The organism is Nocardia cerradoensis NBRC 101014, assembly GCF_000308535.1.
GTDB lineage: Bacteria > Actinomycetota > Actinomycetes > Mycobacteriales > Mycobacteriaceae > Nocardia > Nocardia cerradoensis.
Genome location: NZ_BAFW01000384.1, coordinates 1 through 44372 on the forward strand (window position 1 = coordinate 1; position 44372 = coordinate 44372).

46 protein-coding genes are annotated in these 44372 nt (G+C 68.0%); 33 read left to right on the top strand and 13 right to left on the bottom strand.

All coding sequences use genetic code 11. The features are described 5' to 3' along the window. The first annotated feature begins 585 nt into the window (after positions 1-585). Positions 586-1170: a TetR/AcrR family transcriptional regulator gene (locus tag ON23_RS33845; RefSeq protein ID WP_039783681.1), complete on the top strand. Its 585-nt coding sequence runs from the start codon at positions 586-588 to the stop codon at positions 1168-1170. A 10-nt stretch (positions 1171-1180) separates the two neighbouring features. On the opposite strand, the gene ON23_RS33850 is transcribed toward ON23_RS33845, so the two are convergent. Genes ON23_RS33850 through ON23_RS33860 form a run of 3 tightly spaced genes read right to left on the bottom strand, consistent with a single transcriptional unit; the run spans position 1181 to position 3453 of the window. After that, complete coding sequence (locus ON23_RS33850; RefSeq protein WP_039783684.1) at positions 1181-1888, bottom strand: type 1 glutamine amidotransferase domain-containing protein; 708 nt, start codon at positions 1886-1888, stop codon at positions 1181-1183. 40 nt (positions 1889-1928) lie between these two features. Then, positions 1929-2129: a hypothetical protein gene (locus ON23_RS33855; RefSeq protein ID WP_039783686.1), complete on the bottom strand. Its 201-nt coding sequence runs from the start codon at positions 2127-2129 to the stop codon at positions 1929-1931. 31 nt (positions 2130-2160) lie between these two features. Beyond that, positions 2161-3453 (bottom strand): NADH:flavin oxidoreductase/NADH oxidase family protein, encoded by a 1293-nt coding sequence (locus ON23_RS33860; RefSeq protein WP_039783688.1) that lies wholly within the window; start codon positions 3451-3453, stop codon positions 2161-2163. A gap of 103 nt (positions 3454-3556) precedes the next feature. On the opposite strand from ON23_RS33860, the gene ON23_RS33865 reads away from it, so the two are divergent. The 5 genes from ON23_RS33865 (at position 3557) to ON23_RS33885 (ending at position 7269) form a co-directional block, all read left to right on the top strand. Further along, entirely contained in the window at positions 3557-4129 is a 573-nt protein-coding gene (locus ON23_RS33865; RefSeq protein ID WP_039783690.1) for a TetR/AcrR family transcriptional regulator, read from the top strand. Between the two features lie 6 nt (positions 4130-4135). Further along, positions 4136-4330, top strand: a complete 195-nt coding sequence (locus tag ON23_RS33870; RefSeq protein WP_083904409.1) for a nitroreductase/quinone reductase family protein — start codon at positions 4136-4138, stop codon at positions 4328-4330. Between the two features lie 73 nt (positions 4331-4403). Continuing rightward, positions 4404-5252 carry an SDR family NAD(P)-dependent oxidoreductase gene (locus ON23_RS33875; RefSeq protein WP_039783692.1) on the top strand — a complete coding sequence of 283 codons (849 nt, stop codon included), beginning with the start codon at positions 4404-4406 and terminating at the stop codon, positions 5250-5252. Between the two features lie 276 nt (positions 5253-5528). Further along, the gene (locus ON23_RS33880; protein WP_039783693.1) at positions 5529-6107 is read left to right on the top strand and encodes a hemerythrin domain-containing protein; all 579 of its coding nucleotides are present in this window, start codon (positions 5529-5531) and stop codon (positions 6105-6107) included. Positions 6108-6219: 112 nt separating this feature from the next. Then, positions 6220-7269, top strand: a complete 1050-nt coding sequence (locus tag ON23_RS33885; protein WP_157170374.1) for an FAD-dependent oxidoreductase — start codon at positions 6220-6222, stop codon at positions 7267-7269. A gap of 3 nt (positions 7270-7272) precedes the next feature. Here ON23_RS33885 and ON23_RS33890 read toward each other — a convergent pair whose 3' ends face one another. Continuing rightward, complete coding sequence (locus ON23_RS33890) at positions 7273-7689, bottom strand: YkvA family protein (RefSeq protein ID WP_039783741.1); 417 nt, start codon at positions 7687-7689, stop codon at positions 7273-7275. 173 nt (positions 7690-7862) lie between these two features. On the opposite strand from ON23_RS33890, the gene ON23_RS33895 reads away from it, so the two are divergent. Both ON23_RS33895 and ON23_RS33900 read left to right on the top strand, forming a co-directional pair. Next, entirely contained in the window at positions 7863-8354 is a 492-nt protein-coding gene (locus ON23_RS33895; protein WP_039783696.1) for a DUF4334 domain-containing protein, read from the top strand. An 87-nt stretch (positions 8355-8441) separates the two neighbouring features. Continuing rightward, positions 8442-8993: a dihydrofolate reductase family protein gene (locus tag ON23_RS33900; protein ID WP_039783698.1), complete on the top strand. Its 552-nt coding sequence runs from the start codon at positions 8442-8444 to the stop codon at positions 8991-8993. 30 nt (positions 8994-9023) lie between these two features. Here ON23_RS33900 and ON23_RS38335 read toward each other — a convergent pair whose 3' ends face one another. Continuing rightward, positions 9024-9197, bottom strand: coding sequence for a VOC family protein (locus ON23_RS38335; protein ID WP_157170375.1), 174 nt, complete (start codon positions 9195-9197; stop codon positions 9024-9026). A gap of 122 nt (positions 9198-9319) precedes the next feature. On the opposite strand from ON23_RS38335, the gene ON23_RS33910 reads away from it, so the two are divergent. Further along, positions 9320-10171 (top strand): SDR family oxidoreductase, encoded by an 852-nt coding sequence (locus tag ON23_RS33910; RefSeq protein ID WP_039783700.1) that lies wholly within the window; start codon positions 9320-9322, stop codon positions 10169-10171. Between the two features lie 13 nt (positions 10172-10184). On the opposite strand, the gene ON23_RS33915 is transcribed toward ON23_RS33910, so the two are convergent. Next, entirely contained in the window at positions 10185-11543 is a 1359-nt protein-coding gene (locus ON23_RS33915; protein ID WP_039783702.1) for a flavin monoamine oxidase family protein, read from the bottom strand. 154 nt (positions 11544-11697) lie between these two features. Further along, entirely contained in the window at positions 11698-13068 is a 1371-nt protein-coding gene (locus ON23_RS33920) for an MFS transporter (RefSeq protein ID WP_223273720.1), read from the bottom strand. 259 nt (positions 13069-13327) lie between these two features. Here ON23_RS33920 and ON23_RS33925 point away from each other — a divergent pair, with 259 nt between their 5' ends. Beyond that, positions 13328-15322, top strand: coding sequence for an APC family permease (locus ON23_RS33925; protein ID WP_039783706.1), 1995 nt, complete (start codon positions 13328-13330; stop codon positions 15320-15322). 120 nt (positions 15323-15442) lie between these two features. Here ON23_RS33925 and ON23_RS33930 read toward each other — a convergent pair whose 3' ends face one another. Further along, positions 15443-15940, bottom strand: a complete 498-nt coding sequence (locus ON23_RS33930) for a MarR family winged helix-turn-helix transcriptional regulator (RefSeq protein ID WP_039783707.1) — start codon at positions 15938-15940, stop codon at positions 15443-15445. Between the two features lie 118 nt (positions 15941-16058). Between ON23_RS33930 and ON23_RS33935 the strand changes: the two genes are divergently transcribed. The 4 genes from ON23_RS33935 to ON23_RS33950 all read left to right on the top strand — a co-directional run bounded on the left by ON23_RS33935 (position 16059) and on the right by ON23_RS33950 (position 21545). Continuing rightward, positions 16059-17003, top strand: coding sequence for an NADP-dependent oxidoreductase (locus ON23_RS33935; protein ID WP_039783708.1), 945 nt, complete (start codon positions 16059-16061; stop codon positions 17001-17003). Positions 17004-17093: 90 nt separating this feature from the next. Continuing rightward, complete coding sequence (locus tag ON23_RS33940) at positions 17094-18605, top strand: aldehyde dehydrogenase family protein (RefSeq protein ID WP_039783709.1); 1512 nt, start codon at positions 17094-17096, stop codon at positions 18603-18605. 21 nt (positions 18606-18626) lie between these two features. Continuing rightward, the gene (locus tag ON23_RS33945; protein ID WP_039783711.1) at positions 18627-19742 is read left to right on the top strand and encodes an NDMA-dependent alcohol dehydrogenase; all 1116 of its coding nucleotides are present in this window, start codon (positions 18627-18629) and stop codon (positions 19740-19742) included. 114 nt (positions 19743-19856) lie between these two features. After that, on the top strand, positions 19857-21545 hold the full coding sequence (locus ON23_RS33950; protein ID WP_063821399.1) for a sigma-54-dependent Fis family transcriptional regulator: 1689 nt from the start codon (positions 19857-19859) through the stop codon (positions 21543-21545). Positions 21546-21621: 76 nt separating this feature from the next. Here ON23_RS33950 and ON23_RS33955 read toward each other — a convergent pair whose 3' ends face one another. Both ON23_RS33955 and ON23_RS33960 read right to left on the bottom strand, forming a co-directional pair. Further along, entirely contained in the window at positions 21622-22425 is an 804-nt protein-coding gene (locus tag ON23_RS33955) for an SAM-dependent methyltransferase (protein WP_051043731.1), read from the bottom strand. A 296-nt stretch (positions 22426-22721) separates the two neighbouring features. After that, positions 22722-23579 carry an aldo/keto reductase gene (locus tag ON23_RS33960; protein WP_039783713.1) on the bottom strand — a complete coding sequence of 286 codons (858 nt, stop codon included), beginning with the start codon at positions 23577-23579 and terminating at the stop codon, positions 22722-22724. A gap of 266 nt (positions 23580-23845) precedes the next feature. Here ON23_RS33960 and ON23_RS33965 point away from each other — a divergent pair, with 266 nt between their 5' ends. Both ON23_RS33965 and ON23_RS33970 read left to right on the top strand, forming a co-directional pair. After that, positions 23846-24355 carry a DUF2231 domain-containing protein gene (locus ON23_RS33965; RefSeq protein WP_051043732.1) on the top strand — a complete coding sequence of 170 codons (510 nt, stop codon included), beginning with the start codon at positions 23846-23848 and terminating at the stop codon, positions 24353-24355. Positions 24356-24441: 86 nt separating this feature from the next. Further along, positions 24442-26643: an acyl-CoA dehydrogenase family protein gene (locus tag ON23_RS33970; protein WP_039783715.1), complete on the top strand. Its 2202-nt coding sequence runs from the start codon at positions 24442-24444 to the stop codon at positions 26641-26643. A 6-nt stretch (positions 26644-26649) separates the two neighbouring features. Here the strand turns inward: ON23_RS33970 and ON23_RS33975 are convergent, their stop codons facing one another. After that, positions 26650-27993: a cytochrome P450 gene (locus ON23_RS33975; RefSeq protein WP_039783717.1), complete on the bottom strand. Its 1344-nt coding sequence runs from the start codon at positions 27991-27993 to the stop codon at positions 26650-26652. A gap of 99 nt (positions 27994-28092) precedes the next feature. On the opposite strand from ON23_RS33975, the gene ON23_RS33980 reads away from it, so the two are divergent. After that, on the top strand, positions 28093-28704 hold the full coding sequence (locus ON23_RS33980) for a TetR/AcrR family transcriptional regulator (protein WP_039783719.1): 612 nt from the start codon (positions 28093-28095) through the stop codon (positions 28702-28704). Here ON23_RS33980 and ON23_RS33985 read toward each other — a convergent pair. Then, positions 28695-29279 carry a TetR/AcrR family transcriptional regulator gene (locus ON23_RS33985; RefSeq protein WP_039783721.1) on the bottom strand — a complete coding sequence of 195 codons (585 nt, stop codon included), beginning with the start codon at positions 29277-29279 and terminating at the stop codon, positions 28695-28697. The two genes, ON23_RS33980 and ON23_RS33985, sit on opposite strands and share 10 nt — an antisense overlap. Before the next feature lie 99 nt (positions 29280-29378). Between ON23_RS33985 and ON23_RS33990 the strand changes: the two genes are divergently transcribed. Together ON23_RS33990 and ON23_RS33995 are read left to right on the top strand one after the other, a co-directional pair. Next, positions 29379-30518 carry an acyl-CoA dehydrogenase family protein gene (locus ON23_RS33990; RefSeq protein WP_039783723.1) on the top strand — a complete coding sequence of 380 codons (1140 nt, stop codon included), beginning with the start codon at positions 29379-29381 and terminating at the stop codon, positions 30516-30518. Between the two features lie 163 nt (positions 30519-30681). Further along, a complete protein-coding gene (locus tag ON23_RS33995; RefSeq protein ID WP_039783752.1) occupies positions 30682-31299 on the top strand; it encodes a DUF1345 domain-containing protein in 618 nt (205 codons plus the stop codon). Positions 31300-31320: 21 nt separating this feature from the next. On the opposite strand, the gene ON23_RS34000 is transcribed toward ON23_RS33995, so the two are convergent. After that, positions 31321-32064: a patatin-like phospholipase family protein gene (locus tag ON23_RS34000; protein WP_039783724.1), complete on the bottom strand. Its 744-nt coding sequence runs from the start codon at positions 32062-32064 to the stop codon at positions 31321-31323. 247 nt (positions 32065-32311) lie between these two features. Between ON23_RS34000 and ON23_RS34005 the strand changes: the two genes are divergently transcribed. The 14 genes from ON23_RS34005 to hypD all read left to right on the top strand — a co-directional run. Then, complete coding sequence (locus ON23_RS34005) at positions 32312-32689, top strand: hydrogenase maturation nickel metallochaperone HypA/HybF (protein ID WP_039783725.1); 378 nt, start codon at positions 32312-32314, stop codon at positions 32687-32689. Then, on the top strand, positions 32644-33669 hold the full coding sequence (hypB, locus tag ON23_RS34010) for a hydrogenase nickel incorporation protein HypB (protein WP_051043735.1): 1026 nt from the start codon (positions 32644-32646) through the stop codon (positions 33667-33669). Before ON23_RS34005 ends, hypB begins: the two co-directional genes overlap by 46 nt. Positions 33670-33751: 82 nt before the next feature. After that, on the top strand, positions 33752-34807 hold the full coding sequence (locus tag ON23_RS34015; RefSeq protein WP_039783727.1) for an NADH-quinone oxidoreductase subunit B family protein: 1056 nt from the start codon (positions 33752-33754) through the stop codon (positions 34805-34807). A 12-nt stretch (positions 34808-34819) separates the two neighbouring features. After that, positions 34820-36616 carry a nickel-dependent hydrogenase large subunit gene (locus ON23_RS34020; RefSeq protein WP_039783729.1) on the top strand — a complete coding sequence of 599 codons (1797 nt, stop codon included), beginning with the start codon at positions 34820-34822 and terminating at the stop codon, positions 36614-36616. A gap of 105 nt (positions 36617-36721) precedes the next feature. After that, positions 36722-37549, top strand: coding sequence for a NifU family protein (locus ON23_RS34025; RefSeq protein WP_051043736.1), 828 nt, complete (start codon positions 36722-36724; stop codon positions 37547-37549). Then, a complete protein-coding gene (locus ON23_RS34030; protein WP_039783732.1) occupies positions 37546-38187 on the top strand; it encodes a DUF5947 family protein in 642 nt (213 codons plus the stop codon). The genes ON23_RS34025 and ON23_RS34030 overlap by 4 nt, the downstream gene beginning before the upstream one ends. Then, a complete protein-coding gene (locus ON23_RS34035) occupies positions 38184-38831 on the top strand; it encodes a DUF6084 family protein (RefSeq protein WP_039783734.1) in 648 nt (215 codons plus the stop codon). Before ON23_RS34030 ends, ON23_RS34035 begins: the two co-directional genes overlap by 4 nt. Further along, positions 38828-40156, top strand: a complete 1329-nt coding sequence (locus ON23_RS34040) for a hypothetical protein (protein ID WP_039783736.1) — start codon at positions 38828-38830, stop codon at positions 40154-40156. Before ON23_RS34035 ends, ON23_RS34040 begins: the two co-directional genes overlap by 4 nt. A gap of 26 nt (positions 40157-40182) precedes the next feature. Next, positions 40183-40302 carry a DUF6893 family small protein gene (locus ON23_RS39930; protein ID WP_086007056.1) on the top strand — a complete coding sequence of 40 codons (120 nt, stop codon included), beginning with the start codon at positions 40183-40185 and terminating at the stop codon, positions 40300-40302. After that, positions 40299-40775 (top strand): hydrogenase maturation protease, encoded by a 477-nt coding sequence (locus ON23_RS34045; protein ID WP_039783737.1) that lies wholly within the window; start codon positions 40299-40301, stop codon positions 40773-40775. The genes ON23_RS39930 and ON23_RS34045 overlap by 4 nt, the downstream gene beginning before the upstream one ends. 2 nt (positions 40776-40777) lie before the next feature. Further along, the gene (locus tag ON23_RS34050; protein WP_039783756.1) at positions 40778-41017 is read left to right on the top strand and encodes a HypC/HybG/HupF family hydrogenase formation chaperone; all 240 of its coding nucleotides are present in this window, start codon (positions 40778-40780) and stop codon (positions 41015-41017) included. A gap of 116 nt (positions 41018-41133) precedes the next feature. Further along, on the top strand, positions 41134-43428 hold the full coding sequence (gene hypF, locus ON23_RS34055) for a carbamoyltransferase HypF (protein WP_083904414.1): 2295 nt from the start codon (positions 41134-41136) through the stop codon (positions 43426-43428). A 20-nt stretch (positions 43429-43448) separates the two neighbouring features. Beyond that, positions 43449-43784 (top strand): HypC/HybG/HupF family hydrogenase formation chaperone, encoded by a 336-nt coding sequence (locus tag ON23_RS34060; protein ID WP_039783760.1) that lies wholly within the window; start codon positions 43449-43451, stop codon positions 43782-43784. Further along, positions 43781-44372: hydrogenase formation protein HypD (gene hypD / locus ON23_RS34065; protein ID WP_039783738.1), on the top strand; the 592-nt coding region annotated here is incomplete at its 3' end. The genes ON23_RS34060 and hypD, both read left to right, overlap by 4 nt.

The window sequence follows — 44372 nt, forward strand, 5'->3', positions numbered from 1 at the left end:
ATTTCTCGCACTCGGGACATGGCCGGCTACGGTCCGAAAGAACAGCCAGGATGTTCCGGGTCCATCGTCGGTGCGGGCGGGAAACGGAGCCGACAGCACCGCGGGCAGGTGGCATGTGACGCAGCTTGTTTCGGGCCGCCGCAGCGAACTGCGGGAGGCCGCAGCGGAATTCGAGTAGCGGTCTACTCGGGTCGCCCGGCCCGTCGGTCCATACGCTGACAGCAACGTAGAAAGTTGATCGCTCGGCGTGGCTCGAACGGATGAAAGTAACGACGTCACCGCCGCAGAAGGATCCGGGTTTCGGTGCTGCTCAGCGCATTACGGTGGCGGCGAGCGTGAACGGCGTCCCGGTTCCGCGGCGGCGGTGCGGCTCGGCTTATCGCCGCACAGCACCGCCGGCGCGATACGACATCGGTACCGATGACGGTCGTCGTGGGGTTCGTTCCGGCGCTCGACGTCTGCCAGCGGGTCGTGGTTGTCGACACGACGTTCCTGGAGCGTGAGTGCTCGGCAGCGCGTACGGCGTCCGCCGCTACTGTGGAGGTTCTGGAAATCGGTGACTGATACCTGTTGAGGTTGGTTGTGATGGCAACGTCGGCGACGCCATATCACCATGGTGATCTGCCCAATGCGCTGGTGCGTGCGGCGATCGAGCTGCTCGAGGAAGGTGGGGCGTCGGAGCTGTCGCTGCGGGGGGCGGCGCGGCGGGCCGGCGTGTCCACTGCCGCGCCCTATCGCCATTTCGCCGATCGTGATGCCCTGTTGTCCGCGGTCGCGGCGGTGGGGTACCGCGATCTGGCCGCGCATCTGGCCGACGTCCACCCGGAGCGGGTGGACGTCGGCAGCCTCGGCGACATCGCCGTCGCCTATGTCCGATTCGCCCTGACCCGGCCCGGGATGTTCCGGGTGATGTTCACCGAGGCCTGCGATGCGACAAGTCCGGAGCGGGTCGCCGCGGTGGAGGCCATCCACAAGTACCTGGAAGCCCTTGTGCGACAAATCTTCCCGGACGCCGACGCGGAGCCCACCGCAACCGCGATGTGGGCGTTGGTCCACGGCCTGGCCTTCCTGCACCTGGACGGAAAGCTCGACGCCTCCTCCGAGAAGGTCGTCGACGAACGGGTGCGAGCGGCGGTGTCGGCGGTCCTCGATATTCCCCGGCTCGGCTGAGTTTCTCCTCCTACGCCGCGGCGCCGACGTCGGCGAGCAATCGCTGCGCCAGTTTCTCCGACGACTGGGGATTCTGGCCGGTGTACAGATTGCGATCGACGACGACATGTGGGCGCAACGGAAGCAGGGCCTTGGAGTATTCGACGCCGGTCTCTTTCAATTTGTCCTCGAGAAGCCAGGGCGCCCTTTTCGCGAACCGATTCAACAGTTCCTCGCGGTTGGACAGTCCGGTCATCCGGTAGCCGGCGAACGGGGAGTTCCCGTCGGGTGGGGTCGCGGCCAGAATGGCGGCCGGCGCATGGCACAGCAGGGCGAGGGGTTTGCCGGAGGCGAGCCGCTCGGTCAGCAGCGCCCCGGAGGTCGCGTCGTAGGCGAGATCTTCCATCGGACCGTGGCCGCCGGGGTAGAAGACGACGTCGTAGGCGTCCGGATCGACGGTGTCCAGGGCGACCGGATGCGCGAGAGCGCTGTCGATGCTGTCGAGATACTGCTTGATATCGCGGCGTTTCCAGGGCAGGCCGCCGGAGATTCCGAGACTCAGCCGATCGAGTGTCGGAGCCTTTCCGCCCGGAGTCGCGAGGGTGATGTCCCAGCCCGCCTCGGAGAAGATACGGTGCGGCACCGCCACCTCTTCGGCCCAATAACCCGAGGGATGTATTTCGCCGTCGTTCAACGTCCAGCGGTCGGCGGCAGAGATGACGAACAGGACTTTCGGCATTTCGCTTACCTCCTGTGGTTGTGAAAAGTTTATGTGACGGCTAGGGCGCCGTCGCCGGCAACAATCGGGTGATCAGACCCGCGACGGCCTCCGGTGCCTCCCACTGCGGGGTATGCCCGACCGCTCGAAGCGTGGTCGAAATCGACCCGTCGAATTCCACGGTAGGCACCTGAATTCGTGCGTCGAGTTCGCCGAAGGCCAACCGGCCCGGTTGTGGCAGGCGAGCCAGCCGGTCGGGCATGGTCAGGGATTCGGTGCGTCTGGTCGGGGATTCAGTGCGTCGTGACGCGGGAGGCCGGTGACGCGGCACGTTCGCGTCGCGTCGATGCCAGCCAGCGCGAGTAGCGGCGCAATGCGCGCGACTTCTCACGCTGGTCCGCGAGGAGAGCGAGCGCGGGCCGAATGCCGAGTGCGGGATCCTTTCCGGCGGCCATCCGTCGCATCTGGTAGCGGACCTGCGCCATCTGGGCCAGGGCGGCGAGGGGTTTGTCCGACCAGGTCACCGGCTTCAACGCGCCGGCCGCACCCAGTCCGTCGCGCCAGCGGTCGGGCAGATCCGGGGTGACGGCGAGCGCGGTGCCCAAGCCGACCACGGCGACATTCTTGGCGAGCACGCGCTCGGCGGTATCGATGCGCGTGATGCCGCCGGTCAACATCAGCGGAATCGGGCTGGTCTCGGCCAGTTCGGCGGCCAGCTCCAGGAAGTAGGCCTCCCGTGCCGCCGTGCGTCCGTCGGTGGGCCGCCCGGACATGGCCGGGCTTTCGTAGCTGCCGCCCGACACCTCGACCAGATCCACACCCAGACCGGCGAGCATGCCGATGACCTTGTGCGCGTCGTCGGCGTCGAATCCGCCGCGCTGGAAGTCGGCGGAGTTCAGTTTTACCGCGACCGCGAATTCGGGCGACACCACCGAACGGACGGCGCGCACGATGTCCAGCAGAATCCGCGCGCGGTTGGCGAGGGAACCGCCCCATTCGTCGGTGCGGTCGTTCACCAGGGGAGACAGGAACTGCGACAGCAGATACCCATGTGCCGCATGGATTTCCACGCCGTCGAAGCCCGCGCGTTCGGCCCGCTCGGCGGTGGTCGCGAACCGGGTGACGGTCTCGTGGATCTGCTCGGCGGTCATGGCGACCGGGCGGCCGAACCGCTTGGAATACCGGCCCACGTCGACGGCGATCTCGGACGGGCCCCACACCACTCCGGGCATATTCGCCTGCACCTGGCGACCGGGGTGGCTGATCTGCATCCACATCGCGGCTCCGGCGGCCTTTCCGGCCCGCGCCCACGCGGCGAACGGCTCGAGCGGGGAATCGGCGTCCAGGACGATTCCGCCGGGTCCGGTCAGCGCCTCGGCATGCACCATCACATTTCCGGTGATCAGCAGCCCCGCGCCGCCGGCGCCCCACCGCCGGTACAGCGCGATCAGCCGATCGTCGGGCAGCTGCGCCTTCCCGGCCAGACCTTCCTCCATGGCGGCCTTCGCGATGCGATTGCGCAGTATCTGCCCGGACCGTAATTCCACCGGCGAGAACAACGTGTCTCGTGTCGAAGCGCTGGGCACGGGGATCCCCCTTCCTGAGGTATGTTTGCGGCGTTCACACTGTGTGGACAGTGCTAACATAGGGGAAGATGTAAGCGGCGTCAACAATGGCTGGTGGTGAAGTATGGCACTGTCGACCCCGTCGTATCACCACGGGGATCTGCCCAACGCGCTGGTGTGTGCGGCGGTGGAGCTGCTGGAGGAAGGTGGTGCGTCCGAGCTGTCGCTGCGGGCGGCCGCGCGGCGGGCGGGTGTCTCCCCGGCGGCGCCCTATCGGCACTTCGCCGACCGTGAGGCGCTGCTGTCGGCGGTCGCCGCCGTCGGGTATGGGGATCTGGCCGAGCAACTGGCCGCGGCGCACCCCGAGCCGGCGACGCCCGAGGGGCTGGCGGCGGTGGCCAACGCCTACGTGCGATTCGCTCTGACGCGTCCGGGGATGTTCCGCGTGATGTTCGCCGAGCCCTGTGGTTCGGCCGATGTCGAGCGGGTCGCGGCCGAGGCGATCGAGCATTTCGTCGAAAACGTTGTGCGGCGGGCATTTCCGCGCGCCGATCCGAACGCCGCGGCGACCGCGGTCTGGGCGCTGGTGCACGGCCTGGCCTTCTTGCATCTCGACGGCAAGCTCGACGCGTCGTCACCGGAAGTCGTTGCGGCCACGGTGAACTCGACGTTGTTCGCCGCGCTCGGTGCCGGATGACACAACCTGCAGGCGCATCCCGATGCCGAACTCGTGATCGGCGGACGTCGCCGGAAGATCCACGCCCGCACCGCGAATCCGGAGGAACGGGCGCGGCTGTGGCCACAGATCACCGAGGCCTACGGGGGCTACGCGAACTATCAGACGCGGACCACGCGGGAGATCCCGGTGGTCATCTGCGAGCTGGAGGGCGCACGATGACCATGGCGCCGGCCGAATCGTAAGCTGGTGGAAGACCTAGGGCACGCCACGCATCCACCGACTGGAGAACCCGGTGACAGATAGTCGATCAGCCTCGAATCCGCGACGCACGATCGTCATAACCGGTGCCAGCGACGGCATCGGAGCGGTGACCGCGCGGGCGCTGGCCGCACCCGACGTCGATCTCGTCATCGTCGGACGGTCGGCGCACAAACTCGCCGCCGTGACCGCCGACACCGGTGCCACCGCCTTCACGGCCGATTTCGCCGTCCTCGACGACGTGCGCGGTCTCGCCGAGCAGATCGGAGAACATGCCGGCGCGATCGACGTGCTGCTCAACAACGCGGGCGGCCTCTTCGAGCCGCAGCAGCGGACCGTCGACGGGCACGAACCCAACTTCCAGATCAACCACCTGGCGCCGTTCCTGCTCACCAATCTGTTGCACGACAAACTCGCCGCCAACGGTGCGCTCGTGCTGAACACCGCGAGCATCGGCAACCTCTTCGGGCGCGTCGACATCTCCGATCTCGACTACCGGCGCCGCCGCGCCTTCAGCTGGCGCGCCTACGGGTCGAGCAAGCTGATGAACATCATGTTCACCCGCGGTATCGCGCAGCGCTGGACATCGGACGGAATCGTCTCCGCCGCAGTCCATCCCGGTCCCGTGGCCTCGAGCTTCGGCCGCGACTCCCGCGCCGTCGGCCTGCTCTACCGCACCCCGCTACGCCACGTCGGCACCATCACTCCCGCCCGTGGCGCCGAACCCCTGATCGAGCTGGCCCGCCGCGGCGCCGACCCGGAAATCAACGGCGTCTACTTCCACCGCCACCGAGCCAACGGCCCCGAGTCACCCCAAGCCCACAACCGCCGCCTCATCGACCAACTGTGGTCCGCCTCAGCCGATCTCGTCGGACTCGGGTGATCGAACCTTCCCGAGCTCGTGGCTTGTCGGTGCTATTCGGTGCGCAGCCAGACGATGAGCCTCCTGCCCGCCGTTGGGCTGATGGGTGTTCCAGACACATTGGCCCGCATTCGGCGCTCCTTGTGTGGATTGCCTCCGAACGGGCACTCCGGCCGCAGCGTCGGACCGTGACTCGGTAGTACATTGTCGGCAGGTTCCCAAGAGGTTCCGGCTGACCGCGCGGCAGTCGGCCGTCGAGTTCCGTGCTTATCAGCGATGCGGCGTCAGGGAGGAAATGTGGATATCACCCAGTTGATCCTCGATGACCATCACGAGCAGCGGCGGTTGTTCGCGATTCTGGAGCAGATCGACCGAGGGGACACCGCTGCGCTGGGGGCGATCTGGGACAGGCTGGCGGCCTTTCTCGAATTGCATGCGCAGGCCGAGGAGGAGATTTTCTATCCCGCGCTGCTGCAGGTGGGGATGGCGGCTCGGCGGGCGAGCGGGGCGGAGGACGAGACGCTCGACGCGATCCACGACCACAACGAGATCAGGGATGCGGTCGCCGACGTAGGGCGGCACCAGGTCGGCACCGACGAGTGGTACGCGGCGGTCGCGGCGGCGAATCTGGCCAACAGCGATCATATGGCCGAGGAAGAGCGAGAAGGGCTCACCGACTTCCGCCGGCTGGCCGGGTTGCAGCGCCGCCATCACCTTGCGGTCGCCTTCGCCGCGTACGAGGCGCGCAACTACGCCGGTGTCGTGTCCGTCGACAAAGACCCTGCCGGCTATGTCCGCGCGGCGGAGGAGGCGTTGCGGACCGGGGCCAACGGATCGCTCAGCGTGGGGAGTTTGAAGCGAATTCCGCCCGGCTGAAGACCCCAGGCGAGCGTGGGCGAGGCGAATGCCCGTGTGCGCGTGGCACTCTGGACACGTGCCTCTCCCGGCGGGTCGCCGCCGGCACGACAACGCTAGGAGGTCGCAGGACATGGTAAGCGTTATCGGTGGTGGGATCGCGGGCAGTTGCCTGGCCGGTGGTCTCGCACGGCGCGGGCAGCGGGTGGCGGTCTACGAACAACAGCGCCCCGGACCCGGAGCCGGCGCGTTTCTGTTCATCGACGGGCGTGGGCACGACGCGATGGAGGCGATGGGCGTCGATCGTTCGGCGCTGCACGAGGTTTCGTATCCGCTGGCGGGACTCGACTACGAGGACAGCCGCGGGCGGCGCAGCGCAATGCCCAGTCGCGGGCATCGTTTCTGGTTGCGCCGCAACCTCATGGGCGTGCTGTCGGAGTTCGTCGCGGGCTCCGGCGCCGAGTTGCGCTACGGCGAGCCGATCACAGGCGTGACCGTGAGCGACGAACACCACGCCATCCGGCGCGGCTCCGAGGTCGTCACCGCCGAGGGACTGCTGATCGGCGCCGACGGTATCGACTCCGTCGTCCGCGCCGCCCTGGAACCCGCCCGCATTCCCGTCTACGCCGGTGACGTCGTGCTGTACGGAATGACCGGCACGCCACTGGATCCGCCGCCGCCCACCAACCCCGCAGTCCTCCACTTCTTCGCCGAGGTCGCCGAAGACGGCAGTCCCGGAAGCACTTTCGGCCACATCTGGCGTCCGGAGGATCCGGCGGCCCTGTGGTTCGTGCGGATCCCGCGCGATCCTCTTCCCGGCACCCGCGACGATATCGGGATGCGGCCGGTCGACGAATGGGCCGAAACCGTCCTGGCCGCAACACCTTCCAGCCGGTCGCTGGTGTCGGCCTTCCTGTCGCGGACAGAACTGGTACACGTCAGCAACGCGCGCAATGTCCCCCTGGAAGGTGCACGGGGACCACAGGATTCGTTCATCCTCATCGGTGACGCCGACCACGCGATCACGCCGGCCGCGGGAGTGGGCGCCCGTGACGCGCTCGAGGACGCCCGCGCGGTCTTCGACGCGATCCTCGGCACCGCCTCACCCGCCGAAGCGATGACGCAACGCCGCAAGCAGATCGTCACCGACCGCGAAGCGGCTCTGCGGGCGCGGCGACGATAGCGACTACCGCACCGGCAGTCCCGTGAGCCGGGCGAGGGCGGTGTAGCCGTCGTCGGTGCCGGGCCAGTGGGCGCGGACCGCGTCCGGGCCGGCGGCGCGAACGACGCCGCGCAGGACCGCGGTGACGATGATGGCGTCGTCGGCGTATCCGATGACAGGGATGATGTCGGGGATCAGGTCCAGGGGGAAGGCGAGGTAGGCCAGCACCAGCCAGAGCCGGATCCGCACGCCGCGTGGCAGGGACCGATCGGCGGCCAAGCGGCGGATCAGGCGCAGGGTGTCGGGCAGGATCCGCATGGCTTCCCGCAGCAGATTGCCGCGCGGCCGGATGATGATCAGCACCGTGATCAGCGCAATCCAGCACACGATGAGCGCGGCGGCGGCCGCGATCACCAGATCCCACCACCACGAGCCGGTCACGTTCGGTATCCCACCATCCGTGTCGCCTCGGCCCGCGGTGGGGTCCTCGGATTCGATGGTGTTCGGGTGCTTCGTCCCGCAGCAGTGCACGTCAGTCCACGTTTGCCGATAGCTTGCCGCGGTGCGCGGCGGTACTGTGTTCACAAGCCTCCGCGGTCGGATGGGAGAGCATCGTGAGCGACGAATCGGCTCGCAAGATATTCACCGAACTCAAGGAACGCGCCGGGCGGCGCCTCGTCAGCGGACCGGAGCGTTCGTTCATTCCGGACGCCGATCTCGACGAGTTCTGGGCCACGCTGGAGCCCGCGACCATCGATTTCATGATCGGTGAATGGCAGGGCGGCGAATTCGACACCGGCCACCGGGAGAACGGAACGCTGGCTCTCATCAACTGGTTCGGCAAGACGTTCGACTCGGCCGCCGACGTGAAGCCGCTGATCTGTCTGGACGCCGACGGCAACAAGTACTCGAACACCGACAACGGTGAGGGCAGCCTCTGGATGGAGGAATTTCGCGGCGAGGTCACCGCGACGATGGTGTTCGACGGGCAGCCCGTGCACGACCATTTCAAGAGGATCGACGACGACGCCGTGATGGGCATCATGGACGGCAAATACGCCCTCGACGACGGCCGCTACGCCTACTTCTATCTCGAACGGGTCTGATCCGGCGCCGATGAGCGCGCGGCGGACGACGGAATCGAAGTCGAACCGCGCCGATGAATTTCGGGCGCACACGACGTCTATCCCGTCATGAGGCGACTGAGCTACGGGATCAGCATGTCCCTGGACGGCTACATCAACGACCGCGACGGCAGCATCGACTGGTCCAATCCGGACGACGAGTTGCACCAGTTCCACAACGATCGGTATCGGGACATCGAGATTTCCCTGCACGGTCGTCGCCTCTACGAGCTGATGGCCGACTACTGGCCGCACGTGCCCGAGGACGCGCCGCCGATCCAGCGCGAATTCGGCAGGTTGTGGACGGAGAAGCCGAAGGTCGTCTTTTCCCGGACACTGACCGAGGTGCACTGGAACAGCACGCTGGTCGGCGAGAACGCGGTCGAGCAGGTGCGCCGGCTGAAGGCCGAGGGCGACGGCGTCATGGAGGTCGGGGGCGCGACTCTCGCGGCGTCGCTGATTCCGCACGGGCTCATCGACGAGTATCAGGTATTCGTCCTGCCCGTGGTGCTCGGCGGCGGGACACCGATGTTTCCCCTGCTGGACGAGCGTATATCGCTGCGGCTGGCGGAGACGAGGCATTTCGATACGGCGGTCATGCTGCGCTACGTCGTCGACTGAGGAGGGGTCCGGCTCGAGGGGGCGAAAACGTCATCCAGCGGGGCCCAACCGACTTGCGATCTGGTAGACGTTGCCGAACGGGTCGCGGACCATGGCACGGCGGTCACCGTACGGCGTGTCGAGCGGTGCCTCCAGCGTGACCGCGCCCGGGGTCAGGAACGCGACCGCCGCAGGTTGATCGTCGACCACCATGCGCGGTGTCACCGAATGAAAGTCGCCGTTGTGCAGGTGCTCTCACTCGGGCACAGTTCGGTGCGGCGGTGACGGGGTCGTCGGCGCCGGTTGATGATCGTTCGAGGCTCGGGTAGCGGAAAGCAGGCGATGCGGTGGGTGTGTACGTGGTGACCGGGGCGGCGTCCGGAATGGGGCGGGCCGCGGCGGAGAAGTTGCGCGAGCGGGGCCATACGGTGGTCGGGGTCGATCTGCGGGACGCCCAGGTGGTCGCGGATCTGTCGACTCCGGACGGGCGCCGCTCCGCGATCGACGGTGTACTCGCGCAGGTGGACGGGCATCTCGACGGCGCGATCCTCGCCGCGGGGGTGGGGCCGGCGCCCGGTGCCGACCGGCCGCGGCTGATTGTCGAGGTGAACTATCGCGGCGTCGTCGAGCTGCTCAACGGTTGGCGCTCGGCGCTGGCGCGCGCGGACGAGGCGAAAGTCGTTGTCTTCGGCAGCAATTCGACGACCACCACGCCGCTGGTGCCGCGCCGGGCGATTCGTGCGCTGCTGGCCGGTGACACCGAGAAGGCGCTGCGGGCGTTGCGGATCTTCGGCAGGAATGCGCCGTCGATCGCGTACGGGACGTCGAAGATCGCGGTGAGCCACTGGGTGCGCCGCCAGGCGACGACCGCGCAGTGGGCGGGAGCGGGGATCCGGCTCAACGCCCTGGCGCCCGGCGCGGTGCTGACGCCGCTGCTGGAGAAACAGCTCGCGACCGCGGCCGAGGCCAAGAACATCGAGCGGTTCCCGGTTCCGATCGGCGGCTTCGGCGATCCGGGCGATCTGGCCGAGTGGGCGGTGTTCATGCTGTCGCCGGCGGCGCGTTTCCTGTGCGGCAGTGTCGTTTTCGTCGACGGCGGCAGTGACGCCTACTTCCGTGCCGGCGACTGGCCGCGCGCTGTCCCGCTGCGCAAGCTGCCCGGTTATCTGTGGCGATTCTTCGGCCCGGGTCCGCGCTGAACGCTTCGGGCCCTCAGACCGCGGCGAGTTCGTATCGCAGTACCTCGCTCGCGGCGCGTTCACCCGAGCGAACCGCTCCGTCGACCCACCCGCACATGACGGCCGAACTTTCGGTTCCGGCCCAGTGGATGCGTCCGCACGGTTCGCGCAGCGCACGGCCGAACTGGGTGAGCACCCCGGTCGGGAGGTGACTGAGCATTCCGCCACCGGAATAGCGTTCGGCGCTCCAGTCCTGCTCGAGGTAGTCGACCGGGGAACCGGCTCTGTTCCCGAACCTGGTGACCAGTTCACGCACTATGGCCGTCCTGCGTTCGGTGGCGTCGAGCCGGCCGATCCGTCGTGCGGTGGGCCCCTCCGTGATGACGCACAGCACTCCGGGCCGCGCGGTATCGGTGCAGGCGTCGATGGTGACGGTGGCCGGTGATCCCGGCGCGGCCGACTGCCCGGACAGTCCGTCGTAGCGCCAGAACGGCTCGTCGTAGACGACGGAGGTTTTGATGATCGAGCCACTCGGTACGCGCTGATGCAGGAACGAGCGATCGACCGGCAGCATCGGCTCGTACCGGATCTGACCGGCGACCGCGAGCGGGACGGCGACGATCGCCCGATGAGCGCGCAGCGTCGACGCTCCGGCGTGCACGGTCACCCCGGCCTCGTCCTGCTCGATGCCGCGCACCGGCTGCGACAGGTGGATCGAGTCGCCGACCTGGTCCGCCATCGCACCGTAGATCGCGCCCATACCGCCCACGGGCCGGGAGTCCTGGGCGCCGCCGCGGACGCTGAACATGAAGTTCGGCCCGCCCCCGGATGCCATCTGATACAGCGCGAAGAGCATCGACACTTCCGAGGCGGCGGAGGTGTAGCTGCCCGCGACAGCGGTCTCGAGCAGATCGTGGGCGGTCTTCGACCGGATGCGAGTCAGCCACTGCGCCAACGTGATCCGATCCCATTTCTCGGCTTTGCGGGCGTCCCACGGCGCCTCGAGCGGGATCGACCTGCACAGGTAGGCGAGTTCGGCGAAGCCGGCGCCGAGGTTGATCGAGGCCCACGGACTCATCGTCCACGGGATCGTGCCGGTGTAGCGGTACTGCTCGCCGTCGACGACCATCATCGCCTCGCCGTCGGTGTACTGCCGGTAACTCCCGATCCCGAACTCGTCCATCAGGGCACGGATGCGGTCCTGCCCGGGCCCGATCCACGCGCCGCCGCGGTCGATCCAGCAACCGTCCGGGCGCACCTCGGTGAACGTGCGCCCGCCGAGCCGGTCACGCGCTTCGAGCACCGCCACCGATCGGCCTGCCTGTTTCAGTCGCAGCGCGGCGGTCAATCCGGCGAATCCGCCACCGACCACGCAACAGTCCACGTCTGTCATCGAGAGCCGCCTTCGTGTCGACCTTCTCCGGGCCATCGGGCCACGGCACCGCTCGCATTCACGACCTCGTCGCTACGAACCACTTCGGTCATCGACATCTCAGACGGGCAATTTTATAGCAAACCTCGAGGGTGGCGGACCGGAAGTCCGGCGCCTACCCCAGCCGAGCGGTCGAGACGGCCGCCGGGGAGCCGTCGCGGGGAACGAGCGCGACGCGCCTGCCCGAGATCCTCAGCCGCAGACCGGCGGCCCGGGCGAGGACGAGGCCGATCAGCGCCGCCGATGCCGCCGAGACCGCCCCGCAGGCGAACAGGCCGAGCCGGGGGCCGAACTCCTCGGTGAGCCATCCCACGATCGGGCCGCCGATAGGGGTGCCGCCGGTGAAGACCATCATGTACAGCGACATCACCCGCCCCCGCATAGCCGGGTCGGTCTCCAGTTGCACCATCGAGTTGCCGGACGTGTTGAAGGTGAGTCCGAGCAGGCCCACCACCGCGAGCAGCACGGTGAAGAGCCAGTAGTCCGGTGCGAAGGCGGTGACCGCCTCGAGTGCGCCGAAGCCGACGGCGGTGGCGACCAGCATGCGCATGCGAACCCGCCCGCGGCGGCTCGCCAGCAGCGCACCCGCGAGCGAACCCACGGCCAGTGCGGTGTTGAGCAGCCCGTACTTGCCGGCGTCGACATCGAAGACGTGATAGGCGAAGCCCGACAGCACGGTGGGGAAGTTGTAGCCGAAGGTGCCGATGAAGCCCACCATGACGATCGGCCAGAGCAGTTGCGGATGTGCTCGCACGTAGCGGAGACCGTCGCGCAGTTGCCCTTTCCGCCGGGGCAGGCGTGGCACCGGTGTCAGCTCCGACGGTCGCATGGCGAGCAGACCGGCGATGACGGCGGCGAAGGAGCAGGCGTTGATCGCGAAGGCCCAGCCGGAGCCGACGGCGGCGATCAGCGCTCCGGCGACCGCCGGCCCGACCAGGCGCGCGGCCTGGAAGTTCGCGGAGTTCAGGCTGACGGCGTTGCGCAGTCGCTGCCGGCCGACGATCTCCGGGACGAACGACTGACGGGTCGGGTTGTCGACCACGGTCACCATGCCCAGCAGAAAAGCCAGCAGGTAGACGTGCCACACCTCGACCGTGCCGGTCAGTGTCAGGACCGCGAGGACCGCGGCGAGCACGCCCATGGTGGCCTGGGTGAGGACCAGTAGCCTCCGTTTGGGAACGCGGTCGGCGATGACGCCGCCGTAGAGACCGAACAGCAGCATCGGCAGGAACTGCATGGCAGTGGTGATGCCGACGGCGAACGAGCTACCGGTGAGGCCGAGCACCAGCCAGTCCTGCGCGATTCGCTGCATCCAGGTGCCGGTATTCGAAACCACCTGGCCCGCAAAGTAGTAGCGGTAGTTCGGGACGGTGAGGGAGGCGAACATCCCGCCCGTGCGTTCCGGCGGTGCCGGTGCGGGCAGATCGGGCGGAAGCGTATCGGGAGCGGTGGTGGTCGGGTAGTCGTCGGTGCGGATCGCGGTCAAAACTGCCTTTCCTGCGTTCAGCTCCTTGTTCGGTGAAGAGCAACGGTCGGTTGCTGCGGATGGGCCGGAGGGTGGATGCGGCGTGATCGCGACACCGCTCCACGTTGCTTAGCCTATCTAATTAATTATACTGCACGGGATCCCGCGACCGGCCGGCGGTTTCTGTGCGGTTGGCGATACGACGGCGCCGGATTCTTTACGATTTCCCTACGCCTCGCGGCCGCCGGGTTCGGGTTTGCCGGATTTAGGCTGATTAATCGTGGTTTCACCGATCGACGTCGCCAAACGTGTTGTGCTGGGACGACCGTTTCGCAGCGATCGGCTCGGTGAGACGCTGTTGCCGAAGCGGCTGGCATTGCCGATCTTCGCGAGCGATCCGCTGTCCTCGGTGGCGTATGCGACCCAGGAAATTCTGCTCATCCTGACCCTGGGCGGCCTCAGCTACCTGTATCTGACACCGTGGGTCGCCGGCGGTGTCGTGGTGCTGCTGGCGGTGGTCGCGTTGTCGTATCGCCAAGTCGTGCGCGCCTATCCCTCGGGCGGCGGATCCTACGAGGTCGTCGCCGAAAACCTCGGTGCGATACCGGGTTTGGTGGTGGCGGCGGCGCTGCTGGTCGACTACGTCATGACCGTGGCCGTGTCGGTCGCGGCGGGTGTGGACAACATCATCTCCGCCGCGCCGGCGTTGAACCCACATCGGGTGCTGATCGATATCGGGTTCATCGTGGCGCTCACCGCCATGAACCTGCGCGGGGTGCGAGAATCCGGCCGCGCGTTCGCCGTGCCGACCTATGGATTCGTCGCCGGCGTCATGGTGATGATCTCGATCGGCCTGATCGAGACCCTGATCGGACACGCACCGGTCGCCGAGAGCGCGCACTACCAGATCCACGCCGCGCACGCCGGCCTCGGTACGGCCGCGGTGGCGTTTCTCGCGCTGCGGGCGTTCTCCTCGGGATGTACGGCACTGACGGGCGCCGAAGCGATCTCCAACGGGGTACCGGCGTTCCGGAAACCCAAGTCGCTCAACGCGGCCCGCACGATGACCGCGATGGGTGTGCTGGCGATCGCCATGTTCACCGGTGTGACCGCGCTGGCCATGATCACCCACACGCGCGTCGCCGAGAACACCTGCGATCTGATCGGATTTCCCGGCGATTGCCGCACCGACGCCCAGAAGACCGTGATCGCGCAGATCGCGGGGGCGGTGTTCGGCGACACCAGCCCGGGCTTCTACTACCTGATGGTCACCACCGCGCTGATCCTGATCCTCGCCGCGAACACCGCCTACAACGGGTTCCCGCTGTTGACCTCGATCCTGGCTCAGCATCGCTACCTGCCGCGCCAGCTGCACACGCGCGGCGACCGGCTCGCCTATTCCAACGGCATCATCCTGCTGGCCGCGGTCGCCGCCGGGTTGATCTACGCCTTCGACGGGCAGACCACCAGGCTCATCCAGCTCTACATCGTCGGCGTGTTCACCTCGTTCACGTTGTGCCAGACCGGCATGGTCCGGCACTGGAATCGCGAGCTGGTCGGCGTGACGGCCCCGGCGCAACGGCAACGCATCCACCGAGCCCGGGCGATCAACGCGTTCGGCGCCTGTTTCACCGGTGTCGTGCTAGTCGTGGTCATGATCACCAAGTTCGGCCACGGCGCCTATCTCGTGGTCATCGCGATGCCGTTGCTGGTGCTGATGATGTATTCCATCCACACCCACTACACGAGCGTGCGCGCCGAACTCGATATCGACCCGGACGAGGAAACAACTCTGCCCGGCCGGGTGCATGCGATCGTGCTGGTTTCGGACTGGCACAAGGCAACTCAGCGGGCGGTTCAATTCGCGCGCGCGACCCGTCCCGACACCCTCACCGCGATCACGGTCAACGTCGACGACAGTGATACCAGGGCACTGACCCAGTCCTGGGAGAGCCACGATGTCACCATCCCGCTGAAGGTCGTGGAGTCGCCCTACCGCGAAATCACCCGCCCCGTCGTCGAATACATCAAGCGAGTCCGCGGCTCACGGCCCCGGGACGTCGTCAGCGTCTACATTCCGGAGTACGTCGTCGGGCACTGGTGGGAAAATCTGCTCCACAACCAGAGTTCGCTGCGGCTCAAGGCGCGCCTGCTGTTCGAACCGGGTGTGATGGTCACCAGCGTGCCCTACCAGTTGCGCTCCTCGCGAAATCGCAAGCCGCCCACCGTCACACCGAGCCCCGGGCAGGTCCGGCGCGGCATCGTCGCCCCCTGATTCGCGACCTGCGCCGCGATCAGCTATCGGCTCGGCCGGTGACGAGTGTGAATGCCACTGCCCCACATCCGAATCCGTGCGGGCACCTCACCAAGGATTCGTAGCGGCCGGGCCGACGGGTTATCGCCGCCGGCGAGGCGCTGCCGAGCGGGGTGGCGCCGCACGCATGTGGTCGCGCACCGGAGACAGCAGAGCGGCCAGTGTCGTGGTGTCCTCGCGCGACAACGGCTCGAACAGTTGCTGGTTGACGACCTCGGTATGGCCGGGCAGCACCTCGGCGAGCAGGGACCGGCCGGCATCGGTGATCGTGACGGTGACGCTGCGCTCGTCGTCCGCGGAGGGGGCGCGCGTGACCAGGCCCGCCTTTTCGAGCAGACCTGCCTGATAGGTCAGTCCGCTGCGGCTGTAGACGACGCCGTCGGCCAGGTCGGTCATGCGCTCACTGCCCGTGGGGGAGTCGAGGCCGAGTCGCGCCAGTAGCTGGAACTGCACGTAGCTCAGATCGCCGGCGTCTCGCAGCTGTTGCTCGACCGCGTGCCGCAGCAGGCCGGCCACCTCCATGAGGGCGAAGTACGCGCCCAGTTGGGCGGCATCCAGTGGCCGCGGGCTCTCCGACATGGCACGACTGTACAACTCTTGCTTCGATTTCGAAACTCTTGCTTCGAATTCAAAGCACTGCTACGGTTGCGGAGTGCTTCGAGTTCGAAGCACATCACATCGAGAGTGAGGCACCACGATGAAGGCGATCCGATTTCACGAGTACGGCGATCCCGGCGTTCTTCGCTACGAGGACGTCGACCTTCCTGTTCCCGGTCCCGGACAGGTGCGGGTGCGCGTCGCGGCGACCTCGTTCAACTCCGTCGACGGCAATATTCGGGCGGGATTCATGCAGGGCCCGATGCCGCTGACCCTGCCGCACATCCCCGGCCTGGACCTCGCCGGAACCGTCGACGCGCTCGGCGAGGGTGTCGCCGAATGGGCGGTCGGTGAGCGGGTCGTCGGCTTCCTGCCGTTCACCGGCGACGGCGCCGCGGCGGAGTATGTCCTCGCGCCCGCGGAGATTCTGGCGGCGGCGCCCGCGAATATCCCGCTCGCCGATGCGGCCGCACTGCCGGTGGTCGGTCTCACCGCGTGGCAGGCCCTGTTCGACCACGCCGGATTGAAGCCCGACCAGCGGATTCTGATCAGCGGCGCCGGCGGAGCCGTGGGTGGTTACTCGTTACAGCTGGCCAAGGCGGCCGGCGCCTACGTGATCGCCACCGGCAGCCCCCGCAGTCGCGAGCGCGTCGCGGCGCGGGGTGCCGACGAGGTCATCGACCACACCACCACGGATGTGGCCGCCGCGGTGGCCGAGCCGGTCGACGTCCTGCTCAATCTCGCGCCGATCAGCCCGGCCGAGTTCGCGGCGCTGGCCGGACTGGTCCGCGACGGCGGCGTGGTGGTCGGTACCACCGTGTGGATGCCCGCCCCGGCGGACGAGGCGCGCGGTGTGCGCGCGGTGGACGTCTACGTCCGCAGCGATGCGCGGCAATTGGCGGAACTCGTTGCGCGCGTGGATCTTCGCGAGCTGATCGTGGATGTCGACGAGCGGGCTCCGCTGGCCGAGCTGGCGTCGGTGCACACCCGGGCGGCCGCGGGGACGCTGCCGGGCAAGGTCGTCGTTCTTCCGGCCGCAAACTGATACGTCGGTGTTCAGAAACTGGACACTTCACGATGCTCGATTCATCCCACTATGGCTTCCATCCCATCGTGTTGTATCCAGGAGGTTTCGATGACGGTCGTCTCCGAGTTCCCGATCCGGGCGGACGTTCGGGCGGTACTCAGCGGTCGAAAGCAGCTGCTGATCGACGGCGAATGGACCGATGCCGGATCGGGTCGGACGTTCCCGACGAACAATCCCGCCGACGGCAGCGTGCTGGCGGAGGTGGCCCACGGCGAGGCGGCCGACGTGGATCGCGCCGTCCGCGCCGCCCGCCGCGCGTTCGACAACGGGCCGTGGCAGTGGATGAAACCCAATGAGCGCGAACGGTTGCTGTGGCGGGTCGGCGACATCCTCTCCGAACGCGCGGAGCAGTTCGGCGAACTCGAGGCGCTGGACAACGGTAAATCCGCCACGATCGCCACCGTCGTGGACACCGCATGGGCGGCCGACGTCTTCCGCTACTACGCGGGCTGGGCGACCAAGATCGTGGGCAGCACGGTGGATGTGTCGATGCCGTTCGCGCCGCCCGGCAGCCGGTTCCACGCCTACACCCTGCGCGAGCCGGTCGGTGTCTGCGGGTTGATCGTGCCGTGGAACTTCCCGCTGTTGATGGCGGCCTGGAAACTCGCCCCCGCCCTGGCTGCCGGAAATACGGTGGTGCTCAAGCCCGCCGAGCAGACACCGCTGACCGCGTTGCTGCTGGGAGAGGTGTTCCAGGAGGCCGGATTCCCGCCCGGCGTGGTCAATATCGTGACCGGATTCGGTGATGCCGGCGCCGCCCTGGCCGCGCACGACGGCGTCGACAAGGTCGCCTTCACCGGATCCACGGAGGTCGGCAAGCTGGTCGTCGACGCCGCCAAGGGCAATCTGAAGAAGGTCTCGCTGGAACTGGGCGGCAAGAGCCCCAATGTGGTGTTCGCCGACGCGGATTTCGACGCCGCGGTCACCGGCTCGCTCAACGCCTGGCTGTTCAATCACGGCCAGTGCTGTGTCGCGGGGACGCGACTGTATGTGGAGGACAAGATCTTCGGCGATTTCACCGGCGCGGTGGCCGAGGCCGCCTCCCGGGTGAAGATCGGCCCCGGCTTGGACCCGGCCACCGAACTGGGCCCGCTGGTATCGCAGGAGCAGTTCGACCGTGTCACCGGCTATCTGCAGGCCGGTCTCGCCGACGGTGCCACGGCGCTGACCGGCGGAGGCCGCCACGGCGACACCGGATACTTCGTGCAACCGACCGTATTCGTTGATGTGCGGCCCGAATTCAGCATCGTGCGCGAGGAGATCTTCGGCCCGGTCGTGGCGGCGCTGCCGTTCGATGCCGACGAAGGCCTCGCGGCGGCCGCGCACCAGGCCAACGATTCGATCTACGGCCTGGCCGCGGGCATCTGGACCCGTGACATCTCCAAGGCGCACCGGGTGGCCCGCGAGTTGAAAGCCGGCTCGGTGTGGATCAACCAGTACAACGGCTTCGACACCGCGATGCCCTTCGGTGGTTACAAGCAGTCCGGCTGGGGTCGTGAACTCGGTCCGGACGGCCTGGACCTGTATCTGCAGACCAAGTCGGTCAACGTCGCCCTCTGATCCCAGCGCAGGAGAACTTTCGTGAAGACAACAGCAGCAGTACTCATCGAGCCCGGCAAACCCTTCGAGCTGATGGAACTCGACCTGGACGGTCCCGGTCCCGGCGAGGTCCTGATCCGCTACACCGCCGCCGGATTGTGCCATTCCGACCTGCATCTGACCGACGGTGATCTGCCGCCGCGCTATCCGATCGTCGGCGGGCACGAGGGATCGGGAATCATCGAGGAGGTCGGTCCCGGCGTCACCAAGGTCGCTCCCGGCGATCATGTGGTGTGCAGTTTCATTCCCAACTGCGGCACCTGCCGGTACTGCTCGACCGGCCGGCAGAATCTGTGCGATATGGGCGCGACCATCCTGGACGGCTGTATGCCCGACGGGACGTTCCGATTCCATTCCGGCGGAGTGGATTTCGGCGCGATGTGCATGCTGGGGACCTTCGCCGAGCGGGCGACGATCTCCCAGCATTCGGTGGTGAAGGTCGACGACTGGCTGCCCCTCGAGACCGCGGTCGTCGTGGGTTGCGGGGTGCCGACGGGGTGGGGCAGCGCCGTCTACTCGGGCAACGTGCGCGCCGGTGACATCACGGTGATCTACGGCATCGGCGGCCTGGGCATCAATTCGGTGCAGGGCGCCGTCCACGCCGGGGCCAGGTACGTCGTGGTGGTGGATCCGGTCGGCTTCAAACGCGAGATGGCGCTGAAAATGGGGGCCACCCATGCCTTTCCGACGGCCGAGGAGGCGGCCGAGAAGGTCGTCGAACTGTCCTGGGGGCAGGGCGCAGATCAGGCGATCATCACCGTCGGCACGGTGACCGAGGAGGTCGTGTCGGCCGCCGTCGGCATCATCGGCAAGGGTGGGATCGTGGTCGTCACGGGCCTGGCCGATCCGGCCAAGCTCACCGTTCACGTCTCCGGCGCCGACCTGACGCTGAACGAGAAGACCATCAAGGGCACGCTGTTCGGATCCGCCAACCCGCAGTACGACATCGTGCGGCTGCTGCGGCTCTACGACAGCGGTCAGTTGCAGCTGGACGAGCTGATCACCACGCGATATTCGCTCGAAGACATCAATCAGGGCTATCAGGACCTGCGCGAGGGCAAGAATATCCGTGGTGTGGTGATCCACGCCGGATCGTAGGTCCGGCCGCGGCCGCCGCGACGGTGGCGGCCGCGGTCCCCGCCCCGGAACCGCGGGAAGGCCGGGGAACCGCGACCGGCGTGAGTGTGCCCGGCAGACAGGAGGTAGCACCCGATGGCGACATCGCAGTGCGGCGATGCGACGGCCTCGGCGCCGCGCCGGGAAATCGAGTTGTCGTGGCGGCGCTCGAAAATATCCGGCGTGCCACCCGAATTCGACGGATTCCCCGATCTGCCCGCGGTGGAGGTCGATCCACGCAGCCGGCTGCTCGAGGCCGCGCGACCGGTGCTCGATCAGATGGCGGTCGCCCTCGCCGACACCGCCTACAGCCTGCTGCTCGCGGATCGCGACTGCCGGCTGGTCTACCGGTGGTTCGGCGATCCGCGTTTCGAACAGGCGCTGGACACACTCGGCATCCGGAGCGGGACCAGCCTCGCCGAGGACACCTTCGGAACCAATGCGCTGGGTACCGCGCTGGAAACCCGCCGCGGCATCGCCGTCAACGGCTCCGAGCACTACATCGAGCGCTTCAAGGGATTCACCTGCTACGGTCACCCGATCCTGCATCCGGTCACGCGCCGTCTGGTCGGTGCATTGGACATCACCAGCACCAACACCCACGCCGATCCGTTGCTCGGTCCCTTCCTGCAGCGGGCGGCGCAGGACATCGAACAGCGGTTGCTGGATCAGGCCAAGGCGTCCGAACGTGCGCTGCTGGCCGCGTTCCAGACCGTGTCCCGGCAGCGGCGCGCCATCGCCGCGGTCGGTGACGACATCGTGCTGACCAACAAGAGCGCGGTGGATCTGCTCGGTCCCTCCGACTACGCGCTGTTGCGTCTGCTGGCCGAGCGGACCGTGGCACATCCGCGGGTCACCGAGGTTCGGCTCGCCTCCGGTGCGGCGGTGCGCATTCATCTGTCGCAGGCGCCCGGCGCCGGCACCGGCATGCTGTTCCACCTCGAACCCATCGACGAGGTGGCGACCGTGACGATGGTGCGGACGGACAGCACCAGGCAGCGGGCGTTGGACGGCGCGACGGCGGGGCCGGTTCTGATCGTGGGCGAACGGGGATCCGGCCGCAGTGGCGAGGCTCGGCGGATGACGCGCGGTGAAGAGGTGGAATTCCACCAGTGCGCGGAGGTCGCGGCGGGTGGCGCCCAGCAGTGGATCGACAGGTTGCGGGCGGACCTGTCCCGTCCCGGCGGCGCGGTGTGCGTCGACGGCGTCGATGCCCTGCCGGAGCCGGTCGTGGACCAGTTGATCGACGCGATCGACGCCGCTCGCGGCCGCAGGGTACTGCTCACCTCGCTGCCGCTGCGCGACAGCCACGGCGCGCACGCGGCGCTGGCGGCCAGGTGCGTGCAGCGGGTGGACCTGGCGCCGCTGCACGAACGCGCCGCCGAACTGCCCGCGATCACGAAAACCCTGCTGCACGAGCTCGATCCGTCCGCCGACGTGCGGTTGCTGCCGAGTGTGATCGAACTGCTCGCCACCCATCCGTGGCCCGGCAACCTGCACGAACTCAAGGCCGTGCTGGCGCACGTGCTGCGGCACCGTCATCGCGGTGACGTGACCGTGGCCGACCTTCCGGACCGTTACCGCGTGTCCTCGCGGGCCCGCCGCCTCTCCGGGCGTGAGCGCGCCGAACGCGATGCCATCGTCGAGGCGCTGCGGCGCAATCAGGGCAACAAACTCAAGACCGCACACGACCTCGGCATCAGCCGCACCACGCTGTACGCCCGGCTCAAGGCGCTGCGAATCACCGACGGCCGCACGTCGTTCGGCCGTCCCGCGTGCCGATAGCGCGGGGACGGCCGTCAGTGCCGCGACCGCGGAAACCGTCGCGGCAGGGCCTGACTCGGCCGCTGCCGGGACCGGATCACTTGCGTGCGACGGCCGCGTAGGCGGACACCTGGGCGTCCATCTTCTTCGGCGGTGCGACACCGTCGGGGTGCCAGCGGTGCGGTACCTCGACGCCCGGTTCGATCAGCTCCATGCCGTCGAAGAAGCGCGCGAACTCGTCGCGGGTGCGGACCTGGCACGGCAGGCCGCTGCGGCGGTAGATCTCGACCACGGTGCCTATCGCCGCCGGATCGAAGTCCGGGGTCACGTGTGTCATCACCAGGTACGAGCCCGGTACGAACCGCTTCATCAGCGTCTCGATGATGCCGTAGGCGTCCTGCTCGTCGGGCACGAAATGCATCAGCGCGTTGAGGCTGACCGCGACCGGCCGGGTCAGGTCCAGTGTCTCGTGCAACCCGGGGGCATCGAGAATCGCTTCGGGAGTGGTGACGTCGGCGGAGATGTAGTTGGTGCGTCCCTCCGGAGAGCTGATCATCAACGCCCGGGCGTGGACGAGCACGATCGGATCGTTGTCGACGTAGACGACTCGTGCGTCGGGGGCGACCTCCTGGGCCACCTGATGCAGATTCGGCTCGGTCGGGATACCCGTTCCGATATCGAGGAATTGGCGAATCCCCGCGTTCGCCAGGAATCGTGTCACGCGGTGGATGAAGGCCCTGTTCTGCTGCGCGGCCGTCCGCACTCCGGGCCAGGTCGCCACGACCTTCTCGGCCGCTTCCGCATCCGCGCTGTAGTGGTCCTGGCCGCCGAGGTAGTAGTCGTACATGCGGGCGGTGTGGGGCTGGTTCTGTCGCAGGTCGACAGGGGCGCCGGATTCCACGGTCGCAGTCCTTTCCGAGACGAAGTGGCCCTGGCGAAACGCGGTGCGCCGGGTCGAACGTGTTGCGGGCAACGGGAATCGGCGACCCGGCCGATTCCCGCACGCCGGGTGAGTCTACCCGGCGCCCCCGGCGCAGACCCGGTTCTCCGACGATCTTGTCGCCGCCCGCTCTACCACGACGGCCTCACCGAGGCCCGCGTCCGTGGCCGCGAACGCCGCGGTGGAAAACACCTTCGCGAGTTCAACGACGCTCGTGTTCCGTTGAGGCGTACCATGTTTCGGCGAAGCGGTCCAGGCTACTTGCCGCTGAAGACCGGGAATTTTCCGGCTTCGCCGTAATCGCGGAACTGTTCCATGGTGCGCAACGTGTGCATGTCGTCGTCGGAGATCACGAAGTCGACCTGAGCGTTGCTTCGCATGTGGTCCGGATTCGCCGTTTTCGGCAGCGGGAGAGTGCCGAGCTGCAGCGTGTAGCGGATGCACAGCTGGGGCACGGTCACTCCGTAGCGATCCGCCATCGCGGCGATCTCCTGGTTGTTCAGTATTTCCCCGTGTGCGATGGGGGAGTAGGCCTGCACGAGGATGTCCTTGCGCCGGCAGTAGTCGATGAGGTCGGCCGGGGTGTTTCCGACGTGGACCAGCAGTTGATTCACCTGCGGTGCGACCGTGCAGGCCGAGAGGATGTTGTCGAGGTCGCGCTGTTCGAAGTTGGAAACACCGATGGACCGCAGCTTCCCCGCTCGATACGCGTCCTCGAGGGCACGCCACGCCTCCCGATTGCCCTCCGCGTAATCCCCGCCCCGGAAATCGGCCCAGGGCTGCGGACTGTGGATCAGCATGAGGTCGATGTAATCGAGCCCCATCGTGTCGAGCGACCCGTCGATGGCGGCCGCCGCGTCGGCGTAGTTCTTGATCTCCGCCGCCAGTTTGCTGGACACGAACAGATCGTCCCGGGCGACGCCGCAGGTGCGGACCCCTTCCCCGACGCCTCGTTCGTTCCCGTACGCCTGCGCGGTGTCGATATTGCGGTATCCGATCTCTACGGCATCGGCCACCGCCCGGGCGGCTTTGTCGTCGTCGATGAACCAGGTGCCCAGGCCCAGCTTGGGCGCCTGCACCCCGTTGGACAGCGTGTACGTCTCGTTCACAACCATCGATCTCGACTCCTTCTGTCGTCGAAACATTTGCGGGAGAGGGATTGTCGATTCGGTCGCGCACCGATCCGGCCGTCGGCGGCGCGGCAGCGGACATCGGCGTACAGCCGTCGACTACCCACTGCGGCCCGGCTGTACCGCTACCGAGATCGATGCGGTTGACGACGGTGTCATGTTCACCACGAGGTGCCCAGCTCAGCGGCTTCACAGCATGGTCGTGGAACGCTGGCGCGCGTTCGTCCGTCCGTCCGACAGAAAGTCCTTCGATGTCGACTCTCAATGGGCTGCCCGCTCATATTCTGCTGGTTCACTTCGTGGTGGTCCTGGTGCCGTTGACCGCCGTGCTCACCATCGTGTGTGCGCTGTGGCCGGCGGCGCGCCGGCGGTTCGTGTGGCTGAACCTGTCGCTGGCTGTGGTGGTCGTCGTCCTGACTCCGATCACCACCGAGGCCGGTGAATGGCTCGAGCGCCGGGTCGGTGCGAATCCCGACCTGCGCACCCACACCCACCTCGGCGACACGTTCCTCTACTTCGCCGTCGCGTCGGTCGTCGCGGCGGGCCTGATCGCCGTGGTTCATGTGCGGGAGAGCCGTGAGCGCGGGCTCTCCCGCCTGCTGGTGGGCGCGGTGGCGGTCGTCGCGATCGCGGCGAGCGCGGCCGCGACCGTGCAGATCTACCGCATCGGCGAATCCGGGGCGGGTTCGGCCTGGCACGGAGCGGCGACGCGGCCCGCGCACGCGCGCGCCGCGACGCAGGGCGCCACGTCGTCGCGGTGAACGGCTCCGCAATTCGATGCAACCTGTTCTAATCGGGGTGTCCGGGCCGGGACTCGGACCGTATCGACGCCGAGCGGAGTGAGATCGTGCCCCTAGCTCTGACCGCGGATCAGGCGGCGCTGGCGCAGGCCGTCAGCGGATTCGCCGACCGCCACCACACGCGTGAATACACCCGCAAGCACACCGATCGGCTCGCCGCCGGCGAACTGCCCACCTTCTGGGCGGACCTGGTCGCGCTGGGGCTGCCCGGTGTGCATCTGCCGGAGGAGCAGGGCGGGCAGGGCGGAACGCTCGACGAGATGGCGGTGGTACTCGCCGAATCCGGGCGGGCGCTGCTACCCGGGCCACTCCTGCCCTCCGTGATCACGAGTGCCATCGTCGCGTCGGCGGAATCCGTTGCGGTGGTGAGTGATACGTTGCGGCGTTTCGCCGAGGGCGGGACCGGCGCGACGGTGGACGCCGGTCACGGAGTGCGGTTCGCGGAGGCCGGCTCGAGCGGTGAGACCGGCCCGGTGCTGGGCGCCGCCGCGGCCGACGTGCTGGTGGTGGCCGCGGCCGACGGCGGCCGCATCCGGTGGTTCCTGGTGGAACGTGACGCCCCGGGCGTGCAGATCGAGACGTGTGCCGGGTCGGATCTGGGCCGCGATCTCGCCGTCGTCCGCTTGCGCGATGTCGCCGGAATCGAGCTCACCGGCATCGACACCGGCTACGCCGAGGCGGTCGCCACCGCGTTCATGGCCGCCGAGGCCGCCGGGGTGATCCGCTGGTGTTCGGACACGGCCACCGAATACATCAAGGCGCGCAAGCAGTTCGGCCGTCCCGTCGGTTCCTTTCAGGCCGTGCAGCACCGCGCCGCGCAACTGCTGATCACCAGTGAACTCGCCACCTCGGCGGCCTGGGACGCGGTACGCGGTCTCGCCGACGATCCGGCGCAGCGCACGCACGCCGCGGCCGGTGCCGCGCTCACCACCCTCGGCAATGCCGTGCACGCGGCCGTGGAATGCCTGTGCCTGCACGGCGCGATCGGTTTCACCTGGGAGCACGACCTGCACCTGTACTGGCGGCGGGCCATGTCCCTGGCCGGTCTCGGCGGCTCCGCGGAGAGCTGGGAACGCCGGCTCGGCGAAGTCGCGCTCGGTGGTCCGCGCACGTTCGCGGTGCCGCTGCCGGAAACCGATTCCTCGTTCCGCACCTGGGTGTCGGAGATTCTGGATCGGGCCGCCGCCCTGGACAACCCGACACCCGGCAAGATCGGTGACCACGACGCCACCAATACCGGTCCTCGCCGCACGCTGCTCGCCGACTCCGGTCTGGTCTCACCGCCGATGCCGAAACCGTGGGGGATCGAGGCGGGTCCGCTGGAACAGTTGATCCTGCAGGACGAATACGACCGGCACGCAATCGCGCAGCCCTCCATGGGAATCGGCCAGTGGGTGGTGCCGATCGTGCTGCAGCGCGGCACCCCCGAACAGCTCGCCCGGCTCGCCGCGCCGGCACTGCGCGGCGAAGAGATCTGGTGTCAGCTGATGAGCGAACCGGAAGCGGGGTCGGATGTGGCATCGCTGAGCCTGCGCGCCACCAGGGACGGCGACGGCTGGCGGCTCAACGGCCAGAAGATCTGGACCACGCTGGCCCATCGCTGCGACTGGGGGCTGCTGCTGGCCCGCACCGATCCCGAGGCCGAACGCCACCGCGGCCTGACCATGTTCCTGGTCGATATGCACGGTGCGGGGGTGACGGTCCGCCCCATCACCCAGTCCAGCGGTCAGGCCGAATTCAACGAGGTGTTCTTCGACGACGCCTTCGTCGGAGACGACATGGTCCTCGGCGAGGTCGGGCAGGGCTGGGCGCTGACGCTGGAAACCCTTGCCCAGGAACGACTTTTCATCGGCGGCGTCCGCGACCCCGGACACGACTCCCGCATCGTCGGCATCATCGAACGCGGGGAGTACGCGGGCAGCCGTGAGAACGCCCTGCGCGTGCTGGGCCGGATCAGCGCGCGCGGCGCCGCCGTCTCGGCGATGAATCTGCGCGAGACCATCCGGCGCCTCGGTGGTCACGGAATCGGCCCGGCCACCAGTATCTCCAAGGCCGCGGCCTCGATGCTGCACACCGACGCCGCGGCCGCCGCTCTCGAACTCATCGGCCCCGCCGCGGCGCTGAACGAGAAGGACTGCGAGGTCGTCCTGCACGAACTCGACATCCCGAGTTGGGTGATCGGCGGCGGGACCCTGGAAATCCAGCTCAACACCATCGCCACCCTGGTCATGGGGTTGCCGCGGAAATAGCGGGGCTCAGTTACGGACGAAGGTGATGGGCAGGCCGTCCTTGGGGTAGGGCAGAGAGTGGTAATCCAGGGGCGGGACGTAGGCGGGGTCCACCCGCCAGTGGTAGTCGCGCAGCAGGCGGTGCATGATCGACTTCACTTCCAATCCGCCGAAATGCATGCCGATACATTTGTGCGCGCCGCCACCGAACGGCTCCCACGCGAAGCGATGGGATTTGTCCTCGCGGCGTCCGGGTCCGAAGCGGTCGGGATCGAAGGTGTGCGGGTCGGTCCAGTACTGCGGCATCAGGTGGGTGAACTGGATTCCGATGACGACATCGGTGCCGGCCGGAATCCGAACCCCGTGGATCACCGTGTCTTTCACCGCGTAGCGGACCAGGACCGGGACCGGGGCGCGCAGTCGCAGCGCCTCGCGCATCACCAGATCGATGGATTCCAGACGCTCGAGTTCGGCCATCGACGGTGCCGGCCCCAGCGCCGCTGCCTCACTGCGGCACCGTTGCTGCCATTCCGGATGCTGTCCCAGATACTGCAGGATCGTCGAGGTGGTGATGGTGGAGGTGTCGTGGGCGGCCATCATCAGGAAGATCATGTGGTTGACCACGTCGTCGTCGCTGAAGCGGGCGCCGTCCTCGTCTTCGATGTGGCACAGCACCGAGAAGATGTCGTCGGTCTGTTCGGCACGTTTCGCGGGCAGGTAGTGGCGCAGAAAATCCTCGAGGACCTTGCGGCCGCGGTAGGCCTTACCCCAGCGGGTGAACGGCACGTTACCGCGCACGATTCCGGCCGCGGCCTGCACACATGCGATGAAGGCCCGGTTGATTCGGTCCATCTCGGCCGGTGTGGTGTCCGCGGCGCCGCCCATGAACAGGTCGGCCGCGATATCGAGGGTGAGCTGCTTGAGTTTCCAGTACGCGGGGAAGGATTCGCTTTCGCCCCAGTGCGCGACACCCTGTTCGATCGCCGGATGCAGCCGCTCGGTATAGGCCTGCAGACGGGGACGGGTGAACGCCTGCTGCATGATTCGCCGATGCCGCTTGTGCTCGTCGAAGTCGATGAGCATGAGCCCGCCGTGGAAGAACGGGCCGACCAGCCGCGACCAGGCGGGCTCGTTGGCCAGCGCTCCGTCCTTGTTCAGCAGCGCCTCCCCGCAGGCGTCGGGACCGAGCAGCAGGGCCGCGGTCCGGCCGAGGGAATACATCGGGGCGACGGGCCCGTAGTGATCCCATTCCCGCTGGAACAGTGCGAGCGGGTCCTGGGCGTATTGCAGCAGTTGCCCGAGCACGGGATAGCCGCGATCCTCCCGTCGCTGGGTCGGAAGAGGCCTGGTCTCCAGGGCGTCGGCCGTCATCGCACACCTCGTCTCTGTGATGCCGCTCACGTCACAGCCTGATTCAGGAAGGACGTCCTGTCAACCTTGAATGCGAAGTCGCTGTGGCATGCTGGGGCCATGGCCGTGCAATCAGGGGTCTATCGCGGAGCGACCGCCGCCGAACGGGCCACCGAACGCCGGTCGCGCCTGCTGGACGCAGGTCTCACGGTGTGGGCCGACGCCGGAACCCGGACGACGATGACCGCGGTCTGCGCCGAGGCCGGACTCAGCGAGCGCTACTTCTACGAGAGTTTCACCGGACTCGACGCCCTGCTCGAAGCCGTCCTGAACCGGATTGCCGTCGAAATCGAGGACAACAGCCGCAGCGCCGCCGAGGCCGCCGGAGACGATCCGGAAGCGCGCATGCGGGCATCGATCGGTGCGTTCGTGCGGCTGCTGGTCGAGGATCCGCGCAAGGGCCGGGTCGCGATCGTCGAATCGGTGGCGTTTCCGCATTTGCGCAGGCGCCGTACGGAATTGCTGCGGCATCTGGCGCACGAGTCGGCCCTCGAAGTGCGAACGTGGCTCGGCGATTCCGGCCGCAGCCGGGCCGCCGACGAAACCTCCGGGCTCCTGTTCATCGGCGGTATGGCCGAACTGGTCACCGCCTGGCTCGACGGCGCCATCGAGGTGAGCGCCGAGGAGATGGTCGAGGCCGCGTGCCGGGCGCTGCGCGGTCTCTATCGCTGAATGCCGGTGGTGAGGATGGCCGCGAGTTCGCGGTAGGCGTCGGCGTCGTCGAGGCCGGTTTCGGTACGGACGCCGCCCTGCTGGATGCGGACCATCATGGTCGCGGCGAGGTCGGCGGCGAAAGCGGCGTGGACTTCCCGGAATTCGCCGGCCGCGACGCCGTCGTCGACGAGTTCGCGGACTCGTCGCGCGGCGAGGCGGGTGTTCTGCTCGTACACCTCCCGGGCCGGTGCGAAGGCGTCCAGGTCGGTCATGAACTGCTGCGATGCGGCGCCGAGCACAGCTCCGACGGCCGACAGGTAGGCGATGATGCGTTCGCGGGCGCCGGTGGTGGGGGCGATGCGCTGCTCGACATCGTCGGTGGCGCGGCGGAAGAAGTGCACGGTGGCGGCGCGGACCAGTTGTTCCTTACTGCCGGCAAGTGTGTAGAGCGTGCTCTTGGAACACCGCAGCCGCGCGGCGATCTCGTCGAGGGTGAGGTGGGCGAAGCCCTCGGTCAGGAAGAGGTCGACCAGCGCGTCGAACAGTTCGGTCCGCCGCCGGGTGCCGAAACCGCTGCGGGTCGTCTGCGTCATGCCTGAATAGTACTCAAACAAGTCTTGCAGTACGGTACGGCGGACAGTACTGTAGCCGATAACCGAGTACTGCCATGCGTGGCCGAGAGGGAGGATGTCGTGGCTGTCGATCGATTGCTGCCCACCGACGAGGCGCACGAGCTGATCCAGCTCACCCGTGACATCGCGGACAAGGCGCTCGCGCCGATCGTCGATGAGCACGAGCGGTCGGAGTCGTATCCGAGCGGTGTATTCGCCACGCTCGGCGAGGCGGGGTTGCTGAGTCTGCCGTATCCGCAGGAGTGGGGCGGTGGTGGTCAGCCCTACGAGGTATATCTGCAGGTGCTCGAGGAGATCGCGGCGCGGTGGGCGGCCGTCGCGGTCGCGGTGAGCGTGCACAGCCTCGCCTGCCATCCGCTGATGGCGTTCGGGACCGAGGAACAGCAACGCCGCTGGCTACCGGAGATGCTGGGCGGCACGACAATCGGTGCCTACAGCCTGTCCGAGCCGCAAGCCGGATCGGATGCCGCGGCGGTGGCGTGCAGGGCCGTGCCCGCCGACGGCGGGTATCGGCTCAACGGCACCAAGGCGTGGATCACCCACGGTGGTGTCGCCGATTTCTACAACGTGTTCGCGCGGACCGGTGAAGGCTCGCGCGGCATTTCGTGTTTCTTGGTTCCGAAAGACCTCGAGGGGCTGAGTTTCGGCAAGCCCGAGGAGAAGATGGGCCTGCACGCGGTGCCGACGACCACCGCCCACTACGACGACGCGTACCTGTCCGCGGAACGCCGGATCGGCGCCGAGGGGCAAGGACTCCAAATCGCTTTGAGCGCACTGGATTCCGGTCGTCTCGGAATCGCGGCCGTGGCAACAGGTTTGGCGCAGGCCGCCCTCGACGAGGCCGTCGCCTATGCGAAAGAGCGCAGCACCTTCGGCAAGAAGATCATCGATCATCAGGGGCTGGGTTTCCTGCTCGCCGACATGGCCGCCGCCGTCGACTCCGCACGGGCCACCTACCTCGACGCCGCGCGCCGCCGTGATGCCGGACTGCCCTATTCGCGGCAGGCCTCGGTCGCCAAACTCGTCGCCACCGACGCCGCGATGAAGGTGACCACCGACGCGGTGCAGGTCTTCGGAGGCTACGGCTACACCCGCGACTTCCGCGTCGAGCGGTACATGCGGGAAGCCAAGATCACCCAGATCTTCGAGGGCACCAACCAGATTCAGCGCTTGGTCATCAGCCGCTCGCTCGCGAAGTAGCCACCGCGGACCCGGCCGGCGCTACCGGCCGGTGAAGAACCGTCGGATGACGGTGGTGGCGTCGGCGTCTGAAAATCGCGGCGACGGCAGGACGTATCGCGACGCGGTGCTCGCCCGACGGCACCTCCGGCAATCGAGCGCCGAGTGCGACGATGATCGGATCATGATCAGGCCGAAAGTGATCCTCAGCCGGGCGATGGAGGCAGGGCTCGTGGTGGTGGGGCTGGCCGTGTTGTGGGCCGGCGACCCGAACGACTGGCTCGTGGTCTGGGACGTTCTGGCGGCCGTGTACGTCGTGATCTGGGCGGTGCGGCTGCTGCGCAACCGGCGCGAGGACGACCCCGAGGAATGGCTCGCCGAGGTGCAGGGCGACTGGGCGGCGCTGCTGGCGATCGGGTTGGCCAGTGCGGTCGGGCTGGTCGCGGTCGTATCGATGATCGCGAATGTCGACGAGAAATTCGGGGCACCCGCGAAAGCCGTTGCGGCCGTCGCGGCCCTGCTGGCCTGGTTTCTGCTGCACCTTGGCTTCGCGGAACAGTATGCGCGGACCTATTACGCGCTGCTGCCGGACCGCACGCTGGCGTTCCCGGGATCGGAGCAACCGAATCTGCTGGATTTCGCCTACTTCGCGTTCACCATCGGCGTGTCCTTCGCGGTCTCCGATGTCGAGACCCACCATCGGGACATCCGCGTACAGGTTCTGGTGCATTCGGTGCTCGGCTTCTTCTACAACGCCGCGGTCATCGGAGTCGCGGTCGGGGTGGTGACCGGCGGGCGGTGATCACGCCGCACGCGCGTCCGGCTACGACGCGAGCCAGACCGCACGCAACCGTGCGGCGGCGACCGCGCTCTGGCGCAGTCCCGCTTCGTAGGCGGGGCGCAGGGCGGCCGGGGCGAAGACGTCCGCACCTGTGGCGGCGATGGCTTGGGCGTCCGGGGACACGGAAACCGTTGTGGCCAAGGCGAGTTCGTCGTCGGTGTCGGCTCGTGGGTAGAGGTGGGCGCCCGGTTCCAGGATCACGATCGTCTCGGCGCCGGCCGCGAGGTCGGCGTTGATCGGGGAGCGTACGCCGCCGTCGGCGTAGTGGCCGCCGTCGATCGGGATCGGCGGGAACACTCCCGGCACCGCCGTGCTCGCCGCGACCGCCTCCGCCACGGACGCCGCCTCGGTTCGGGTCCACGCGCGCAGGTCGCCGGATTCGGCGTCGACCGACGTGATGACCAGATCGCGGTCCGGCCAGTGCGACATCGCCAGCAGGGCGTCCATTCGCGCGACGTGTTCGGCGGCGTCGGCGGGGACGGGCGGGGCAGGTTCCTGCCCCGGCTCGGGCGGGGTGAGCAAGCGGGCGACGTCGCCGCCGTCGGCGAGTATCGCGGCGACGACCGCGCCGGCCGAGGTGCCGACGACACGGTCGGCTTGCGCGAGGTCGATCCCGGCTTCCCGCAGGCCGACCAGCAGCCCGACCGTCCATACGGTGCCGACCGGACCACCTCCGCCCAGCACGAGCGCGGACCGAAAACCGTTGGGCGGCAGAGCGGAAGTCACGCGCCGAGCCTACCGGCGATCCCGAGGGCAGTGCTCCCGTCGCCCGGGGCGGTGGCGGCGTGCCGTCGGTGATCCGCGTGTGGCGGGTGCGATCGGAGGAGGCGGCGCCGGGTGTTCGGCACCGCGCGGATCGGGTAGTCGAGAGGCTCGATGGTCCTGGTAGAGCGGGTTGTGCGGGAAGTTTGCCGGAGTACGCTGAGTGGGTCGGCCTTCGATGAATCGGCCTCTCGATGAATCGAGACAACTCATGCACGAGCTGGCAATCGCGCAGGGGATCGTGAGCGGCGCGTGTGAACACGCTGCCGGGCGGCGGGTGTACCGCGTGACCGTTGCGATCGGGATGCTCTGCGCGGTGGTGCCGGATGCCCTGTACTTCTGTTTCGGCCTCGCGGCCGAAGGCACTCTCGCCGAGGGCGCCGAACTCGTCGTCGAGGAAATTCCGGGCCGGGCGCGCTGCCGCACCTGCGGCGCCGAATTCGGTCTGCCGGATCTGATCCCGCTGTGCGCGTGCGGCAGCGCCGACGTCGACATCCGCGCCGGGCGGGAGCTGCGAATCCGCTCCATGGAGGTGAGTGACACATGTGCGCAACCTGTGGATGCGGCGGCGACGACACCCAGGCGGTGATCACCGGTCCGCACGAACACGACCATCCGCACGATCACGATCACGGCGACACGCACGACCATGGCGTCGGGGACGCGCACGATCACGCCGGTCACACGCACGGGCGCGGCGACGGGGACGCGCAAGGTCACGGCGACGGGCACGCGCATGACCACCGCCGCCGGGACGCGCACGACCATGGTGACGGGCACACGAATGACCATGGCGACGGGCACGCGCATGACGCCCATGACCACCACGCAGACGAGCACCCGCCGGACGACCCCCAACGGCACGGGCACAGCGGTCCGCCGACCGAGACCGTCACTCTGGAACAGAAGGTCCTGGCCAAGAACGGCCAACTGGCACAAGACAATCGGCGCTGGCTGGCCGAGCGGGACATCCTCGCCCTGAACCTCACCAGCTCGCCGGGCGCGGGCAAGACGACGCTGCTCGAACGCACCATCCGGGAATGCCCGGGCATGCCGATCGCGGTCATCGAGGGCGATCAGGAGACCCTGCTGGACGCGCGGCGGATCGAATCCACCGGCTGCCCCGTGGTGCAGATCAACACCGGCGCCGGGTGTCATCTCGACGCGCAGATGACTCGCGGCGCGCTCGAATCACTGCATCCGGCGCGCGAGAGCGTGGTCCTGATCGAGAACGTCGGCAATCTGGTGTGCCCGGCCCTGTTCGACCTCGGCGAGCGCGCGAAAGTCGTCATCGTCTCGGTGACCGAGGGAACCGACAAGCCGTTGAAGTATCCCCACATGTTCGCCGCGGCCGGCCTAGTGCTGATCAACAAGATCGACCTGCTGCCCTATGTCGACTTCGATCTCGCCACCTGTACGCGTTACGTGCGGACGATCAATTCCGGGGTGACGGTGCTCCCGGTGTCCGCGACGAGCGGGGCGGGCCTCGGCGACTGGTACGGCTGGCTCGCCGGGCAACGCTCGTCGGTAGCTGCCGCACCCATTGAGGTTCATTTGCCGCGAGACTAATATTTGTGTGGTCTGTATCACAGATTGAGACGGCTTCGAGCCGGATCGGCCAGCCCCCGCCCGGCTCGGGAAGGCGGCATTCATGCCAACCCAGGAAGCAGTTCGGGCCGAAGAGACGCTGATACACGTCCTGTGGATCAACGCGGGCCTCAGTTGTGACGGCGATTCGGTGGCGTTGACTGCCGCCACCCAGCCCAGTGTCGAGGAAATCGCTCTCGGAGCGCTTCCCGGCCTGCCCAAGATCGCCGTACATTGGCCGCTGATCGATTTCGAATGCGGTCCGAACGGGGGAGCCGACGACTTCCTCGAATGGTTCTTCAAGGCCGACCGCGGTGAACTCGAACCCTTCGTTCTGGTGGTCGAAGGTTCGATCCCGAACGAGCAATTGCACGGCGATGGTTACTGGTGCGGTTTCGGCAACAACCCGGAGACGAATCAGCCGATGACCACCAGTGAATGGCTCGACCGGCTGGCGCCCAAGGCCACCGCGATCGTGGCGGCCGGCACCTGCGCCACCTACGGCGGCATTCACGCGATGGCCGGTAACCCGACTGGAGCGATGGGAGTTCCGGATTATCTCGGCTGGGGTTGGAAATCCAAGGCCGATATTCCGATCGTCTGCGTCCCCGGATGCCCGATTCAGCCGGACAATCTCTCCGAGACCCTGACCTATCTGCTCTACATGGCCACCGGCCAGGCGCCGATGATTCCGCTCGACGAAGCGCTGCGTCCGAAATGGCTGTTCGGTGCCACCGTGCACGAAGGCTGCGATCGCGCCGGATACTACGAACAAGGGGATTTCGCCGAGGAGTACGGCTCGCCGAAGTGCATCGTGAAGCTGGGGTGCTGGGGCCCGGTCGTGAAATGCAATGTGCCCAAACGTGGTTGGCTCAACGGCGTCGGAGGGTGCCCGAACGTCGGCGGTATCTGCATCGGCTGCACCATGCCGGGATTCCCGGACAAATTCATGCCGTTCATGGACGAACCGCCCGGTGGGAAGATCTCGTCCACCGCGTCCGGGCTGTACGGATCGGTGATTCGCAGCCTGCGCCACATCACCGGCCGCACGGTCGACAAGGAGCCGCACTGGCGGCACCGGGGGGAGAAACTCGATACGGGCGCGACTCGCACCTGGTAGGAGAATCTCGCGATGACACAGATCATCCCGGAGGCGTCGCACAAGAAGATCGAGCCGGATTCGCTCGTCGAAATGGCGTGGGATCCGATCACCCGGATCGTGGGCAGCCTCGGTATCTATACGAAAATCGATTTCGAGAACCGGGAAGTGGTCGAGTGCCACAGCACGTCGTCCATCTTCCGTGGCTATTCGATATTCATGCGCGGCAAGGATCCGCGGGATGCGCACTTCATCACCAGCCGCATCTGCGGAATCTGCGGTGACAACCACGCCACCTGTTCGTGCTACTGCCAGAACATGGCCTACGGCGTGAAGCCGCCGCATCTGGGCGAGTGGATCGTCAATCTCGGCGAGGCCGCGGAATACATGTTCGACCACAACATCTTCCAGGAGAATCTGGTCGGGGTGGACTTCTGCGAGAAGATGGTCGCCGAGACCAATCCGAGCGTCCTCGACGCCGCCCGCAAGGCCGAGGCGCCGCACGCCGCGATGCACGGCTATCGCACCATCGGCGACATCATGGAAGCGCTCAATCCCTTCACCGGCGAGTTCTATCGCGAGGCGCTACAGGTGAGCCGGTATACCCGAGAGATGTTCTGCCTCATGGAAGGCCGGCACGTGCATCCCTCGACGCTGTATCCCGGCGGCGTCGGCACCGTCGCCACGGTCCAGTTGATGACCGACTACATGTCGCGACTGATGCGCTACGTCGAATTCATGAAGAAGGTCGTGCCGATGCACGACGACCTGTTCGACTTCTTCTACACCGCGGTGCCCGGATACGAGCGGGTCGGCCTGCGGCGCACGCTGCTGGGCTGCTGGGGTTCGTTCCAGGATCCGGAGGTCTGCAATTTCGAATACAAGGATATGGAGGACTGGGGCCGGCGGATGTTCGTGACGCCGGGGGTGGTGGTGGACGGCAAACTCGTCACCACCTCGCTGCTCGATATCAATCTCGGCATCCGAATCCTTTTGGGCAGTTCGTATTACGACGACTGGACCGATCAGGAGATGTTCGTGAAGACCGATCCGCTGGGCAATCCGGTGGACCGGCGCCATCCGTGGAATCAGCACACCAATCCGAAGCCGCAGAAGCGCGACCTCGACGACAAGTACAGCTGGGTGATGTCACCGCGCTGGTTCGACGGCAAGGACCACCTGGCCCTCGACACCGGCGGCGGACCGCTGGCCCGGTTGTGGTCGACGGCGCTGGCCGGGCTGGTCGACATCGGCTACATCCGTTCGACCGGGCACAGCGTGCAGATCAACCTGCCCAAGACCGCCTTGAAGGGGCCGGTCGAACTGGAATGGAAGATTCCGGAGTACGGCAGCAACACCATCGAACGCGATCGTGCCCGCACCTACTTCCAGGCCTACGCGGCGGCGTGCGCACTGCATTTCGCCGAGAAGGCGCTCACGGAGATCCGGGCCGGCCGGACCAAGACGTGGGAGCACTTCGACGTGCCGGACGAGGGGATCGGCTGCGGTTTCACCGAGGCCGTGCGCGGTGTGCTGTCGCATCACATGGTGATCCGCGACGGCAAGATCGCGAACTACCATCCGTATCCGCCGACGCCGTGGAATGCCAATCCGCGCGACAGCTTCGGCACGCCGGGTCCCTACGAGGACGCGGTGCAGGGTCAGCCGATCTTCGAGGAGAACGACCGCGAACATTTCAAGGGCATCGACATCATGCGCACGGTGCGCAGCTTCGATCCCTGTCTGCCCTGCGGTGTGCACATGTACCTCGGGAAGGGCACGACCCTGGACCTGGTGCATTCACCGGCACAGATATCGACCGCCGAATAACCGGAGATCCGGTCCCGGCGGCAGGAGGAGGCGGTATCCACGCGTCCTGACGGTGAGTCCGCGGCGACGGTCGGCGACGACCGGTGGCGCAGCGCGGGTGATCGCATCGAGACACTGCTCGATGCGAGTTCCGCGGGTGGGGCGGCGGCCCGGGAGCGGGCCGAGGCGCTGGTCGGCGAGGTGGTCGATCTGTACGGCGCGGGACTGCGGCGCATCCTCGCCGTCCTCGACGAGGCCACGGTGCAACGACTGCTCGCCGACGATCTGGTCGCCAGCCTGCTGCTGGTGCACGGGCTGCATCCGCACGACGTGGCGACGCGGGTCGCCGGCGCGCTCGACAGCGTGCGGCCGTATCTGGGATCGCACGGCGGCGATGTGCGCTTGCTCGAGGTCACCGCGGAGGCGGTGGTCCGGCTGGAGTTGACCGGAAGCTGCCGCAGTTGCCCGTCGTCCTCGGTGACCTTGGAACTGGCGGTGGAGGACGCCGTGCGCGCGGCCGCACCGGAGATCACCGCGATCGAAGTGGTCGCCGCGGAGGCGGCCGCCGACAGCGCGGTGTTCGCCCCGGAGACGCTGTTCGCACACGTGCGATCCGGCGGAAACTGGATCGGCGCACCGGAATTGGCGGATCTGGCCGCCGGTGAGGTCGGCGGCTTCGCCCTCGGCGGGCTGACGGTACTCGCCTGCCGGGTCGGCGACGAGATCTACGTCTACCGCGATCACTGCCCGAACTGTGACCGGACACTGGCCGGCGCGGTTCTGCACCGCGGGATCGACGGCGACCCGGTGCTGCGCTGCCCCGGGTGCCGCGCCCATTTCGACGTCGTCCACCACGGTGCCCGCCTCGACGGGGGCGGACATCTCGAGCCGCTGCCGGTGCTGGTGCGCGACGGCGAACTGTCGGTGGCGATTCCGGTGGAGGTGGGCGGATGAATCCGACCGTGCGCGCACTGCGGCGCCTCGCCGCCGAACGCCCTGCGGCGCCGGCGGGGGAGCGGTGCGAGATGTGCGCGGAGGATATCGGCGCGACGCATCAGCACGTCGTCGACACCGCGAGCCGGCACATGTTGTGCGTGTGCCGGGGTTGCTATCTGCTGTTCACCGATCAGGCCGCGGCACTGCGCTACCGGGCGGTGCCGCAGCGGTACGTCTCATTCCCGGACTTCCGGATGAGCCTGCCGGAATGGGACGGCCTCGAGATTCCGGTCGGGCTGGCCTTCTTCTTCCACAGTTCGTCGGCCGGGCGCACCGTCGCGTTCTATCCGGGACCGGCCGGGGCCACCGAATCCGAACTGCCCCTGGATAATTGGCGCGCATTCACCGAATCGCATCCGGAATTCGGCGATCTCGCCGACGATGTCGAGGCACTGCTGATCCAGGTTCCCGAGCGCGACGCCGCCGCGGCACGCTGCCTGCTGCTGCCGATCGATGCCTGCTACGAGTTCGTGGGCCGGATCCGTTTGCTGTGGCGCGGTTTCGACGGCGGCGGGGATGTGCGCGACTATGTGGCGCGATTCTTCGCCGAGACGACGGCGCGGGCCCGGGCATACGATGCGGGGGAGGCGCCGTGAGCCCCGCCTACGCCACCACCTTCGCGGTGCTCGGCATGAAGCCCGAACCGTACACGGTCACTCCGATCCTGTCCGCGCGGATCGGAATCGCCTCCGTCGGTGACGAACCCGTGCACGCCATCGCGCTGCGCGCCCAGGTGCGCATCGAGCCGAACCGCCGGTCCTACACCGACGCCGAGAGCGCGGGACTGCTGGATCTGTTCGGCCCCCGCGACCGCTGGGACCACACCCAGCGCTCGTTTCTCTGGATGCACTGCGCCACCACGGTTCCCGGCTTCTCCGGCGGTGCGGAAGTGGATCTGCCGATGCCGTGCACCTACGACCTCGAGGTCGCGGGATCGAAGTATCTGCACGCGTTGCGCGACGGTGAGGTGCCGCTGCTGTTCCTGTTCAGCGGGACCGTCTTCATCCGCGGCAGTAACGGTTTCGCGGTGCAGCAGATCCCCTGGGATCGCGACGACCGCTACCGGATGCCGATCTCGGTGTGGCGGGAGCTGATGGCGGCGCACTTCCCGGGCGCGGGCTGGCTGCGGCTGCACGAGGACACCCTGGCCGCGCTCGCGGCCTACAAGGGCGAGCACGGTCTGCTCGGCTTCGACGAGACGGTCGCCAGGTTGCTCGCGGGCGCGCAGGAGTCGGCGTGAGTACCGCGCGATCGAGCCGAGAACGAGCCCGCGCGGTCGCCGACGCGGTGCTCTACGAGGGCTATCTGCTCTATCCGTATCGTGCCGACGCGCGAAAGAACCGGTGCCGCTGGCAATTCGGCGTCCTCGGTCCCCTCGGTGCGCACGCGTCCGGACTGGGCGAGGAATCCGAACTCACCGGGCAGATGCCGATGGCCCCGGACGGTGACCCGGTCCTGCGGTTCACGCTGCGATTCCTGCAACTGCAGCATCGCGGTGTGCACGACGCGGACGGTACCCCCGTCGCGGAGACGACCGCCGCGGGTGACACCTGGCCCGATTGGGACGAGGCCGTCGAACGGGAGATCACCGTCGGGCCGTGCGCCCCGGTCGCCATGACTGTGCCGTTCGAGATTCCGGGAGGTCGCGAGACCGAACCTCTCGCCGATCCGGCGACCGGGCCCGCGAGCATCGTGCGCACCCGCCGCCCGGTGCGCGGCGAATTCGAGCTGGCCGTCGCGACCGAGGGCGACCATCCGATCCTGAGTGTGACGGTGCGAAACACCGGGGAGCCGGCGGCCGACCGCCGCGACGCCCTGACCCGCTCGATGCTCGGTGCGCACGTGATCGCCGAGGCCACCGGCGCGGAATTCGTCTCGCTGCTGGAACCGCCGCCGGAGGCCGAATCCGCCGTGGCGCGGTGCGTCCAGCATCGCTGCTTCCCGGTGCTGGCCGGGCCGCGTGGCGACCGCGGCCTGATGCTGATCTCGCCCATCATCCTCTACGACCATCCCGAAATCGCCGAGCAGAGCCAGGAATCGCTCTACGACGCCACCGAGATCGACGAAATCCTCACCCTGCGCGTCATGGCCATGACCGACGAGGAGAAGGCGGCCGCGCGCGCCACCGATCCGCGCGCGGCCCGCATCGTGGACAGCTGTGACGCGATGACCGCCGAGCAGATGGCGCGACTGCACGGCGTGCTGCGCGACCCGGGCGCCGGGGAGAACCGGCTGGTGCCGGAGATCCCGCCCGGGATCGACTGGTGGGATCCGGTCGCCGACGGCGCGGTGCGGCCGGATTCGGATGCCGTGCCCATCGCCGGGACGCTGGTGCGCAAGGGCAGCCGGGTGCGGCTGCATCCGGCCCGGCGCGCCGATATCCACGACATGTTCTTCGACGGCCGCGAGGCGCGGGTCACCTCGGTGCACGCCGACGTCGACGGCCGCACCCACGTCGGTGTGGTCATCGCCGACGATCCCGGAGCCGATCTGCACGAATGGTACGGGCGTTACCTGTATTTCGATCCCGACGAACTGGAGCCGCTGGACGGACCGGGCGAGTAGCGCGGCCGGAGGAAAGGACGGATGTCATGGAGACGGTGGGAATGGTGGCGACGGGAGTCGTCGCGGCGGCGGTCGTCGTCGCGGCGCTGATCGGAATCCGCTCGATTCCGGATATGCGCCGCTACCTGCGAATGCGGCGGATGTGAGCAGCCGGGTGCTGGTCGCCGGGATCGGCAACATCTTTCTCGGCGACGACGGATTCGGCTCCGAGGTGGTGCGGCGGATACCGCCGGACCGCGACGAGGACGTGCGGGTGGTCGACTACGGCATCCGCGGCATGCATCTGGCCTACGACCTGCTCGATGCCTGGGATGCGCTGGTCCTCGTCGACGCCGTCCCGAATCGGGGCGCGGCGGGGCGCATCGAGGTGATGCGCGCCGAACCCGGCCAGGAGGCGCCGGCCGGTCTGGACGCCCACGGAATGGATCCGGCGGCGGTGTTCGCCGGGGTCCGGGCGCTCGGCGGGGTGGTGCCGCCCACCGTGGTCGTCGGCTGTCAGGTGTTGTCGACCGATGAGGGAATCGGCCTGTCCGCACCGGTGGCGGCCGCCGTCGACGAGGGCGCCGCGACCGTGGCGCGGGTGGTCGCGCAGCTGCGGATGTCGCGAACGGAGGTGTGATCGTGTGCCTCGGAATTCCGGGCCGGGTCGTGGAGATCGTCGACGGCTACGGCGGACAGCTGGCGCTGGTCGACGTCTCCGGCGCCGAGCGCAAGGTGAATATCGGCCTGCTGGAAGACGATCCGGTGGTACCGGGGGACTGGGTGATCATCCACATGGGCCTCGCCGTCGAGCGCACCGACGAGGCGGGCGCCCGCGAGGCGCTCGCCGGACTGCGACTGCTGAGCCGAGGCGAACCGTGAGTACCGAGGCGGGCCGAGTAGCGGGCACCGAGGCGGGCCGAGCGGTGGGCACCGAGGCGGGCCGAGCGGTGGATACCGAGGCGGGCCGAACGGCAGGCACCGAGGCGGGCCGAGCAGTGGATACCGAAGCGGCGGTAACCGGCGGCGGCCGCGTTCGTTGCCGGTTGGTGGTGCGCGGTGTGGTGCAGGGTGTCGGGTTCCGGCCCTTCGTCTACAGCACCGCCGCCGAACTCGCGTTGACCGGCAGTGTCGGCAACGACAGCGACGGGGTGATCGTCGACATCGAGGGAACACCGCGGGCGCTGGCCGAATTCATCGATCGGGTGCGCCGCCGTCCGCCACCGCTGGCGGTGGTCGACTCCGTCGAGCGCACCGATCTTCCGGTGCGCGGCGGCACCGGATTCCATATCGCCGGCACGACCCACGGCGGCGGTCGCACCCTGGCCTCGCCCGATGTGGCGATCTGCGCCGACTGTGCGCGGGAGCTGGCCGATCCGGCCGACCGCCGCTATCGGCATCCGTTCGTCACCTGCACCAATTGCGGCCCGCGCTTCACGATCATCGCGAGTCTGCCCTACGACCGTGAGCGGACCTCGATGGCCGATTTCGCGATGTGCGAGCACTGCGCGCGCGAGTATCACGATCCCGCCGACCGTCGTTTCCACGCTCAGCCGATCGCCTGCCCCGACTGCGGGCCCACCCTGCGCTTCTCCGGTCCCGGAACCGGTGACCCGGTGGCCGCCGCGCGAAAGATGTTGCGCGCGGGCGCAATCGTGGCGGTCAAGGGCATCGGCGGCTATCACCTGGCCTGCGCCGCCGACGACGAGAGGGCGGTGACGCGGCTGCGCGCCCGCAAACGGCGCGGCGCGAAACCCTTCGCCGTCATGGTCGCCGATCTCGCCGCGGCCCGCACCCTCGCGCGGGTCGACGCGGCCGCCGCGGCGGTGCTGAGCGGGCCACAGCGGCCGATCGTGCTGCTGCCGCGCGGTGAGCGAGCAGTAGCGGAATCGGTGGCGCCGGGGCTTCGCGAGCTCGGGGTGATGCTGGCCTACACCCCGCTGCATCTGCTGCTGTTCGGACTGCCCGGCGACCCGCCCGGACCGCTCGCGCTGGTGATGACGTCGGCCAATCTCGGCGGCGAACCCCTGTGCTACACCGACGAGGACGCCGCGCGACGTCTGCCGGAGCTGGCCGACGCCGTGCTGGACCACGACCGCCGCATCCTGGTGCCCTGCGACGATTCGGTGGTCCGGCTCGTCGACGGCATCGAACTACCGATCCGGCGCTCCCGGGGGTACGCGCCGCTGCCGCTGGCGTTGCCGCAGGAGTCGGCGCCCGTCCTCGCGGTCGGCGCGGATGTGAAGAACACCTGCGCGGTCGCCGAGGGCCGGTATGCGTGGCTGAGTCAGCACATCGGCGATATGGACGATCTCGCGACGCTGCGCGCCTTCGGCGCCGCCGAACGTCATCTGGAGGAACTGACGGGCGTGCGCCCGGCGCAGCTGGCGGTCGACGCCCATCCCGGCTACCGGTCCAGCGCCTGGGCGCGGCGCGCCGCGGCCGGGCGGCCGGTACACAGCGTGCAGCATCATCACGCCCACATCGCGGCGGTGATGGGGGAGCACGGCCTGCCCGGATCGTCGACCGTCCTCGGAATCGCTTTCGATGGAACGGGTTTCGGGCCAGACGGCGCGATCTGGGGCGGTGAGGTGCTCGCCGCCGGCTACAAGGGTTTCCGCCGCCTGGCACATCTGGACTACGTCCCCCTACCGGGCGGTGACGCCAGTGTGCACCGGCCCTACCGGATGGCGCTGGCTCATCTGCACGCCGCCGGCATCGCGTGGGAGGAGTCCATCGCCTCGGTCGCGGCCTGCCCGCCCGCCGAGCGCCGGGTTCTCGCCCACCAACTCGGCACCGGCCTGGGCTGCGTCCCGACCTCGAGCATGGGGCGGCTGTTCGACGCGGTGGCGTCGCTGGCCGGTGTGCGCCACGTGGTGGACTACGAGGCGCAGGCCGCCATCGAACTGGAGGCCCGCTCGCGGGACGCGGACCCCGGGCACGGCTACCGATTCGCGCTCGGCGCTGCGGATCCAGACGGGGCCGTGCGGATGGATCCGGCTCCGGTACTGGCCGCGGTGCTCGCCGACCTCGCGGCAGGCGCCGGTGCGGATCTCGTCGGCGCGCGCTTCCACGCCGCGGTCGCCGAACTCGTCGTCGCACTGGCGCGCCGATTCGGTGAACCGGGTGTGCCGGTGGCTCTGTCCGGTGGCGTGTTCCAGAACGCGCTGCTGCTCTCGCTCTCGCGAAACCGGCTGCGGGACGAGGGCTTTCAGGTCATCACTCATCACAGAGTGCCACCCAACGACGGCGGCCTGGCATTCGGGCAGCTGCTCGCCGCCGGGGCTCGATGAGCGAAAGGAAGGAACCGATCATGTGCCTGGCAGTCCCGGGGAAGGTGCTCGACCTGTACGAGCGCGACGGCACGCTGATGTCGGTGGTCGACTTCGGCGGTGTCCACAAAGACGTATGCCTGCAATACATTCCGGATGCCGCGGTCGGCGACTACGTCGTCGTGCACGTCGGATTCGCCATTCAGCGGCTCGACGAGGAATCGGCGCTGGCCACCCTGGCCGAATTCGAGCATCTCGGTGTACTGAACGAGGAATTCGGCGACGGTTTCGCCATCGCCGCCCGGCAGTCCGGCCTTCCCGATCCGACCTCCGGCGCACCGTCGGAGCCCGCTCCCGACGACGAGGTGAACCGATGAAATACCTGGACGAATTCAGCAATCCCGACCTGGCCCAGCGCCTGCTCGACCGCATCCGGACCGAGTCCACGCGACGCTGGTCGATCATGGAAGTCTGTGGCGGACAGACGCATTCGATCATCCGTCACGGCATCGACCAGCTGCTGCCGGATACGATCGAGATGATCCACGGCCCCGGCTGCCCGGTCTGCGTCACACCGCTGGAGATTATCGACAAGGCGCTCGAGATCGCCGCCCGCCCGGAGGTCATCTTCTGCTCCTTCGGCGACATGCTGCGCGTGCCGGGCAGTTCCAAGGACCTGTTCCGGATCAAGAGCGAGGGCGGCGACGTGCGCGTGGTGTATTCGCCGCTGGACGCGCTCACCCTCGCGAAGCAGAATCCCGACCGGCAGGTGGTGTTCTTCGGGATCGGCTTCGAGACCACCGCCCCCGCCAACGCCATGACGGTGTATCAGGCCCGGCGCCTGGGCATCGAGAACTTCTCGCTGCTGGTCTCGCACGTGCTGGTCCCGCCGGCGATCGCCGCGATCATGGAATCGCCGGACTGCCGGGTGCAGGCGTTCCTGGCCGCCGGGCACGTGTGCGCGG

Excerpts from the sequence above, each read along its gene's own strand:
- hypB (WP_051043735.1), top strand. The coding sequence starts at position 32,644 with ATGTGCGCAACCTGTGGATGCGGCGGCGACGACACCCAGGCGGTGATC.
- ON23_RS33850 (WP_039783684.1), bottom strand. The coding sequence starts at position 1,888 with ATGCCGAAAGTCCTGTTCGTCATCTCTGCCGCCGACCGCTGGACGTTG.
- ON23_RS33960 (WP_039783713.1), bottom strand. The coding sequence starts at position 23,579 with ATGGTTGTGAACGAGACGTACACGCTGTCCAACGGGGTGCAGGCGCCC.
- ON23_RS33985 (WP_039783721.1), bottom strand. The coding sequence starts at position 29,279 with ATGACGCAGACGACCCGCAGCGGTTTCGGCACCCGGCGGCGGACCGAA.
- ON23_RS34015 (WP_039783727.1), top strand. The coding sequence starts at position 33,752 with ATGCCAACCCAGGAAGCAGTTCGGGCCGAAGAGACGCTGATACACGTC.
- ON23_RS33950 (WP_063821399.1), top strand. The coding sequence starts at position 19,857 with ATGGCGACATCGCAGTGCGGCGATGCGACGGCCTCGGCGCCGCGCCGG.
- ON23_RS33865 (WP_039783690.1), top strand. The coding sequence starts at position 3,557 with ATGGCACTGTCGACCCCGTCGTATCACCACGGGGATCTGCCCAACGCG.
- ON23_RS33845 (WP_039783681.1), top strand. The coding sequence starts at position 586 with ATGGCAACGTCGGCGACGCCATATCACCATGGTGATCTGCCCAATGCG.
- ON23_RS33980 (WP_039783719.1), top strand. The coding sequence starts at position 28,093 with ATGGCCGTGCAATCAGGGGTCTATCGCGGAGCGACCGCCGCCGAACGG.
- ON23_RS33900 (WP_039783698.1), top strand. The coding sequence starts at position 8,442 with ATGAGGCGACTGAGCTACGGGATCAGCATGTCCCTGGACGGCTACATC.
- ON23_RS33855 (WP_039783686.1), bottom strand. The coding sequence starts at position 2,129 with ATGCCCGACCGGCTGGCTCGCCTGCCACAACCGGGCCGGTTGGCCTTC.
- ON23_RS33995 (WP_039783752.1), top strand. The coding sequence starts at position 30,682 with ATGATCAGGCCGAAAGTGATCCTCAGCCGGGCGATGGAGGCAGGGCTC.
- ON23_RS33930 (WP_039783707.1), bottom strand. The coding sequence starts at position 15,940 with ATGTCGGAGAGCCCGCGGCCACTGGATGCCGCCCAACTGGGCGCGTAC.
- ON23_RS33885 (WP_157170374.1), top strand. The coding sequence starts at position 6,220 with ATGGTAAGCGTTATCGGTGGTGGGATCGCGGGCAGTTGCCTGGCCGGT.
- ON23_RS33965 (WP_051043732.1), top strand. The coding sequence starts at position 23,846 with ATGTCGACTCTCAATGGGCTGCCCGCTCATATTCTGCTGGTTCACTTC.
- ON23_RS34020 (WP_039783729.1), top strand. The coding sequence starts at position 34,820 with ATGACACAGATCATCCCGGAGGCGTCGCACAAGAAGATCGAGCCGGAT.
- ON23_RS34005 (WP_039783725.1), top strand. The coding sequence starts at position 32,312 with ATGCACGAGCTGGCAATCGCGCAGGGGATCGTGAGCGGCGCGTGTGAA.
- ON23_RS33940 (WP_039783709.1), top strand. The coding sequence starts at position 17,094 with ATGACGGTCGTCTCCGAGTTCCCGATCCGGGCGGACGTTCGGGCGGTA.
- ON23_RS33915 (WP_039783702.1), bottom strand. The coding sequence starts at position 11,543 with ATGACAGACGTGGACTGTTGCGTGGTCGGTGGCGGATTCGCCGGATTG.
- ON23_RS33935 (WP_039783708.1), top strand. The coding sequence starts at position 16,059 with ATGAAGGCGATCCGATTTCACGAGTACGGCGATCCCGGCGTTCTTCGC.
- ON23_RS34030 (WP_039783732.1), top strand. The coding sequence starts at position 37,546 with ATGAATCCGACCGTGCGCGCACTGCGGCGCCTCGCCGCCGAACGCCCT.
- ON23_RS34060 (WP_039783760.1), top strand. The coding sequence starts at position 43,449 with ATGTGCCTGGCAGTCCCGGGGAAGGTGCTCGACCTGTACGAGCGCGAC.
- ON23_RS39930 (WP_086007056.1), top strand. The coding sequence starts at position 40,183 with ATGGAGACGGTGGGAATGGTGGCGACGGGAGTCGTCGCGGCGGCGGTC.
- ON23_RS33975 (WP_039783717.1), bottom strand. The coding sequence starts at position 27,993 with ATGACGGCCGACGCCCTGGAGACCAGGCCTCTTCCGACCCAGCGACGG.